Below are 56,951 nucleotides of genomic sequence, written 5' to 3' on the forward strand. Positions count from 1 at the left end.
TCTTCAGCCAGGCAGCCAACCGATCCGCAAATGGATCAAGCTTGCTCGGCCGCTCAGGGCCCTTGAACTTCGGCTCCACGCCGCCGGCACGCAGGTATTTGCGGATGGTATTCCGGGATAGGCCGGTCCTGCGGCAAATCTCCCGGATCGATAGATGCTCTCGAAAATGCCAGCGTCGGATCACGCTCAGTAATGCCATGTCGATCACTCCAGAGCCCCCGCTGAAAACATGCGAGGGACGGTTGAAACATGGGTCAATTCTCAATGGAAATATTAGGCTGCGCCGGGTCAGCTCTCAGTGGAAATCAACACTCGGGGGAAGCTCAGCCAGCGTCAACCGTGACACGAGCTGCTGTGTGCAGCCGAAGCCGGTCGCAAAGAAGAAGATCATACTGCCGAGCAAGTAAAGGTCGCATCCAAGGCGCCGCATCGCGAAATCAGGATCTATTTGAGCGTACAGTATCTCCGGCGGAGCGTAGCTATAGTCGCCGGAGAAAAGCAAGTCGTCGTGAGGGCCAGCCGTGCCGTCGCATATCGCTCGGCCGAGATCAGCAACGCGGAAATCCCGCGTATTTCCGAAAGCGAGGACATTGGAAGGCTTCAAGTCCTGATGCGCAATTCGACGCGAATGAAGCTGCTGCAGCCCGACCGCGATCTGATGCATCGCATGCAGCCACCACGACAGGCGGAGTGTGTCGTTCACCTTCTGAACGCGACGGCGAACGTCGCCGTCTGCGAGTTCGAAGATGAGATACGGGGCTTTGTCCTGAAGGTTGATGCCGGTGGACAACTGACCGCTTTCGAGAGCTACCACGACACGGTCCATCTTCTCGCCTTCGCAAATTTCAAGAAGGAGAGCTTCAAAGCTGTGAGCAGATGTTATCGCGTGCAACGCCATCAGCGCGTTGGGGGAGTGCATCGCTGACGTGAGATCAATGGCCTTCAAAAATGCGCGCTTGTTGTCTTTCTCAACGATGTAAGGCACGGAGAAGTGGCCTCCGGTTCCGTTGTAGTGGTCGCTGCCGAGGCCGGTGTTCGGATCCCAACCGATTGGCTCGATCACTTTCCAGCCGGTTGGAAGGTGCATGCCTAGGAGCTTCCATGCTCCCGCGAGGTGTTCCAAGGACATTCACTCACTCCTTTCACGCAGGTCGGTATTGCTCGGTGCTTTTTTGTTCCTCATGACATTTCCGGACAGCTTGAGCCGCCTGAAATGCACTCTCTATCGTTGTTGAATATCGCGAGCCGCTCGGCCCAAAAATTAGAAACCTTGCCGCGCTTTGGGGTAGTCTTTCAGTCGTTCACTGCATTTGAAAAATATTATCGGCGATGTTCTAGGAGGAACGCGTCACATTTAAAGTTGATATCGCTCCCTATCCGGTCGTTACGGATCCGAAATTAGCTTTGTTGCTCGGTTTTAGAGGAGGTAATCCTTCATTGTCTCGTAGTTCAACGAGAGATCAGCAGTAGTTCTGTCTTTTATTATAATCCCCGCTCGAAAGCGTGTATCGAGCGGGGGATCTACTGCGTCATTTGAGTGGCCGACGGTCAAAATGACTGTCTGCCTACACGCCAGACAGACAACCTGCTCAGCTGCACCCGCTCGTAGCCCCACAAGTATCGCACTTCTCGCAGGTGCCGTTCCGCACCATCGTGAAGTTCTGGCACTCCGAGCACATGTTGCCGGTGTAGCCTTGCATGATCGAGCGCTGGCGGCGTTCGGCTTCCCGCTTCTTGGCTTCGGATTTCGCCGTTGCCGCGTCCGCTGCCGCCTTGTCGGAGAAGAGGGCGGTGGCGTCGCTGGTGATTTCTTCCGTTACCTCTTCGGCGATCTCTTCGGCCAATTCCTTGGCGCGCTCCTCGTAATCGCGCTTGAAGGCGACGATTTCGGAGGTGGAGATGGCGACCGTCGGCTCTAGCTTGCGGGCAGCACTGCCGGCAAAGACGGTGACGGTGCCGGTGGACGTGGCGCGGGCAGGGGCTGCGCTGGCAGAACCCTTCGGTTCGCCCGCCTGGCGTTCGCCGCCGGTGCCTGAAACCAGCGTCGGCTTGTAGCCGCGGGTCCAGCCGGTGGAGAGCAGGTTGGTCTTGCCCTCCTGGATGCCCTTGCCGAGCGCCGTGTTGGAGAAATCCGACGTATCGACATGCGCTAGGTCATGGCGGCCGAGATAGGAGACGGCAAGTTCGCGGAAGACATAGTCGAGGATCGAGGTGGCGTTCTTGATCGCGTCGTTGCCGATGACCATGCCGGCCGGCTCGAACTTGGTGAAAGTGAAGGCCTCGACATATTCCTCGAGCGGCACGCCATATTGCAGGCCGAGCGAAATGGCGATGGCGAAATTGTTCATCATCGCACGGAAGGCAGCGCCTTCCTTGTGCATGTCGATGAAGATCTCGCCGATGCGGCCGTCGCCGAATTCGCCGGTGCGGAGATAGACCTTGTGTCCGCCGACGGCGGCCTTCTGGGTATAGCCCTGGCGGCGGTTCGGCAGTTTTTCGCGTTCGCGCGAAACACGCTCGACCACCCGCTCGATGATCTTCTCGGTGATGGTGACGGCCTGGGCGGCGACGGGCGCCTGCAGCAGTTCCTCCAGCGCGTCCTCATCATTCTCGTCTTCGATCAGCGAGGCATTGAGCGGCTGCGACAGCTTCGAGCCGTCGCGATAAAGCGCATTGGCCTTGAGGCCAAGCTTCCAGGACAGCAGGTAGGCGTTCTTGCAATCCTCGACGGTGGCGTCGTTCGGCATGTTGATCGTCTTGGAAATCGCGCCCGAGATGAAGGGCTGGGCCGCCGCCATCATGCGGATATGGCTTTCCACCGAGAGGTAGCGTTTGCCGATCTTGCCGCAGGGATTGGCGCAATCGAAGACCGGCAGGTGCTCGGCCTTCAGGAAGGGTGCGGCTTCCAGCGTCATCGCGCCGCAGACATGGATGTTGGCGGCTTCGATGTCCTTCCTGGAGAAACCGATATGGTCGAGCAGGCTGAAGCTCATGTCGGCCAGCTGTTCGTCGGAAACCTTCAGCGTCTCCTTCAGGAAGTCGGCGCCGAGCGTCCACTGGTTGAAGACGAACTTGATGTCGAAGGCGCTCTTCAGCGCAGCGTTGACGGCTTCCACTTTCTCGTCGGTAAAGCCCTTGGTCTTCAGCGTCGACGGATTGATTGCCGGCGCCTGGTTCAGGTTGCCGTGGCCGACGGCATAGGCTTCGATTTCGGCGATCTGGCTTTCGGAATAGCCGAGCGTCCGAAGCGCGTCGGGCACGGCACGGTTGATGATCTTGAAGTAGCCGCCGCCGGCGAGTTTCTTGAACTTGACGAGGGCGAAGTCGGGCTCGATGCCGGTGGTGTCACAATCCATGACGAGACCGATCGTGCCTGTCGGCGCAATCACCGAGACCTGGGCATTGCGGTACCCATGCTTTTCGCCGAGTTCGAGCGCTCTGTCCCAGGCCGATTTGGCGTGAGCAACGAGATCCTGATCCGGGTTTTCCGAATGGATCAGCGCGACTGGGTCGATCGATAGCGCCTCATAGCCGGAGGTTTCGCCATAAGCGGCGCGGCGATGGTTGCGGATGACCCGCAGCATGCTCTCGCGGTTCGGCGCGAAGTTCGGGAAGGGCCCGAGTTCGCCCGCCATTTCGGCCGAGGTCGCATAGCAGACACCGGTCATGATCGCGGTCAGCGAACCGGCAATGGCGCGGGCTTCGATGGAGTCGTAGGGAATGCCCGACGACATCAGCAGGCCGCCGATATTGGCGTAGCCGAGGCCGAGCGTGCGGTATTCGTAGGAGAGTTCGGCAATGCGCTTCGACGGGAACTGCGCCATCATGACCGAGACTTCGAGCACGACGGTCCACAGGCGAACGGCGTGTTCGTAGTCGGCGATATTGATGCGCTTGGTGGCCTTGTCCTTGAACTGCAAGAGGTTCAGCGAGGCAAGGTTGCAAGCCGTGTCGTCGAGGAACATGTATTCCGAGCACGGGTTCGAGCCGCGGATCGGGCCGCCGGCAGGCGACGTGTGCCAGTCGTTCATCGTCGTGTTGAAGTGGATGCCCGGATCGGCCGAGGCCCAGGCGGCGTAGGAAATCGTTTCCCAGAGATCGCGCGCCTTCAGCGTCTTCATCACCCTGCCGTCCTTGCGGGCGGTCAGGTTCCATTCGCCATCATTCTCGACGGCGCGCAGGAAGTCGTCCTTGATCGAGACCGAGTTGTTGGAGTTCTGGCCGGAGACCGTGAGATAGGCCTCCGAATCCCAATCCGTGTCGTAGGTCTTGAATTCAAGATCCTTGTAGCCCTGGCGGGCGAACTGGATGACGCGCTGGACGTAATTTTCGGGAACCTGGTCCTTCTTGGCAGCGCGGATTTCGCGCTTCAGGGCAGGGTTCTTGGTGGGGTCGTAGCAATCGCCATCGTCGCCGCCTTCACAATTGAAGCAGGCCTTCATGATCGCCTTCAGGTGCCTGGCGACGATCTTCGAGCCGGTGACGAGGGCCGCGACCTTCTGCTCTTCCTTGACCTTCCAGTTGATGTATTCCTCGATATCGGGATGGTCGATATCGACGACCACCATCTTGGCGGCACGGCGCGTCGTGCCGCCCGATTTGATGGCGCCGGCGGCGCGGTCGCCGATCTTCAGGAAGCTCATCAGGCCGGAGGAGCGGCCGCCGCCGGAAAGCTTTTCGCCTTCACCGCGCAGCATCGAGAAGTTGGAGCCGGTGCCGGAGCCGTATTTGAACAGGCGCGCCTCACGCACCCAGAGGTCCATGATGCCGCCTTCGTTGACGAGATCGTCTTCGACCGACTGGATGAAGCAGGCATGCGGCTGCGGGTGTTCGTAGGCCGACTTGGATTTGGTCAGCTTGCCGGTGAAGGGGTCGACGTAGAAATGGCCCTGGCCGGGGCCATCGATGCCGTAGGCCCAATGCAGGCCGGTGTTGAACCACTGCGGCGAGTTCGGGGCAACGCGCTGGGTGGCGAGCATATAGGCAAGCTCGTCCTTGAAGGCGGCAGCGTCTTCCTCGGAGGAGAAATAGCCGCCCTTCCAGCCCCAATAGGTCCAGGTGCCGGCAAGACGGTCGAAGACCTGGCGCGCATCGATTTCGGAGCCGGTCTGCTCATCCTTGGACAGGGTCTTCAGCGCCGCATCGTCGGGAACGGAGCGCCACAGGAAGGAAGGAACGTCGTTTTCCTCGACCTTCTTCAGCCGGGTGGGAACGCCGGCCTTGCGGAAATACTTCTGCGCCAGAACGTCGGTCGCGACCTGGGAGAACTGCGCGGGAACGTCGATATTTTCGAGGCGGAACACGATCGAACCGTCCGGGTTCTTGATCTCGCTGGTCGCCTTGCGGAATTCGATATCCGCATAGGCGCCTTGGCCGGCCTTCGTGAAACGACGTTCGATGCGCATGGTCTTGACCTCGTGTTGGCGCCCGGTCCCCGCGACCGGGGCGCAAAATTCCAATCCGGCGGCACTTTGTCGTCGCGCAGCCAGTCTCGTTTCCGTATTGTCACAGGGGTGTCATCCGGAGATGTCTTCCTGTATCTTGTGGTGATGGTGGCTGCAAACACTAAATATAGTATTAACAGCTTATTATCGCCAGTCCCGACGTCACTTTTTTTGGAGGCTGAAAATCGCGCAGAAATCCCGTCAGGCCTGTTTCCGTTCCCGGCACATCACCCTGATTCTGCGTCCCATTTTTCAAAAGGGAACCGGTCTCGTTACCTCCGGTCCTGTCGCCGCCGCAACATCAGGGACAGTAAGTTTGAAACAGGTGATTCCGTCAAGGGCTGGCTCTTAATTGATTGGTAACCACAACATCTTGTGGATGCGCCTGTGAAGATTGGGGAAAGTCGGGGAGCCCTGATATAACAATGGCTTGCAGGCGCTGCCGGCTAAGGAAAAGCCTGGAACGGCAAAAAAGCGTCCCGCGGTAAATCTTGTGATGGCATTTCCGCCGCAAATGCGCATGCCGATTCGGCGAGGAATTTGCACTCTTCAGAGCGCATCGATGGCGATGGTGACGATGGCGACGCCGATTGGTCTGTCCTCTTCGTCAATGACGACAAAGCTCGCCTGCGTTTCGAGCATCTGGGTGAATTGGTTGCGTTCCGCCCGGTCGATGAAGATCTCGCGGGAGCCGTTGGCGAAGGTTCTGAGGTATTTCTCCTCGTCGCCCTGCCAGTAGTCGGCAGTGATGGTGCTTTGCCCCACGTTCAGCCCGTGACTGTCGGTGACGAAAAATTCGACGATCGCCCCCTGCGAGGCGTCCTGCCTGGTTTTCAGGTAATGCGACACGGATTTGTCGAGCAGCAGCTTGACCATCTGCAGATGGTGCTGGTCGACCTCCGACCTGTAGGTCTCGTCGAGCACCCGCATATCCATTTCGCTGACATCGCCGAATTGCGCATTCTGCTCGGCGATGGCTTTCAGCACCAGCGGCGTTTCCACCAACGGCCGGATCCGCGTCTCGACATAGTCGCGCACCAGGGGAATATAGGCGGGCTCGGCGCGGGCAGGCGCCGGCGGAAACAGAAAGGACGCCAAGCCAAGGGTTACAGCCGCTCCTCTATGCATCCACCGCGCCATGTTACTTCCTTATACCGTATCATCGCTGCACGCTTTAAGCGCCGTGCGTCTTTTTCAGACGCGCAGAGGACGCTGTAACATTTTGAAGTGCTGCATAATTTTTTCAATTATGCAGTGTGCAACTTGACGCGATTGGCCACGCTGCCGAGTTTATAAGGAAAAGGTAAAATAGATGTGCAGATTCCGATAGCGGATTCACCAGGCCTGGCGGACAAAATTTGGAACAATTTCAAGTGGTAAATACGAGGATCGCGCGCTATGATCGGCGATCAGCGCGGGCCCTTGGCGATCGGCTCCTGATAGGTGAAGCCCATGTCCCAAGGGAAGTAGATCCAGGTATCCTGGCTCACCTCGGTGATGAAGGTATCGACGGTCGGCACGCCCTTCGGCTTGGCATAGACGCAGGCGAAATGTGCCCTCGGCATCATGGTGCGCACCTGGACGGCGGTCTTGCCGGTGTCGGTCAGATCGTCGACGACCAGCACGCCTTCGCCGCCATTTTCCTGAAGTTCGGGCGCTATTCCCTTGAGCAGCGTCATGTCGCCCTGGTTCACATAGTCATGATAGGACGCGACGCAGACGGTCTCGATCAGCCGGATGTTCAGTTCGCGTGAGATGATCGCGGCCGGGACGAGGCCGCCGCGGGTGATGCAGACGATCGCTTTGAACGTCTGATCGAGGCCGGCAAGTCGCCAGGCAAGGGCGCGCGCATCGCGGTGGAACTGATCCCAGGAAACGGGAAAGGCTTTATCGGGAAGGGACATCGGGCTGCTCCGCGGCATGAAAAAACAACACGCCGTTTGCCGGCGACCGGACGAGCTTGAGGCGGCAAACGGCCAAACCAGAAATCGCGCGAGGTGGAACTGCGCGAGATCGCGAGCTGCAACGCGCGAGCTGGTGCCGCGGCTCGAAGCCGTCATCGGTCGGCGCAATTAACGGAATTTGCCGGCAAAAGGCAAGAGCAGCCGATCAACGCGACAACAGCGTCAGCGCCGTCATCGATTGCAGCAAGCTCTTCGTCGTGCCGCCGAAAATCATCTGCCAGAGCCAGGAATGCGTATAGGCGCCCATGACGAGAAGATCGATGCTGTCGTCCGAAAGCCGGTTCTCGATGACATGCGAGGTGTTCTTGTCGACGCTCCGGGCCGTCGCAAGCGTCGTCTTCACGCCGTGGCGGGCGAGTGTCGCGGCGATCTCGGCGCCTGGCGTCAGCGGCGATTGCAGCGCCGTGTCGGCCGGATCGACCGAAAAGATCTCCACCTCGTCGGCCGCTTTCAGGATCGGCAGGGCGTCGAAAGTGGCGCGCGCCACCTCTTTCGAGCCGTTCCAGGCGATCAGCACGCGCTTGATCGGCTTTGGCTGGCGGATGATGTAGGGGATAATCAGCACCGGCCGGCCGGTTTCGAACAGGAAGCTGTCGACGTCGACATGGCTGTCGGAGGGTTTGGCCGGGTCGGCCTGCGAGGCGATCAGTAGATCGGCGCTGCGCGCGCTTTCGATCAGCGGTGCGGAGCCATAGCCGGTGGATGTAGCAAAGCTGCGCCATTCGCAGGAGCCGCCTGATGCTTCCGCCTTGGTGCGAAAAATGCGCTCGACCGCGATCGTTTCGCCATGCGCCATGTCCTGCAGCGCCTGCACGGCGACGGGATCGGGAATTTCCATCGGCGCCACCAGCGGCACGGCGGAGATAGTTTCGGCGTGCAGGCCGATGACATGACCACCGCTTTCGGCGGCAAAGGCAAAGGCGAAATCGGCAACCGCGCTGCTATTGTCCGTTGTATCGAGAATGGCGAGAATGGTTTTGTAAGACATATCAATTCTCCTTGCGCTGAAATGGCCTGCGCGACGGAAGGAATGCACCGGATCGTTCTTCCGTTCCTTGACGGGGATCAAGCTCGGTCCCCGGTTCCGGCATTGCCCTCAAGCCTCGGCGGAATGGTTTTCGGCGATGTCCTTTCGCTGGCGGATGGACTCGATCATGGCGTGCACCTCGGCACCGGCCGCATCGATTGCCGCCTGCGAGCGGCCGCGCACGACGATCTCGGTCGAGAATTTCTGGCCGATATATCGGGGGTAGGAACCGATGCTGGTTTCCGGATGAGCTTTCTGGATTGCGGTCAAGGGCGTGCCGATCTCGCCTTCGCCGTAAGGGCAGGCGATGGCGAGCGAGAGGACCGGCGTGCCGGTGCGAAGCGTCGGCAGCACATTGTCGACCATTGCCTGGAAGACCTGCGGCACGCCCGCCATGACATGGACGTTGCCGATGATGAAACCCGGCGCCGTCGACACCGGATTGGCGATATGGACAGATCCGCGCGGCATGCGCGCCATGCGCTGGCGCGCCTCGGTGAATTCCATTTCGCGGCGACGATACATATCGGCAAGTAGCGTCATCGCCTCTTCGTCATATTCGCAAGGGACCCCGAACGCCTTGGAAATGGCATCGGCGGTGATGTCGTCATGCGTCGGCCCGATGCCGCCTGAGGTGAAGACGTAATCATATTTGCTGCGAAGCGCATTCAGCGCCTCGACGATCGCCTCCTCGTCGTCGGCGACGATGCGCACCTCCTTGAGGTCGATGCCGGAAAGGGTGAGCAGATCGGCGAGGTGGCCGATATTCTTGTCCTTGGTGCGGCCGGAAAGAAGTTCGTCGCCGATGGCGAGCATGGCGGCGGTGACGACGATGGCGTGGCTCATGGGATGTTCCGTGTAGTGAGGCTGGTGAATAGGTAGCGCCCTTCGGCCGCTTTGCAAACAGCCAGGCCGTACGCACGTTTTGCTGAAATGAGAAGCGCAAGTGAATTGTCGTCTACAGGCGTTGAACACTGAGTTCTTCAAGGCAGGGCTGTATCGGCAGACGCGCGCTGATAGAAATCCTCTCGATCACGAAATCCAACCCACTGCTTGAAGGAAGATAGAAGATGGCGAAGGTTCTCGTCCTTTATTATTCGGCTTACGGCCATATCGAAACCATGGCCTATGCGGTTGCCGAAGGCGCCAAGTCGGCCGGTGCCGACGTCACCGTCAAGCGCGTTCCGGAACTGGTTTCGGAAGAGGTCGCCAAGGCTTCCTATTACAAGGTCGACCAGGCCGCTCCGATCGCCACCGTCGACGAACTGGCGGACTATGACGCGATCATCGTCGGCGCCGGCACCCGCTTCGGCACGGTCGCCTCGCAGATGCGCAATTTTTGGGATCAGACCGGCGGCCTCTGGTTTGCCGGCAAGCTGGTCGGCAAGCTTGGTTCAGTCTTCACCTCGTCGGCGACCCAGCACGGCGGCCAGGAGTCGACCATCCTCGGCTTCATCCCGACCTTCCTGCACCAGGGCATGGTCGTTGCCGGCCTGCCTTACGCCTTCCAGGGCCAGATGGGCACCGAGGAAGTCAAGGGCGGCTCGCCCTACGGCGCCTCCACGATCACCAACGGCGACGGCTCGCGCCAGCCTTCCGAGATCGAACTCGAAGGCGCGAAATACCAGGGCGCCCATGTCGCCAAGCTTGCTGCCAAGCTCACCTGATCTTTGACGAGAAACGATAAGGGCGCGGCGAGCGTAAGCTTGCGGCGCCTTTTCCGTTTGATGGCAACTATTTGCCTGATCATTCGCCGGTGCTGCCGGCAAAGCGGGGCATGACTGTTTGTTGGTGGTGCGGACGGCGGGGGTCGAACCCGCAAAGCCTAGGCCGAGGGATTTTCTTACCAGCTACGGCTTTCGCCGCCGCCTTCCGGCGTTTGTGGTCTGGACTATACCTTCACCCTAGCGTCTGCCTTAGGTGCTGCCCGTCTAGTCTCTACACCTTCCCCTTGCGGGGTTTGGCTCGGGATTGCCATCTGACAGGTTTCCCCGACTTTGAGCAGTTCTACATCAGGCGTTTCCGCCTGTGCACTCAATTTTGTCTAAGTCCCTTGTGTCTACCAATTCCACCACGTCCGCGTGGTTCTTCCTGCTAACAAAGAGAGACGGTTTTCTCAACCGATATTCAGGGGTCGGCATGCAATTCCGTTTCAAAGTCCGGAGACCTCAATCACCCTCGACGATTTGATATTGGTTCGGAGAGATGAGGGTCGGATATTGGGCGCTGGGAACATGGCGTTCCAAAACGCTGGTCGCTTCGAGTGTCCAGCTGAATTCGTGAATAAAACGACGATTCGGCCCCCTGATTACTGCTTTGAAAAGCAACGAACGGCACGAAGTTTCAGATTTATCCTGCCGGCATGCGAAGGCGCGACGGTCGATTGCGAAACATCATGCGAGTCAGCGTAGAAAAATTGGCACAACCCCTGCGACACAAGCTTGTTGAATTTCGCATAACATTGGGACAAAGTACCGGCAGGGGTAGTGTTTGCGATTTCTACTGTTGCAATACGTGCACTTCACTTTTCATTGTGAATGCCGGGACATGTGGTGAATAAACGGCAAAATGGCTTTTGTTCTGAAGACCTTCGGGACCTTGCAGCTCGTTGACGGAGATGGGAACGCTGTCGCGTTTCCCGAGAAAGGCCTGCTGCTTCTCGCCTATTTGTTCACAACCGATCAAGGTTCGGCGGATCGAACGACCTTGGCTCGCTTTCTATGGGGCGAAGCCGACAGGGACGTTGCACTTTCGACTTTACGCAAGGTGATTTCGCGCATTAAGGCCCGTCAAATCGATCTCGGAGTAAACATCCTTTCATCCCAGGGCAACATGCTCACCCTCGATCAGGAGTCTCTGTCTTCCGACATTCTGCTATCGGACCAGGAGGACGAGGTTGAGCCGTTCGCCCGACTGAGACAGCTGGTGAAACTGATGAACCAGCCTTTTCTGGGGGCGGTTCACAGCCATAGCCGTCAGTTTCAGCGGTGGCTTGCCGAACGGGAAAACGACCATATCGAGTTTCTCGCAAATACATTGAGAACGGCGTCCCGCTTGGCCGAGTCGGGAAAGGAATCCGAACTCCTGAGGAAGGCCGCGGTTATCCTGTTTCGGACGGAGCCGAAGGATCCGGAAACGCTGCAATTGCTTATCCGGATATTCAACGCGGAAGAGGACGTTGAATCCCTCCGGAACTATTTCGAGCAGCGGCGCAGTTCGACTTCGAAAGGCATCGCCGCGCGCACCGGATCCGATGACGGTGATGCAAAACCTCTCCGTCAGACATCCATGTCGTCAAAGGCGAAACTCGACGCGGCGCTTCCCCTTGAGCCCGAAGATATCCGCATTGCCATTCCCCGCTTGGTGCTGCTTCCGCCCAGGAACCAATCCGTTCGGCCGCAAGCTGGTTTTCTAGCCGCATCTTTGGTGGAGGATATCACGATCGGATTTTGCGTCTTCAACAGCCTGGAGGTCATCGCCCCGTATTCGGCGGTTCAGATCGGCCACCAGGTGGAGACGCAGAAGGCCTTCTTTGAACGGCATCGCGTCAACTATATCCTCGACACCCGGATCAGCAATTCCGGCGATGAAGTGACCCTGTTCGCCCAGTTGATCTTTTTCGATCAGAATCAAATTGTCTGGGCCGAAAGGTTCAGCCTCGATCGTATGGATCTCGCCAGAGACAGGAGAGTTGTTGCCCGGCAGATCGCGCTCTCCGTGTCCAGCGAAATCGAGCGCCATGAGGCGTTGCGCGAAGATCTGAACCCGATCGCTTATCATCGATATCTTGTCGGCAGGCGGCACCTGGCCCGGCTGACACTTCCGAACCTGCGGCGCGCCCGCAAGGAAATGAAAGCCGCGCTCAGCGAAAGCCCCGATTTCGCGCCGGCGCAGAGTTCTATGGCGCGCACCTACTCCAAGGAATGGTTGTTGACGGCCCGAGGTGATATCGATCTTTTGCAATTGGCGGAGACTTTCGCAAAGCAGGCCACCGAGATGCGTTCGGACTTTGCCGATGGCTATCGCGAGCTCGGTGTTGCCAAACTGTTGCAGGGCGCGTTTGACGACAGCGCCGAAGCAATGGAAGTGGCAGAAAGCCTTGCGCCACACTATGCCGACGTGATTGCCGACTACGCGGACACGTTGGTTCATTGTTCGCTCCCTGCCATGGCCTTGAGAAAGATCGAGCGGGCAATCGAGCTCAATCCGCTCGGTCCCGATACCTATTTCTGGACTGCTGCGGGAGCAAACTATGCCCTCGGCGAATTCGAAGCTTCGCTGGACTATATCGGGCAGATGGCCGACCCCAATTTAGCGGACAGGTTGTCCGCCGCAAATTGGGCCATGTTGGGTCATCAGGACAAGGCGCGGATCTTCGTACGAAGGTTTCGTGAAGGCAATCCGGACTTCGATGTGGACAAGTGGTTGTCTGCAGTTCCAAGTAAAGAGCAATGGCATAAAGATCTTTATCGTGAAGGCCTGAAGAAAGCTGGATTTTAAACATCAATCGTTAGAGGGCAAAAACATGGCTACAGTTGTTGTTATTAGTGTTGAAGGTCAAGACGGGCTCTGGGTCGCTGATCTGGACGCCGGCACCGTACTGCCGCTCCCGGCCCCCAAGGCGGGTGGCCTGAAAGTGGTGACCGATCTTCGCGCCACCGGCGCGACGGTCACAAAGGGCGTGAATGTGGCAGTCACCGTCAAGTCGGCAGAGGCGGCGTTCTCCGGCCATTATGACGGCTAGTGTATGATCGGGGTGCTATAGCGCGGTTACGTCTGACGCGAAATAGACCTGTAAACCCCTGAATTTCGCATGATTTTATTCGGCTTCCGACGAAGGAATTATGTGGAAACGCGCGAGACGGCGGCGAGCGGAAATTGACTTGCTCGCCGTCGAGCATTAGGCATGCACTGTCAAAGTCGTTTTCGATGCCGATCAAGTGTACCGGGTTTCAGCGACAATCTATCGGCCTCGGTCATACGGGTTCGATTCCAGTCGCCCCGGACCAACTTCATAATATCGTTTGAATATGCATGTATATTGTGGATATATGCGTGCTGTTGCTTGACAAGGGCATTTTCGGCGCAAAGATTGCGCCGCGGCGGTTGAGTAAGTGTTGTCTTCTGGGAGTAAGACGATGGTTTACGATTGGAGTGGGGCTAGGGTTCGGCGCGTCCGGATCTTCAAGACCAGTGTCGCGCTTGTTCTGGGAACTGCGATCGCTGCAATACCACTGTTTTTCTGGGCCGTGCAGCTGCGCGGTTTCTAGTCCGGAATAATCAGCTTTCTGCGAGAGGAAGCGTATCTTGCGCTTTGGTCCCGCGCCACCTGTTGATCACCCAGCCGGCGAGCAGCCCCAGGGCGGCGCCCATTGCCTTGACGCCAGCATCATGCAGGCGCGGATGGCGCGTTGGCGAAAGGTACTGCAGATATTCGATGGCGACGCTACCAGCGATCAGCAGCACGGCCACCAATTTCCACTGTTTCGGATAGGCGAGCGCAAAGGCGAGGCCGACAAGCACATAGGCGCCTGCGCGGTCGGTATCCACAGTCGTAACGGTCTCCGGCCTCAGCCCGATCGGCGAAACCGTAACGAAGAGGATGAAGGCGAGCAGCAGCCAGGCGAGTGGTTTTGCGAAGTTGAACGTGATCATGGCTTTATATTAGTGGCTGGCGTTTTCATTGACAGTTAAAATCAGTTCATGTGCCGCCAATTTTGCGGTGGGCTTAAGAAAAGCTTTCGCAAACAGGGCCGGCGGCGAACCGCAAATGGCCGAAACGGGCTTTCTTTTGCCGGTCGGCCTATGCCATAGCGGCGCTGTAATTATGAAAATGGACATTGCCCGTGACAAGACTTGATGTCGAAAGCGCCGAAGAAGCCATGCGCAGCCTCTTTCCGGCAACGCCGCTGCAGCTCAACGATCATCTATCGGCGCGCTACGGGGCCGATATCTGGCTGAAGCGCGAGGATCTGTCCCCGGTGCGCTCCTATAAGATCCGCGGCGCTTTCAATTTCTTCCGCAAGGCCATCGGGCAGGGAGCGGTCGGCAAGACCTTCGTCTGCGCATCCGCCGGCAATCACGCCCAGGGCTTCGCCTTCGTCTGCCGCCATTTCGGCGTGCCGGGCGTGGTCTTCATGCCGGTCACGACACCGCAGCAGAAGATCGACAAGACCCGCATGTTCGGCGCCGAGTTCATCACCATCCGACTGTTCGGCGATTTCTTCGACCAGTGCTATCAGGCCGCGCGCGACCATGTCGAAGCGATCGGCGGTGTCATGGTGCCGCCCTTCGACCATGCCGATATCATCGAAGGGCAGGCGACAGTCGCCGCTGAAATCATGCAGCAACTGCCTGAGGGAACGGTGCCTGATATGGTCGTCCTGCCGGTCGGCGGCGGCGGCCTTGCAGCCGGCATTACCGGTTATCTCCACGGCACCGTGCCGAAATCGGCTTTCGTCTTCACCGAGCCCGCCGGCGCGCCGAGCCTGAGGCGCAGCATCGAGGCCGGCAAGGTGACGACGCTCTCCAAGGTCGATAACTTCGTCGACGGCGCTGCCGTTGCCCGGATCGGCGACCTGAATTTCGCCGCTCTTTGCGATTTCCCGGCAAGCCAAGTGCAGCTGATGCCGGAGAACGCCATCTGCGTCACCATTCAGGAGATGCTGAATGTCGAGGGTGTCGTGCTGGAGCCGGCCGGCGCATTGTCGCTGACGGCGATTGCCGCGATGGACCGCCAAGCGATCCGCGGCAAGACCATCGTTGCCGTCGTCTCCGGCGGCAATTTCGATTTCGAGCGTCTGCCTGACGTAAAGGAAAGAGCCATGCGCTACGCAGGGCTGAAGAAATACTTCATCCTGCGGCTTGCCCAGCGTCCCGGGGCGCTACGGGATTTCCTCAATCTGCTCGGCCCCGAAGACGATATCGCCCGCTTCGAATACCTGAAGAAATCAGCGCGCAATTTCGGCTCGATCCTGATCGGCATCGAAACCAGGGCGCCGGAGAACTTCGCCAGGCTGATCGGAAATTTCGAAGCTGCCGGCATGGGTTACGAGGATATCACCGAAAACGAGATCCTCGCCAACCTGATCATTTGACTTGGCGACGACGATATCGCTGTGCTAAAGGCGGATCATGGCTTCGTTCATTTCAAATATTTTTTCGATGTTCTCCGGCGGCAGCAAACCCGCTTCCGAGGCGGCAGGCCCTTCCGGCGAGCCGCAGCTTTACAACGACTGCACGATTTATGCGGAACCGCGTAGGGAAGGCAGCCAATATCGTCTTGCCGGCCGCATCGAAAAGAAGGTCGGCGACGAGGTGCTGGTGCGCAATTTCATCCGTGCCGATCTGTTTAGCTCTTCCGACGATGCGCTCGAATGCACGGTGCGCAAGGCGCAGCAGATCATTGATCAGCATGGTTCGTCGCTCTTTGGCGACGGCGAGAAGCTTCGTCAGGTCTGAAATCGGGATCGGCCGGATCGGCCTGATGTCGGCCGCAATTATTCTTGTTTTTCAATTCTGTGAGCCGGATGCTTCTCCGGCGCGCGCAATCGTGCTCACGCATTCTTAAAGGATTGCGGTCAAAGGTATTGCCTGCAGCATGTGCAGGGCCGCCCTCGTGTTTGACTTTTTCGGACGATCGACCAAAGGATCCGCTGTCGCGATTGCTGCGCCTGCGCGCCGCCGACCGCGCCGGCCACAGGGCGGGATGTCGTGATGGAGACGTTCAACCTCGCTCTCTTCGCCGTCGAAGCCGTCGCCTATTTCTCGCTGATGGTCACGCTTCTGCACTTCCGTCATCGGCTCGGTCTGGGCGTCTTTCTGACGGCGCTCGGCGTCATGCATTTCATGGAAACCTATCTGGCGGCGGTCTTCTACGTCTCGTTGCCGTTCGGGGATGTGTCGCCGGGTTCATCGGTCTTCTTCTCCGGCAAGCTGATGATGATCCTGATGCTTTACCGGCAGGAGGATGCCGCCACGGTGCGTCAGCCGATCTACGGCCTGTTCCTCGGCAACCTGCTGACCGTCGGCATCGCCTGGGTGCTGCAGCTGCACCTGCCGCTGCAAATGTCGGCTAATCACACGCCCGACGTCGATTTCCTCAAAGAGATGGGCTGGCTGATGATCTGGGGCACGGCGCTGCTCTATGTCGATTCCCTCGGCATCATCCTGCTATACGAAAAACTCGGCGATTTCTTCCGCCGGCGCGTGGTGCTGCGCTTCCTGATTTCCGGATTTGTGCTGCTGACTTTCGACCAGATCGGCTTCTTTGCCGCGTTGAATTATTTTCTGGATGTGCCGATCGCTGCATTCTGGGCCGGATGGAAGGCCAAAATGCTGGCCGTCTGCCTCTATGCGGCGATGTTTGCGATCTACGAATATCGTATTCGCCGGGGCGGGGCGAGCGTGTCGGCACGTTCGATCAGCGACGTGTTCGGCGACCTGACATTCCGCGAGCGCTACAACGACCTTCTGGAGCGCACCGGCCGCGATATGCTCACCGGCGTCTATGATCGCACGCGCATGGAAGTTGAAGCACCGCTGATGGTGCGCGAGGCATTGAGACAGGGGCTATTCGCCACAGTCCTTATTCTCGACGCTGATCACTTCAAGGATGTCAATGACGGTTACGGTCATCTCCAGGGCGATGAGGTGCTGAAGGCGATCGCCGCCCGATTGGGCACGACCTTGCGCTCGAGCGACCGTGTCTTCCGCTTCGGCGGCGAGGAATTCGTTGCCATCTGCCCGGGCACCGACCACGAGGAAGGTCTACGGCTTGCCGAGCGCCTGCGCTGGACGATCGCCACCAGTGTCAAGACGCCGGATGACCGGCCGGTCACGGTCAGCATCGGCGTTGCGACCGCCGACGAAGACGGGGTCGATTTTACCGCCGTGCTGGCGGCGGCCGATGGCCGGCTTTATGCTGCCAAGAAGAGCGGCCGCAACTGCGTCGTCGGCCGTTCCGGGGTGGTGAAACTCGCTTAAGCGGCGCGGAAGATCTTGGCGCCGGACGGGGCGCTGGTCATGCCGCCATCGACGGTGATTTCGATGCCGGTGACATTGGCCGCATCATCCGAGGCCAGATAGAGTGCTGCCTTGGCGATTTCGTCGGCTTCGCTCATGCGGCCGAGCGGGCTCATCCCGCCGATGCGGGCTTCCAGCGCAGACATCGCGTCTTCCGTCGGTGCCATCGGCGACCAGATCGGCGTCTTCGTGCCGCCGGGTGTCACCTGGTTGACGCGGATACCGCGGGGCGCGAGTTCAGAGGCCATATTGCGCGTCAGCGCCCGGACGGCAGCCTTGGTCGCCGCATAGGCCGACCAGCCGGGAGCGCCGAGCACGGCATGCACCGAACCGTTGAGGATGACGGAAGCGCCGTCGTTGAAATGCGGCAGGGCTGCCTGCACGGTGAAGAAAACCGCTGTCAGATTGGTGCTGATGATCTGGTTGAACTGCGCCGGCGACGTCTCGCCGAGCGGCGTCGCGCCGCCGATGCCGGCATTGGCGAAGACGATGTCGAACTTGCCGACCTTCGCGGCGGCTTCTGCAAAGGCCTTCTCGGTGGCGGCGGCATCGGTGACGTCGACCTTCAGTGCCAGCACGCCGGCCCCAAGCGCCTTTTCGGCGGCCGCCAGCGTTTCCGGATTGCGGCCGGTGATCACCACCTTGGCGCCCTCATCGATGAAGACCTTGGCGGTCGCAAGACCGATACCGCTGTTTCCGCCGGTGATCAGCGCGACTTTGTTTCTTAGACGCATGATTCATGCTCCTCTTGGAATTGGCAACGATCTGGATTATGATCGTTATCTACAAGGATTACGATTGTAATCCTTTCAAGTCAAGAGGCAATGCAAGGGAGAATACCGGTGGGTCGGTCGCAGCTGGAAAAACAGAAGACGCATGAAAAGATCGTCGAGACTGCGTCGAAGCGGCTGCGCGAGGAGGGGCTCGACGGCATCGGCGTCGCCGATCTGATGAAGGAGGCCGGACTGACTGTCGGCGGCTTCTACAAGCACTTCGCCTCCCGCGACGATCTCGTCGCCGAGGCGATCCAGTCCGCTTTCGATTCATGGGGACGCAAGCTGGAGGCTGAGGGTGTGAACCCGGCAAAGATGACGGCCGCCGATGTCGCCGATCGTTACGTCAGCGTCTATCATCGCGACAATCCCGGCGAGGGGTGTCCCTTTGCAGCGCTGACCTCCGATATCTCACGCAGCGGCGAGAAGGCGCGGGCGATCGCCACCGACGGGCTCAAGCGCAATTTCGGGGCATTGGCAAGCAAGGCTGCAGGAGCGGACGAGGGAGAAAGGCGACGCAAGGCGATCATGGCCTTCGCGATGATGGCAGGCGGCGTCGGCCTAGCCAGAATTTCCTCCGACGAGGCTATGTCGGCCGAAATCCTGGAGACTGTGCGGGGTTTTGTCGCCAGTATAGACCAATGACAAACGGCCGGCGAATGCCGGCCGCTCCATGCGAACTTCAAAAAATGATCAAGCGGCCAGCGCGATTTCCTGGACGCGCGACTTGGCGGCATCGATGGCTTTTTCCGCAGCTTCCGGACCGAAAGCCAGACCTTCGACGTAGATGGTCTCGATATCGGTGATGCCGAGGAAGCCGAGAACCGACTTCAGATACGGCACGGCATGGTTCAAGGGAGCGGCCGGGCCCTGCGAGTAGACACCGCCCGAGGTCAGCACCACGTAAACTTTCTTGCCGGTGAGCAGGCCGACCGGGCCGCTTTCGGTGTACTTGAAAGTCACGCCGGCGCGGGCGACGTTGTCGATCCAGGTCTTCAGCGACGAGTAGATGTTGAAGTTGATGAGGCCGGTGCTGATGACGATCGTGTCGGCGGCAAAGAGCTCATTGACGAGTTCGTCGGAGGTCTTGACGGCGGCGACTTCCTCGGCAGTGCGGGCCTCGGCCGGCTTGCGGATCGCGCCGGTAAAGAGGTCATCGATATGCGGCAGCGGATTGGCGGCAAGGTCGCGGCGAACGAGAACGCTGCCCGGATTCTGGCCCTTCAGCTTTTCGGCGAGGTCGACGGCGATCGGCGTCGAGAGCGAGTCGGCACGCGGGCTGGACGTCAGAAGAAGGATGGACGACATGGTGCATTTCCTTTCGAATTGGGTTTGACGGCCCGTTGCTGGGAGGTGAGCCGCAGTGTCGACGAGGAAAATAGGTCTGGCCTGCTATCGAAAAAACGGTGATAATGTCGATCGAAACTATCGATGGAATGGATGGATATGCTTCCGAACCCAACCCTGGACCAATTGCAGGTGTTTTTGACTGTCGCCGAGACCGGCAGCTTTTCGGCCGCCTCGCGGGCGCTGAACCGTGCGCAGTCGGTCGTCAGCTATACGATTGCCAATCTGGAGGCGCAGCTCGAGGTGGCGCTTTTCGAGCGCTCCGGCGCCCGCCAGCCGAAGCTGACGGAGGCGGGCAAGGCGATGCTGGAGGATGCGCGGCGCATACTCGGCGACCTGCAGGTCATGCGGGCGCGCGTCAAGAGCTTGCGGGAAGGGCTTGAAGCGGAGGTCTCCGTCGCCATCAGCGTCATGGTGCCTTCCCGGGCCGTGGTCGATGTCCTGCATGAATTTCGCGAAAGGTTTCCGTCCGTTTCGCTGAACCTGAATGTCGGTGAGCTCGGCGTGGTCATGGACCTCGTCCTCAGCGGCAAGGCGACCATCGGCATTGGCGGCGCAGTCCTCAAACAGGATGATTCGGTCGTCACCGAGCGGATCGGCCACTCCTTCATGCTGCCGGTTGCCGCGCCCAATCACCCGCTTGCCGGGATCGACCGGCCGTTGACGCTCGGCGACGTGCGCGAGGAAGTGCAGCTCGTGGTCACCGATGCGTCGGGCCGGACGAAGGGGCGCGATTTCAATGTTCTGTCCTACAGGACATGGCGCGTCAGCGATATTGCCACGAAGCACCAGCTCATCAAGGCCGGCCTTGGCTGGGGCGGTCTTCCGGCTTCCGTGATGCATGACGATCTTCGCAGCGGCGCGCTCGTCCATCTCGATCTGGATGCCTACGAACAGGGCGAGTATGCCATCTATTCGATGCGCCAACTCGCCAACCCGCCGGGACCTGCCGCTGCCTGGATGATCGACGCGTTCCGCACGCGGCTTTCGGCCTGCCCGAGCCAAGCCGATTTCCATGCTGAGATTGCAGAATTGCGTGAACCCGAAACGCCGCTCGCGGCCGAATGACGAAGGCGCGAGCGCGCCTTCGCCGGCATCTCTTTCCGCTTAAAGCATCAGCCTGAACTTTGAGAAACCGTCGGCGCCGTCGCCGGCATCCTCGATCTTGACGCTCTTGACCGCCGTGAGGAACTGCTTCGCCTTTGGGCCGCTCTCGAAGGTCGCCGTTGTGCCCGGCAGCGGCTTGAAGGTCCAGTTCGCATCGGCCGTCGGATTGATCGTGCCCTGGTCGTGGATGTAGCGGACGATGACGTCGCGGTTGGTGTCCGGCGCCTGGAAGATCACCTTGTCGGCAGCGATCTCCGGGAAATTGCCACCGCCGCCGGCGCGGTAGTTGTTGGAGACGACGACGAATTTCTGCGCAGGATCGATCGGCTTGCCGTCGAAGGCGAGATTCTGGATGCGGTTGGCGTCGGGGTTGATCGGCTTGCCGGAGGAATCATATTTCGGCGGCTGCGACAGGTCGATCTGGTAGGTCACGCCGTCGATCACGTCGAAATTATAGGACGGGAAGTCGTTGTTGAGCAGCGGCGCGTCTTTCGAGCCGGCTTCGATGTGGTTGAACATGCCGGCCGACATTTCGAGCCAGTTCTTCACCTGTGCGCCGGTGATGGCAACGGCCTGCACCGTGTTCGGGTAGAGATAAAGGTCGGCAACATTCTTGATGGCGATATCGCCGGCCGGAACGTCGGTATAGTATTCGGCGCCGCCGCGTCCGCCGGCCTTGAAGGGGGCCGCCGCCGAAAGCACCGGCAGATCCTTGAACTTGGTGTCGGCCAGCATCTGCTTGATGTACCAGGTCTGGGCCTGAGAGACGACCTGCACCGAGGGATCGTCGGCGACCAGCGCGAAGTAGGAATAGAGCGGCGCCGACGTCTTGCCGACGGGGGTACGCACATAGGCAAGCGTTGCCTCGTGCTCGGCCTTGGCGGCGTCGACCACGTCCTTCTTGTCGGCGTAATCGGCAACCACCTTCTTTTTGTCGTCGCGATGATAGATCGGCCGGGCTTCCGCGGTGAAGTCGACGATCTTCCAGCTGTTGCCGTCTTTTTCCAGCAGCAGGTCGATCAAGCCGAGATGCGAACCCCAGAAGCCGGCCATTACCGCTGGCTTGCCATGCAGCGTGCCTTTGACCGGATCGGCATTGGCGATGCCGTCCCAGCTCTTCGGGCCGGGGAAGACGAGATGCTGGTGGCCGGTGAAGATTGCGTCGATGCCATCGACGGCGGCCAGATGCAGCGAGGCGTTTTCCATCTTATCGGACGGCGCGGCTCCGTCGATGCCGGAATGGGAGAGCGCGATGACGATATCGGCGCCGGCTTCCTTCATGGCGGGAACCCAGGCCTTGGCGGCCTCGACGATATCGCGCGTCTGCGCCTTGCCTTCGAGATTCTTGATATCCCAGAGCATGATCTGCGGCGGTACGAAGCCGATGAAGCCGATCTTGACCGGGCTCTCCTTGCCGGCGCCGTCCTTGATCTGTTTTTCCACGATAAGGTAGGGCTTGAAGAAGAGATCGTCCTGCTTCGGGTCAGAGGCGAGCTGGCCCTTGGTCAGGTTGGCGCAGACGAAGGGGAAGTTTGCGCCCGATAGCACCTTGAACATGAAGTCGAGCCCGTAATTGAACTCGTGATTCCCCAGCGTCCCCACCGTATAGCCGAGCGTGTTCATCGCCTTGATCACGGGATGAACGTCGCCGTCCTTCATGCCGTGCTGATAGGCCATGTAGTCGCCCATCGGATTGCCCTGCAGCACGTCGCCATTGTCGATCAGCAGCGAATTGACGGCTTCCGCGCGGATGCCGTCGATGATCGTGCCGGTGCGAGAAAGGCCCATCGTGTCGTTCGGCTTGTCGGCATAATAGTCATAGGGGAAGACGTTGACGTGAATATCCGTCGTTTCCATCAGCCGAAGATGCGCCTGGTTGGCGCTGGCGCGCGCGCTGAAGGGATGCAGCAGCACCAGGGCGGAAGTGGCGGCGAGACCGCCGAGCAGGGAACGGCGGCTCATGACGCCAACGTCGAAAATGGAAGACATCGAACTCTCCTTCAAAGATCATGCATCGTCCGGCCCGTCAGAATTAGGACGAATTGACAAGGAGTACACTGCGAAAATGACAGGACGGCAAAACAATCGCGGAGAAAGGCGACCCGATTCCAATGCGCGCTCGGCACCAGTGCCAAGCGCAGCGACTGATGCGATCTCAGCCGCCCCTGCGGCGCAGAAACGTTGGAGCCTTACGATTTTAAAGGCAATGTCGCCAAATGAAGTGGGCGATCGCCGTTGGTATTGACTCTAAGTTGGCGTACCGCCAGCACCGGCCGTATTTCCTTATGGAAAAAGCGGAAATAGGAGGAGATTTGTGCCCGCGCATTCGAATTCACGTCGAACTGGATGCCGACACGGCCATTGTGCTTCCAGCGGATGATGCCTTCGATGAGTCCGAGGTTTTCAGCCTCGATCCGCACCTTGCTGCCGGAAGCGGCATGGAGCGGCGTCTTCATCTCCAACGCGGCACCGGTCGCCGACAGGTTGAGGATGCGGGCATCCACCTCGCTGTTCAGATATTTGACGCTGCCGAAGACGCGGCAGTTTTTCCGATCGGCCTTACGGGCCGTGATTTTCAAGTTGCGGGTCATATGTTCTCCCTCGATACAGCCAGGGAGCATAGCGCCCGAAAATTGAAATGCTTTTAGGGGCTTGGCTAAAATTGCAGTGAAACGTCAATTGGCTGTGGCCGTCCTGCGCCCCACCACATGCTCGCGCCAAATGGTGAAGATCCCGGCGGAAACGACGATGATCGAGCCGATCATCGTGTTGGTACTGAGCGTTTCGTCATAGATCGTCACACCGATGATCGAGGCGTAGACCAGTGACAGATAGGTCAGCGGCTGGACCGCGGCGGCATCGAGGAGATCGTAGGCGCGGATCAGGAAATAATGGCTGGAAATGCTGGTCACGCAGACGAGCGCCATCCAGCCCCAGTCTCCCGGCGACATAGAACTCCAGTAGAACGGGCCAATGATGCTCATCGTGATGCCGCCGATGACGCCGGTATAGAAGAAGCTCGTCATCGACGAGTCGTCGCGGCTGACGAGACGCGTGGCGATGACGTAGAAGGCGAAGTTGAAGCAGGAAATAACGGCGAGTAGCAGTTTCACATCGAAAAACTCGCCTTCCGGCTTCAGAATCAGCAAAACCCCGAAAAGCCCGACGCCAATTGCCATCCATCGTCGCCAGCCGACCCGCTCGCCGAGGATCGGCATCGACAGCAGTGCGATCAGGATCGGCGTCGCTGAAAAGATCGCTTGTGAACGGGCAAGGCCGATCACGGCAAAGCAAGTGATGGCCAGAACCACCTGGACCGCAAGCAGGACGCCGCGCACCACCTGAAGAAGCGGGCGTTTGGTGCGGGCCGTTGCCTTCAGGCCGCCGCGCATCTTCGAAGCAAGGATGATCGTGAACAGCGCGAAGGCCCAGTAGCGGATCATCGTCACGAAGATTGGCGGGTAGCTGGACGCCAGATGCTTCGAGATGGCGTCTTGGAGAGAGAAGATGGTGATCGCCAGCAGAGCGAAAATATAGCCGTGGGTCTTCGATGTCATGACATGCCATTGAGCTGGAAACACCGAAAGTCTGGGCAGGCTTTTGGCAGATATGCAAGGTCTCAAAGCCCGACATTCGGCCTGTCGATGATTTCTCTGAGCGCGAAGCTCGAATTGATCTTGACCACGTGCGGAAGGGCCGACAGCCAGTCTCGGTGGATGCGCTCGTAATCTTCCAGGTCACGGGCGGCGACCCTGAGGATATAATCGTATTCGCCCGACATCAGGTAGCAGACGAGAACGTTCGGGCAGAGCTTCACCGCCGCCTCGAATTCGGTCAGCGTCTTGGCGAACTGGCCGGAGAGCGAGATATGCACGATGGCGATCATCTTGTAGTCGAGCGCCTTGTGCGAAAGCCGCGCATGGTAGCCGCCGATGACACCGCTTCGCTCCAAGATGTCGAGCCGGCGCGAACAGGCTGAAGGCGACAGGCCGATCCTTTCGGCAAGCTCGGCATTGGTAATGCGGGCACTGGCCTGCAGCACCTTGAGAATCGCAAGATCGATGGTGTCGAGATCGGCCATTCGAAGAACTTTCGAAAAAGGAGAGATTGAGTGCAATAATCACCGAAAAATCGCCTCTTCGCAAATCGTCTTTGCAAGGACATTTCACGCCCTTGGTGGTTGGATTCAGTGTCCGAGGAGATCCGCGACTGCGGATGACATGAGAGGAACGCAAATGCGTGTCGGTTGCCCGAAGGAAATCAAGAACCATGAATACCGCGTCGGCCTGACGCCGGCTTCGGTGCGTGAATATGTTGCCCATGGCCATGAGGTCTGGGTGGAAACCAAGGCGGGTGCCGGCATCGGCGCCGATGACGGCGCCTATGCTGCGGCTGGCGCGAAGATCGCCGCCTCCGCCAAGGATATTTTTGAAAAATGCGATATGATCGTCAAGGTGAAGGAACCGCAGCCCTCCGAATGGGCGCAGCTCCGCGACGGTCAGCTTCTCTATACCTATCTGCATCTGGCGCCCGATCCCGAACAGACCAAAGGTCTGATCGCCTCCGGTGTCACCGCGATCGCCTATGAAACGGTGACCGACGAGCGCGGCGGCCTGCCGCTGCTGGCGCCGATGTCTGAAGTCGCCGGCCGCCTGTCGATCCAGGCGGGCGCGACCGCGCTGCAGAAAGCCAATGGCGGCCTCGGCATCCTGCTCGGCGGCGTGCCCGGCGTGCTGCCGGCCAAGGTCGCGGTCATCGGTGGCGGTGTCGTCGGCCTGCATGCCGCCAGGATGGCTGCCGGCCTCGGCGCCGATGTCAGTATTCTCGACCGATCGCTGCCGCGCCTGCGCCAGCTCGACGATATCTTCGCAGGCCGCATCCACACCCGTTATTCCAGCATCCAGGCATTGGAGGAGGAAGTCTTCTCGGCCGATCTGATCATCGGCGCCGTGCTGATCCCCGGTGCCGCCGCGCCGAAACTCGTCACCCGCGAGATGCTGTCCGGCATGAAGAAGGGCTCTGTCATCGTCGACGTCGCGATCGACCAGGGCGGCTGCTTCGAGACCTCGCATGCGACGACCCATTCCGATCCGACCTATGAGGTCGACGGCGTCGTGCATTACTGCGTCGCCAACATGCCGGGCGCGGTGCCCGTCACCTCGGCGCATGCCCTGAACAATGCCACGCTGGTCCACGGCTTGGCGCTTGCCGATCGTGGCCTGCGCGCCATCGCCGAAGACAAGCATCTGCGGAACGGCCTCAACGTGCACAAGGGCCGCATCACCAACAAGGCGGTCGCCGAGGCGCTCGGCTACGAGGCCTTTGCGCCGGAAAGCGTGCTGAACGTAGCGTAAGCTACCTGACTCAAGGTTAGGCGCCGGTCTCTGCCAGGACCGGCGTCTTTACCTTGTCGATACGGCATTGGAAGCAGTTATTGCGTGCCGAGCGCACGTGCACGTAAGCGATATCCGGCCGGGCCAGCAGCTTTTCGCCATAGGCCGGGATATCGGCGATAGCAGTCACCGCGCCGGTGCCATAGACGATACGGTCGTTCTCGCTATAGCCGCGGACGATGAAGTCGGGGCTCATCGTCAGCATCGGCGGCTGGATTTCCTCGGCGGCGTAACGCCGGCAGGGCTGTTTGTGCAGGAAGATCGGCCCAGTTTCGGCATAGGGCTGCAGCGCCGGGAAGGGCCGGTAGGCAAAAACCAGCAGCTCCTCGCCCTCTTCGATATTCCGCAGGCAATGGCGGCACGGGTTGCCGTCACCGTCGGATATCATCGTCTCGGGTAAATTGTCATAGGCGTCGCGGCCACCGCTCCAGAGGGCTTCGGCGTCAGTGGTCGGCATGGCGGCAAAACGAATGGTGGTCATGGCAAATCTCCTTGTGATCGCCATGAAATTGCGCCTGGGCGAGCGCGCAAGCCACCCGTTTCTTGCGTGCGATCCGAATGAGATCGCCGGCGAGCGGAAAGCCTAGTAACGTGCTGTCCGAACGCTGCATGGCGAAAGGAGAACGCCTATGGCCGACGTCGATCTGGCGCTGCTGGCGCAACAGAATGCAGAAATACTGGAGGAGCTGAGGGCTCTGCGCCGCGACGTGACCGAACTAAAGGAACAGGCGGGTCGCATGCTCGATTTCGAGCGCCGGAACGATCCGCGCCGTCCGAATAGCCTGACGCAACGTTAGCGACCTCCAGAAACGCGGGGACGAAACCGGTCAACTTTTCCGCGCCATCTCCAGCAGCTCCTTGTCGCTCAGCGGCCGGACGATGCCGGTACCGGTCGAGACCGGCGAGAAGCCGTACATCTGGTAGAGCTGCAGCGCGCGCGGGTGGTCGAGGTTGTTTGTTGTCGTGGTGACGCGCTTCGGATTGAGCGACCAGATGGCGTAGAGCGCCTGCAGCAGGAACCATTTGCCGATGCCGAGGCCGAGCGCATGTTCGATCAGGCCGAAATGGCAGAGCTCGATCGTATCCTCGTCCTCGCAGAAATATTCGTAGAAGCCGGCGGGAGCGCCGTTCACATAGAGAACGCTGATATTGTTGCGCTTGTCGTTCAGCGTCTCGGCAAGCTGCTCGTCGCTCATGCGCAACCGGTCGACCCATTGCCAGCGCGCGCCGACCTGCCGGTACAGATAGCGGTAAAAGGGCAAGGGGATCTCGGGAGCGCGCATGATCGCCGTCTGGATATTGACGGGCACCGGCATGCTCGCCTTCGGTGCCGCCGTCATTTCCAGCCGGGTGATATGCGCTTTCAGCGACGCGGGTGTCTTCCCCATGGCGATCAGGCTTTGACCGGCGTCGGCGGGCCGGTGACGATGGGCGTGTCGTCCCGGCTGCCCCATTCGCTCCACGAGCCGTCGTAAAGCTTGTTGTCGTGATGGCCGAGCGATTCCAGCGCCAGCGTGATGATCGCGGCGGTGATGCCCGAGCCGCAGGAGGTGACGACGGGCTTGGAAAGATCAATGCCGGCATCCTCGATTGTCTGGCGCAGTTCGGGCAGCGACTTGAACCGGCCCTGGTTGGCAAAGGTGCCGGAGGGCAGGCTGCGGGCGCCCGGCATATGGCCGGAGCGCATGCCGGCGCGCGGCTCGGGCTCGGCAGCAGCGAAGCGGCCGGCGCTGCGGGCATCGGCGATCTGCATCGCGCCGCTCGAGACGATGTCGCGCATCCTATCGAGCGTCACCACCCGGCTCTCGTCGAAATCGGGCGTAAAACGCGCCGGCGCATAGTTGGGTGCGGTGCTTTCGAGCGGACGGCCTTCGGCCTTCCAGCCGTCGAGACCGCCGTCGAGCACGAAGACGTTCTTAGCGCCCATCACCCGGAACAGCCACCAGACGCGCGGCGAGGCGAACAGGCCGATGCCGTCATAGACGACGATGCGATCGTTCTCGCTGATGCCGAGCCGGCCGACTTCGGCGGCGAAATAATCGGGCGAGGGGATCGTGTGCGCCAGCGACGTCGAATGGTCGGCGATCTTGTCCTGGTCGAAGCGGATGGTCCCCGGAATATGGCCGGCCGCATATTCGGCATCGGCATCGCGTTTCTGCGCCGGCAGATAGAAGGAGGCGTCCAGTACGCGCAGATCCGGTTTGCCGAGCTCGGCCTGCAGCCAGTCGGCCGACACGACGAAACGGCTCTTGGTCTCACTCATGATGCTCTCCCTTGATGGTCAGGCTTCGTCGCCGGGCGTGCCGAAACGGATGCGGAAGCGCCGGTTCTCCTTGCCCTTCTTTTCGATTTTGGCGATGTGAATCTGCCCGACTTCCTGTGTCTCGGAGACATGTGTGCCGCCGCAGGGCTGGCTGTCAATCGATGAGTTCTCGCCGATGCAAACGAGGCTGACGCGGCCGAGCCCGATCGGCGGACGGACATTCTTCGATTTGACGATGTCGGGATTGGCCGCAAGGTCCTCGTCGGTGATCCATTGCAGATAGACCGGATGGTTCTCGCCGACCAGTTCCATCAGCTTGGCCGTCACTTCGTCCTTGTCGATCGTCTCGGTCATGTCGAAGTCGACACGGCTTTCCTCCTCGCCGACGGCAGCCCCGGTGATCGGAAAGGAGCAGACGACTGAGAGTAGATGGCAGGCCGTGTGCATGCGCATCAGCTTGTAGCGGCGCAGCCAGTCGACGTGCAGCACCAGCGTCTCGCCGACCACAGGCTTCGGCTCGTTTTCGAGCGGCACGTGGATGACGACATCCTTGGTCGGGCCGTGTTTCGTCTGGCCAAGGGCGATCTTGGTGCCATCGGCGCGTTCAAGCTCGCCTGTATCACCCGGCTGGCCGCCTGACATCGCATAGAAGCAGGTCTGGTCGAGTTCGATGCCCCCGTCTTCGTGGACAGCGGTGACGACCGCCTCGCATGTCGAAAGATAGAAGTCGTCACGATAGAGGGCATTGACGGGCATGGGGTCTCACGCGGGTTCGTAGGGAACGTCTATCTCGGGCGACTTGGCCATCCAGCCCGGAACGGGCAATCCCTTCGAGGTCAAGAAATCCGGGTTAAAGAGCTTCGACTGATAGCGGTTGCCGTAATCGCAGAGGATCGTCACCACGGTGTGGCCGGGTCCGAGATCCCGGGCGAGCTTCGCTGCGCCGGCAATGTTGATCGCCGTCGAGCCGCCAAGGCACAGGCCCTCGTTTTCGACGAGATCAAAAAGATAGGGAAGCGCTTCGGCATCGGACACCCGATAGGAGAAATCAGGCGTGAAGCCTTCGAGATTGGCAGTGATGCGGCCCTGACCGATGCCCTCGGTGATCGAGGAGCCCTGGGATTTCAGCGCGCCGTTCTGGTAGAATTCATAAAGAGCGGCGCCATCAGGATCGGCAATGCCGATCTTGACGTCTGCCTTAAATGCCTTGAGGCCGGCAGCGACACCTGCCAGCGTGCCGCCGGAACCGACCGAGCAGATGAAGCCGTCGATCTTGCCGTCGGTGTCCCTCCAGATTTCTGGGGCGGTCGTTTCGACATGTGCCTGGCGGTTGGCGACATTGTCGAACTGGTTTGCCCAGATCGCCCCGTTCGGTTCGGTCTTCGCCAGCTGCTCGGCGAGCCGGCCGGAAACCTTCACGTAGTTGTTCGGGTTCTTGTAGGGAACGGCGGGCACCTCGACGAGTTCGGCGCCGAGCAGTTTGAGCGCGTCCTTCTTTTCCTGGCTCTGCGTTTCCGGGATGACGATAACGGTGCGGTAGCCGAGCGCCTTGGCGACCAGCGTCAGCCCGATACCCGTGTTGCCGGCCGTGCCTTCAACGATCACGCCGCCGGGCCGGAGCAGGCCCTTCCGCTCTGCGTCGCGGATGATAAAGAGCGCGGCGCGATCCTTCACCGACTGGCCGGGGTTCAGGAACTCCGCCTTGCCGAGAATGGTGCAGCCGGTTGCCGCCGATGCGCCCTTGAGTTTGATCAGGGGCGTGTTGCCGATGGCTTCGAGGACGGAAGGGTGGAAGGTCATGGAATCTGCCTCTATTCGAACTCTTACTTTAGGAATGGTCTTTTCCCTTCACAAGGCTGAGTTGGCAAGAAATGCTATTCCACGCCTCTGTCGGGCACGATAAAATTTGGCCTTCCTCCCCTGAAATGACGCGTGGCCGACAATCCCACCGTGCGCGGAGTGATCCGAAGATTGACTTTCCCCGTACGGATGACGACAAAGCGAAAACGGAGCGCGGCAACAGGGCGTGACCGAAACCGGCATGATTCACGAGCAGATCGATACGATCGATGCATTGATGGCGCATTATGTCGCTGGCTCCTTGCCCGAGCCGGCGCGTGTGTTGGTGCGGTCCCATCTCGAAATGAAGCTGGATAATCGCAGCCTGGTGAAAAGCCTCGAGCTTCTAGCCGGGGAAGCGCTGGAAAGCGCGCCTGTTGCTGCCATTGCCGATCGCGACCGGCGGCTTTCGGCGATCTTTTCCTCGGCGCCTCCCGTCTCTGTGCCACGAGCGGCAGCGCGGCCGGAAAACGTACTGTTTCCCCAAGCGTTGCGCGATCTCGTCGGCTGCGAAGTCGAGGATGTGCCCTGGCGCAAGCGCTTGCCGGGCTTCAAGGAATATTGCTTCGATATGGACGGCTGCGAGGTCAACCTGATGTGGATCCGCCCGGGCCGCGCCTTGCCGGCGCATACCCACAAAGGCATGGAACTCATCCTCATCCTCGATGGCGCCTTCAACGATGAACGCGGCCGTTTCGGCCGCGGCGACATCTCCATCGCCGACGAGACGGTCGACCACCGACCGGTCGCCGAAAAGGACAGGCCTTGCATCGCCTTTGCCGTTTCGGACGGGCCGGTCAGGCTGACGGGATCCTTTCGTCAGATGATTGGCGACCTGATCGGCTGAAAGCAGCCACAATGGTGTGATAGAGCCATAAATCCGGGAGACGCAGAGAACTTCCGGACCTGTTTTCGTGTTGGTCAGGCAGAGCCGGAGGAACATGTGATGCTTGATTTCATCGCCCGTCCCGAACATGGAATCGTCTGGATCACCGGGGCGAGTTCCGGGATCGGCCGGGCGCTTGCGCTGAAGCTCGCGGCCGAGGGATACAAGGTCGCCGTCACCGCCAGAAGCCACGAAAAGCTGGTCGAGCTGCAGGCCGAAGCCAGCGGTCTTTCCGGCAGTATCGTGGTTCTCGACGGCGACGTCACCGATGCCGAGGACATGGAACATGTCATGGCCTCCATCGAATATGAGCATGGCACGCTCGCCATGGCGATCCTCAATGCCGGCGTCTACCTGCCGGTCCATGCCGAGGATCTGAACCGCGCCGATTTCGAAAAAAGCTTTGCCGTCAATCTTTCCGGCGTTGTCAACTGTCTGCTGCCGGCGGTCCGCCATATGAAGGCGAAAGGCCAGGGGCAGATCGCCATCGTCTCCTCCGTCACTGGCTATGGCGGCCTGCCGACGGGTGCAGCCTATGGCGCCACCAAGGCGGCGCTGATCAATATGGCCGAAAGCCTGAAATTCGATCTCGACAAGATCGGCATCCGCATCCAGCTCGTCAGCCCAGGCTTCGTCGATACGCCGGCGACGAGGAAGAACGCCTTTCCGATGCCGGCCTTGGTGTCGCCCGAAGACGCTGCCCGGCAGATTGCCGCCGGGCTGAAATTGCGGGCCTTTGAGATCACGTTCCCGAAGCGCTTCACCACCCTGCTGAAACTGGCGCGCCTGCTCCCCTATGGTGTTTATTTCACCCTGGTGAACCGCGTGACCGGCTGGCGGGAGCGGCCGCCATTGACGGGTCACCATTCGGTGACGCCGCATTTGGCGGAATGATCACCGGCGCGAGAACACGACCTGGCGCACATCGATATTGCGGGCGCGGAAGCCGGCCTCGCAATAGAACAGGTAGAATTCCCAGAGCCGCTTGAAACGCTCGTCGAAGCCCATCGGGCGGATCCGTTCCCAGACCGACCAGAAGCGCTCGCGCCATTCGGCAAGCGTGCGCGCATAGTCGAGCCCGAAGCCGAAATCCTTGTCCAGCGACAGGTCGACCTTGCCGGCGAGTTCGGCCAAGTGGTTGCGCGTCGGCAGCATGCCGCCGGGAAAGACATATTTCTGGATGAAGTCGGGATTGCTGCGATACTGGTCGAAAGATTCTGGCTGGATGGTGATGATCTGCAGGCCGGCCTTGCCGCCCGGCTTCAGGCATTGCCTGAGCTTGGAAAAATAGGATGGCCAGTATTTCTCGCCGACCGCTTCGAACATCTCGATCGAGACGATCCGGTCGTAGAGCCCTGTTTCGTCGCGGTAGTCCTGGAGGCGCAATTGCACCCGGTCATCAAGACCGGCCTTGCGGATGCGCTCCTCGGCAAAGGCGAGCTGCTCGCGGCTGATCGTTAGCCCGGTCACCTTGCAGTTCAGCTCGCTTGCGGCGAATTCGGCAAAACCGCCCCAACCGCAGCCGATCTCCAGCACGTCATCCCCCGGCGCGATGCCGGTCGCCTCGGCGAGCGCGCGGTATTTTGCATTCTGTGCCGATTGCAGATCGTTGGCCCCAGTCGAATAAAGTGCGGCGGAATAGGTCATGCTCGGATCGAGCCATTGCCTGTAGAAATCGTTGCCGAGATCGTAATGGGCGGAAATGTTGCGCTTCGAGCCTGTCCGGGTATTGGCGTTCATCCAATGGCGGACGCGCTCGAACAGGCGACCAAGACCGCCCTTGCCATGCGCATAGCTGTAGACCGCCTCGCCGTTGACGAGGAAGAGTTCGAGAAAGGCGGTGATGTCGGGGCTGTCCCAGTCCCCATCCATATAGGTTTCGGCGACGCCGATCGTGCCGCTTGTCAGCGCCCGATAGGCAAGGTTCCAATTGTTGAGCCGCAGCGCCGCCTTCGGCCCGGCCTTCTTCCCCTCGATCAGCAGCCTGCGGCCGTCGGGCAGAGTAACGGCAAGCGCGCCGTGCTGCATGCGCAGAAGCCCGCGCAACGCCAACTTCGCCTTGAAGGGCAGTCCCTTCACCAGACGGGATATGTTTTCGGTCGTCAGCGTCACCGCATCACGAGCCAGCAGATTCCAGTCCTGCACCTTGCTCATCTCTCCTCCTCCAGCATTTTTTTGCCGGTGAGGGACGACGATACATCCGTGACGATGTGCTCGGGCGGCCTCCGGCCATTACATCGAAAGCTAATGTCATTCCGCCGCGTCTGCAAGCGGGCAGGGCTGGTGGATGCTGACTTCAGGCGGCGGGGCCGGACGCCTGATATAGCGGGCGCCTTTCAGCCAGAGTTTCAGCGCTTCCCAATGGATACCGGCCACGATTTTGACGGTGAGGAAAGGTATGGACGCCGTCAACCTTAGCAGCGAGGCGCTGGTCAAGGGCTCTTGTCGCCCGGAAAACGTCGCCGAAAGCAGCGGGCCTTCATTGTCGGTTTCGAGGATGCGCCAGCGGATTTCCGCGCCGGGCGGCAAGATGCGGAAATGATAGCGCGCCGCCACACCGATGAAGGGCGAGACGTGGAAGAGCTTGTCGCAGCTCTGGCGAAGGCCGCTTTCCGACATCTCGCCGCGGCCGACGGGACAGACATAGCTGTGCCGCTCGCCGAAGGTGTTGCGCACCTCGTAGATCATCGCGACGAGTGCGCCACCGGCATCATAGGCGTGATAGATGCAGAGCGGGTTGAAGACATAGCCGAGAATTCGGGGATAGCAGACAAGCAGGATCCTGTCGGCACGATCGAGCCCCGCTTGCGTCAGCAGCCGGTCGGCATAGATGCGTAGTCGCGTGTTGCCGGCATCGGCATGGTCCCTTTCGTAAAACGACACAAGATTGCCTCTGTTGACGGAAAACAGCATCGACGCCCGGTCGGCCTCATCGAGCCGATCAAGATCGACAAGCAGCGAGAAGACGCGGTAGCGGAAGCGATGGCCGAACGGTTTCATCCGTTGATGCATGATGTCGCCGACATAGAGTGCTGCCGCGGCATCTGGTGTAGGGCCGTTGGCCGCCGTGTCCATGCCACGCTTTTCGCCGCGTCCTCTCATGCTGTTGCATCCGGTTGAGGTTCCCAGGTTCGGACTGTCCGCCAGGGGATGATGCCGCCCATCGCCTCCGCTGCCGCCAGACCGGAAACGAGGCCATCCTCGTGAAATCCAAATCCCGTCCAGGCACCGGCGAAATGGCAATTGTTCTCTCCCTGAATGGCGGCAAGCGCCTGCTGCGCCTTCACCGCCTCGGTCGAAAATTGCGGATGCTCGTAGGCGAATTCCGCAAAAACCCTGCGGGGGTCCGGCTCACGATCCGGGTTGAGCGTCACGAACAGCGGAAAATTGTCGTCGATGCCCTGCAGCCTGTTCATCCAGTAGGTGACGGCCACGCCTGCCTTTCCATCTTCCCGGCTGGAACGCAGATAGTTCCACGAAGCCCAGACCTTGCGCCGCTGCGGCATAAGGGCTTCGTCGCGGTGCAGGACGACGCGGTTTGGCTGATAGGGGATGGCGGCAAGCAGTCTCCTTTCCCCGTCGGTAGCATCGACGAGCAGGCGGGCTGCCTGGTCGCTATGGCAAGCCAAGATCACCTTGTCGAAGGCGTGTTCGCTGCCCGTATCGTCAATGATCGTGATGCCGCTCGCGGAGCGGCGCACGCTGCGCACGCCGCAGGAAAGCTTCATCCGTTCGCCGAGCGGCTGAAGCAGCCGGTCGAGATAGGTGCGGCTCCCGCCGGTCACCGTCCGCCACTGGTGCTGCCGGCGATGGATCAGCCGGTGGTTGTCGAAGAAATTGACGAAATGCTCGGCGGGAAACTGCAGCATGCGGGCGGACGGCGTCGACCAGATGGCCGCCGCCATCGGCAGGAGATAGTTGTTGGTGAAACCCGGCGAAAAGCCGCGCCAGTCGAGATAGTCGCCGATTGACCGGGAGGCGAGATGGCCGGCCGCCCGGTCTTCGAGGCAGGTGCGGTTGAAGCGCAGGATCTCACGAATCATCCACAGGAACGACGGCCGCAGCAGGTTGCGCTTCTGTGCGAAGATCGACGACAGCCCGCCGCCGCACCATTCCAGTCTGCCGCGGTCGAGTGAGAGCGAAAAGCTCATGTCGCTTGCATGCGTGGCGATGCCGAGCTCGGCAAAGAGCGCCGTCAGATTTGGGTAATTCTGTTCGTTATAGACGATGAAGCCGGTATCGACGGCAATCCGCACCCCATCGTAATCGACGTCGACCGTCGCCGTGTGGCCGCCCGCCCGCGCCTGGCTCTCGTAGAGCGTAACGTCGTGTACCTGACACAGCGCCCAGGCAGCGGAGGCGCCCGAGATGCCGGAGCCGATGATGGCGATCTTCAGCCGGCGGGGAGCAGGACGCAAGTGCGCGTTCATGCGGCGTCCTTTGTGGCGTTGTAGGCGGCGAGCGCCCGGTTGCGCGCGCTCGCGTGGTCGACGATCGGTTTCGGATAGGTTTGGCCAAGCGTGATGCCTGCCTCGTCGAGCATGCTCTTTGGCGCTTCGAACGGCCGATGGATGTATTTTGCCCCGAGCTCTCGAAGCTCCGGCACATGCGCTCTGATATAGTCACCGTCCGGATCGAAGGTTTGGCCCTGCAGCACCGGATTGAAGATCCGGAAAAACGGTGAGGCATCGGCTCCTGAGCCAGCCACCCACTGCCAGCTTGCGGCGTTGTTGGCTGGATCGGCATCGACCAGCGTGTCGCGAAACCAGGCCTCGCCCCGGCGCCAGTCGACCATCAGATCCTTGATCAGGAATGAGGCGACGATCATCCGTACGCGATTGTGCATCCAGCCATGGCGCCAGAGCTGGCGCATGCCGGCATCGACGATCGGGTAGCCGGTCAGCCCCCGGCGCCACGCGTTGAAATCGTCATCGTCGTTGCGCCATTCGAAGCCGTCGAAACGATTGTTCCAGTTTTCAGAGGCAAGCTGCGGGAAATGGAAAAGCAGGTGATAGGAAAATTCGCGCCAGGCGATCTCCTTGCGGAAATGCACGATATCGGCCGCCGGCACTTGGCTCGTAAGACCGCGTGTCGCATCCCAGATACGCGCAGGCGAGATCTCGCCGAGTGCCAGATGCGGTGACAGCATCGATGTCGCTTGCTTCGCAGGATAGTCGCGGTTTTCTTTGTAGCCATCGAGCGCTTCCTCGACGAAGTCACGAAGCTTCTCCTGCGCACCTTCTTCGCCCGGCGTCCATAGATCGCCAAAATCCTTCGCCCAGTTCGGCGTCGTCGGCAGCAGTCTCCAGCTCTCCAGCCCTTCGGATTTTGCAAGCTGCGATGGCAGCCTTAGTTTCGCAGGCGCGGCGAGCGGTCGCTCCGGTTCGCCGGCGGCCTCCAGCGCCCGCCAGAACGGCGTGTAGACGCGATAGGGTGTGCCGGCACCGGTCATCAGCCGGGAAGGCTCGTGCAGCAACTGGCCGCCGAAGCTTCTCGCCTCGATCGCCTGCTTTTCCAGTTCGTGCTTGATTTGGATGTCGATGGCGATTCCGGATGGATCGTAGCGGCGGTTCCAGAAGACGGCTTCGGCACCACTTTCCTTGATCAAAGCGGAGAGCACCTCTAGGGCCTCGCCGCTGGCAAGCACCAGCCGTCCCTGCCGCTGGCGCAACGACCTGTCGAGCGCTTCCAGCGAATGGTGCAGCCACCAGCTTTGCGCAGCGCCCAGGGGACTGGTGCCCGCCGCGGGCTCGTTGATATAGAGGGGGATGACTGGCCGCCCGGAGAGATAGGCTGCATTGAGAGCCTGGTTGTCGTCAAGGCGCAAGTCCTTGCGAAACCAGAGAATGGCCGGTTTTGCCGCGTCCTGTGCCAATAAGCCGTTTCCTGCTTGTGTTCTTTTCAACCTGCTACGGATGTACGGAGCGGCCGGATCAAAAGTTTCATCCGCGAGAAAAAGCTTTGCATCGCCGTCGCGAGATGAAAAAGGCCGGCGTGAACCGGCCTTTTTCAGTCATCGGAGGTTGCCTGTTAGTTGTCGTACTCGCGGCAAGCGTCGCTGATCGATGCGCCGCTTTGACCGCCGCGGGTGTCGACGCCGGACATCTGTTGCGGCATGCCGGGGCATTCCATCGATTGCGGACGGCCGATGCTTTGTGTCGTCATCGGGTCGACCGGCGCGCTGCGCACCGGATACATGCCGTTGTCACTGTTGGTGTAATCGGATGAATAGCTACCCGAACTCGGATCGGTCGAGCCGCCATTCGTCGGCCCGATCGGGTCGGGGTTCGACTGGGCAAAGGCAGACGAGGCCATGCCGATCGCAAGCAGCGAAGCGGCAATGAGGGACTTGGTCATGAGGATATCCTCCTTTGATTTTCATCTTGGGTGGCCCTGGGGTAACCGCGCTCTGGAATCGTTGTTCCGAAATTTGCCAAAAACTTTTACGCGAACCTTCCATGGTTACGCATAAACCTTAACGGGCGAAGCCGCTGGATCGGCACCCCCGCCTGCCTTAATTGCTGGATAAACGCTGAAAACCGGCAGCATGAGGCCGCTATGTTCATTTCCCCTCGCGAGGCCGCAGATTTGGGCCTCCAGATTGCCCTTGCACTCGCCTTGACGGCAAGCGGCATGGCGATCGCGTCCTCTGCCGTGGGCCGCGAGAAGGGCAGGATTTCTTCAATCGACGTCAGCCGCCCCTCGCTATGGACCGCCACTCCGATGCGCGTCGATCCGGCCGCACAAGCCCACCTGCGCGCCGATACTCCGGTCGCACGGGAGCTCGCCGCCAGCACCGACACCCTCTGCCACGACGCGATTGGTCTCCGACTCTCCTGCGGCTTATTGGCCACCCGCACCGCTTTCTAAGGCGGTTTTTGCCTTCTCAACAGCGGCCGTCGTCTTTCCGCAAGCTTGCAAAATGCAATAATTTGCCCTTATCAATCGACAGCAATGACCGTCCGATATTCCTCCTGAAAAGGATCTACGTTTTGTCCCTGCCGATGCCCCGTGGCTTCGAGAAGCCTTATGCCGCCTTCCTGTTCGATATGGACGGCACCATCCTCAATTCGATCCAGGCGGCGGAGCGTGCATGGAGCGACTGGGCAAGGCGTCACGGGCTCGATGTCGCCGCCTTTTTGCCGAAGATGCACGGATCGCGTGGCATCGACACGATCACCCGGCTGAACCTGCCCGGAGTAGACCCCGAACATGAATCCAGGCTGGTGACCGAAGCCGAAATCGCCGATGTCCGCGACGTCGTTGCCATTTCAGGTGCTGCGACATTCCTGAGTTCACTGCCGCCGGATCGCTGGGCGATCGTCACATCCTCGCCGTTGCGTCTTGCCCACCGGCGGCTGGAGGCGGCAGGCTTGCCGGTGCCGAAATTCATGGTGACGGCGGAGGATGTGAAGGTCGGTAAACCCGATCCGCAATGTTATATTCTGGGCGCCGAGCGGCTCGGCGTCAGCCCCCATGATTGCCTGGTGTTCGAGGATGTCGCAGCCGGCATCATTGCCGGCGAGGCCGCCGGCGCCGATGTCATGGTCGTTACCGCTACCCATCACCAGAAGATGGAGACACCGCATCCGACCCTCGCATCCTATGACGAGATTTTGGTGCGTATCTCAGCCGACCATCAGATGTTCATCGTCCCGAACGCGGCCTGATCGCAGCCGCGCCGCGTTTCCGGCCTTTCACTCCGCGGCCGCGGCAAGACAGCGATCGATGATCCTGCCGATTTCGCTGCGGCAGGAGCCGCAATTGGTTCCAGCACTCGTTTCCTTGCCGACCGCCTCGACGCTGTGGCATCCGCCGCGCACGGCGGCAGCGATCTGGTTGACCCCGACGCTGAAGCAGGAGCAGACGGTGGCGCCCGGATCCGGCCTGCCGGCGCCGGGACGGCCTGCAACGAGTGCAAAGCGCTTCCTGAGGTCGCCATGCGAGGCGGAAAGCTGCGAGATCGCCCAGTTGCGGGCGACGGCGACCGGCTCGCGGGCGAGGAACAGCGCGGCGAGCAGGGTCTCGCCATCGAAGAAGGCGAGCCTGAGGTCGCCGGATTGCCGGTCGGCATAACCCAGCGGCTCGATTTCATCAGGAATGGCGAAAACCGCGCGGCACCAGGCCGTCCAGTCGTCGACCGCGTCTCTGAAGGCAAGTTCCAGCCGCCAACCGCCGTCGGCTTTCGCCAGCGCCCAATAGGCTGCCTCAGGTGTCGCCGGTTTTGTCGCCGAGACGGCGAAGCCATAATGGGTGGCGGGGAAGGGCCGGACGGCGACGGCAACGTTCTTCGACGCCGGCTGGCCGGAAAACGGATCGGTTATCGGCGCGACCACCGCGTCGATCCGCGCTTTTGCGGCGAATTGGTCGTTCCAGTGCATCGGCGCAAAAATGCCGCCGCGTGCCTGGCGATCGGTCACCAGCGCCCGGACGATCGCCTTTCCGTGGGGGCTGTCGATCTCGACGAGGCCGGCGCTTGATATACCGGTCTCGATCGCATCGCGCGGATGGATCTCGGCAAAGGGTTCGGCGATGTGGGCGGACAGCCGCGCGCTCTTTCCGGTGCGCGTCATTGTGTGCCAGTGGTCGCGGATGCGCCCGGTGTTCAGCGTGAAGGGGTAATCGGCATTGGTGCGATCTGTTGCCGGCGGTTGCACCGCGACGAAGCGCGCCTTGCCATCGGCATGGAAAAACCCGCCCTCGGCGAAGAAGCGGGTGATGCCGGGTTCGGTCCCGACCGCCTGCGGCCATTGAAAGGGCGACAGGTCTTCGTAGGCGCCGTCGCTTATGCTCGCGCGAGCGCCGATGTCGAAATCGCGGCTGCCGTTATTTTCGAAGGCGGAGAGCGCGGCATGTTCGGCAAAGATTGCGGCCGGCGCATTGAAGTCGAAGGCGGCGGCAAATCCCATGCGGCGTCCGACCTCTGCAAGCTGCCACCAGTCGGCCTTGGCATCGCCTGATATGCCGAGAAACGGCCGCTGTCTGGAAATGCGCCGTTCGGAATTGGTAACGGTGCCGTCCTTTTCGCCCCAGCCGAGCGAGGGTAGAAGCACATTGGCGTGCCGGGTCGTATCCGTCTCTTTCAGGATATCGGAGACCACCACGAAGGGACAGGCGGCGATGGCGCTTTCGACGCTGTCGGCGTCCGGCATCGAGACGACGGGATTGGTGGCCATGATCCAGAGCGCTTTGATGCGCCCGTCGGCCACCGCACGGAACATGTCGACCGCCTTCAAGCCGGGTTGTGCGGCGATGACCGGTGAATTCCAGAAGCGCTGCACGCGGTCCCGGTCTTGCGGATTTTCGATCGCCATATGGGCGGCAAGCATATTGGCGAGACCGCCGACCTCGCGCCCGCCCATGGCGTTCGGCTGGCCGGTCAGCGAGAATGGTCCCATGCCGGGAAGGCCGATGCGGCCGGTCGCCAGATGGCAGTTGAGGATGGCATTGACCTTGTCGGTGCCGGAGGAGGACTGGTTGACGCCCTGGCTGTAGCAGGTCACGACCTTCGGCGTGGTCTCGAACAGCCGGAAGAACTCCCGGATCTGCATGGCCGGCAGGCCGGTCCGCTCCAGGAGGTCGTTGATATCAAGCGCTGCGGCCGCCGCAAAGGCGTCGGCGAAACCTTCCGTGTGGGAAGCGATATAATTCTGATCGATTGCCGGGCTTGTCGCGAGATGGGCAAGCAGTCCCATGAACAGCGCGACGTCGCCATCCGGGCTGATTGCCAGATGCAGGTCGGCGATATCGCATGTCATCGTCCGGCGCGGATCGATGACGACGATGCGCATGTTTGGCCGCGCCACCTTTGCGGCGGCAAGCCGCTGATAGATGACGGGATGGCACCAGGCAAGGTTGGAGCCGGTGAGCACCACCAGATCGGCAAGTTCGATATCCTCATAGGTTCCGGGCACCGTATCGGCGCCGAAGGCGCGGCGATGCCCCGCCACCGAGGAGGACATGCAGAGCCTTGAATTGGTATCGATATTGGCCGAGCCGATGAAGCCTTTCATCAGCTTGTTGGCGACGTAGTAATCCTCGGTCAGCAACTGGCCCGAGACGTAGAAGGCAACGGAGTCAGGCCCGTGTTCGGCGATGGTTTCGGAAAAGCGCCGGGCGACCAGATCCAGCGCCTCGTCCCAGCCGCTGCGTGCGCCGGCGATTTCGGGATAAAGAAGCCGGCCATCGAGATCGATGGTTTCGGCAAGCGCCGAGCCCTTCGAGCAGAGCCGGCCGAAATTCGACGGATGCTCGGGATCGCCCTTGATGCTGACTGAGCCTGCATCGTCGACGGTGGCGAGAACGCCGCAGCCGACACCGCAATAGGGACAGGTGGTCTTGACCTCAGCCACCATCTATTCCGCCGCCATCATCAGGCTTTCCAGGGCAATGAACAGCCTGCCGTCTTCGTTCAGCACCTGTATCGTCCGGACCTCGCCCTGGTCGGCGCCGAGAGCCTTGCCGGTTTCCAGCGAGATCACCCAGTTGTGCAGCGGGCAGGTGACGGCTTTGCCGTGAACGATGCCCTGAGACAGCGGACCGCCCTTGTGCGGGCAATGATCCTCGATGGCGAAGACCTCGTTTTCGGCGGTGCGGAAGACGGCGATCTTGCCCTGCGGTGTCTTTACGCAACGCGCCCCGCGCAGCGGAATGTCGGAGATGTCGCCGATTGCGATCCAGTTCATGCCCATCTCCTTATTCTGCAGCCTGCGGATAGCCGATCGTCGCCATCGGCTTGAACTCATGCTTGTCCTTGCCGGAAACACGCTCCGACCAGGGATCGACCTGGGCAAACTTTTGGCTGAACACGAAGCGCTCGTAATAGGCTTCGCGCTTTTCCGCATCGCCCATGATCTGCCGGCGGATTTCTTCGAGGCCGACGCGCTTGGCCCACTTGTAGATGCGCTCGAGGTAGCGGGCCTGCTCGCGATACATCTGCGTCAGCGCCACGATATGCTCCAGCGCCTCGTCCTCGGTCTTCACCAGGCCGAGCACCTCCGTACCCTTGATGTCGAGACCGGCGGCACCGGCGAAATGGATCTCGAAACCGGAATCGACGCAGATCACGCCGATATCCTTGCAGGTTGCTTCGGCGCAGTTGCGCGGGCAGCCGGACACTGCCAATTTCAGCTTGGCCGGTGTCCACGAACCCCACATGAATTTCTCGATGCGGATGCCGAGACCGGTGGAATCTTGGGTGCCGAAGCGACACCAGTCGGAGCCGACGCAGGTCTTCACGGTGCGCAGACCCTTGGCATAGGCCTGGCCGGAAACGAAACCGGCCTTGCCGAGATCGGCCCAGACGGCCGGCAGGTCTTCCTTCTCGATACCGAGCAGGTCGATGCGCTGGCCGCCCGTCACCTTCACCATCGGGATCTCGAATTTGTCGACGACATCGGCGATGGCGCGCAGTTCGTTCGAATTGGTGACGCCGCCCCACATGCGCGGAACGACGGAGTAAGTGCCGTCCTTCTGGATATTGGCATGCACACGCTCATTGATGAAACGCGACTGGTAGTCATCGGCATATTCGTCCGGCCAATCGCTGATCAGGTAATAGTTGAGTGCCGGCCGACACTTGGCGCAGCCGCAGGAGGTCTTCCATTCCAATTCCTGCATGACGGCCGGGATGCTCTTCAGCCCCTTTGCCTTGATCAGCCGGCGGACATCGTCATGGCCGAGTTCGGTGCAGGTGCACATCGGCTGCACCGCAGCCGGATTGTAGCCGTCGCCGAGCGTCAGCGCCATGAGTTGCTCGACGAGGCCGGTGCAGGAGCCGCACGAGGCCGACGCCTTGGTATGGGCCCGCACGTCGTCGAGCGACGTCAGCCCCTTGGCCGTAATCGTCGAGGTGATCTTTCCCTTGCATACGCCGTTGCAGCCACAAATCTCCGCGTCATCCGGCAAGGCTGCAACGGCCGCCATAGGGTCCAGCGGCGACCCTCCCTGATAGGCCTGTCCGAAGATCAGCGTCTCGCGCATCTCCGAAATATCGGTCGCTTTTTTCTTCAGATCGTTGAACCAGGCGCCGTCGGCGGTCTCGCCGTAAAGCACGGTGCCGATGATCTTGTTGTCCTTCAGCACGAGGCGCTTGTAGACGCCGGCGCTGGCATCGCGGAGCACGATCTCCTCGCGGTCGTCGCCGTCGGCGAAGTCTCCAAGGGAATAGAGCTCGATGCCGGTGACCTTGAGCTTGGTCGGTGTATCCGCGTGAACGAAGGCCGGCGAGCGATCGCCGCAGAGATGCGCTGCGGCAATCCGGGCCATTTCATAGAGCGGCGCAACAAGGCCGTAGACCATGCCGCCCACCTCGGCACATTCGCCAAGCGCCAGAATATTGCCATCCGAGGTCTGCATGCCGGCATCGACGACGATGCCGCGATTGACCGCAAGGCCGGCGTCCTTCGCTAGGCCGACACTCGGACGAATGCCGACGGCCATCACCACCAGCGTTGCCGGGATGATGCGGCCGTCGTCAAGCTCGATGCCCTCGACCTTGCCGTTGCCGACGATCGCCTTGGTATTGGCCTTGCAGATGACCTTGATGCCGCGCTCCTCGACCGCCTTCTGCAGCAGATAGCCGGCGGCGGGGTCGAGCTGGCGCTCCATCAGCGTCGGCATGACGTGCAGCACGGTGACGTCCATGCCGCGCTGGGCAAGACCGGCCGCCGCTTCCAGGCCGAGCAGACCGCCGCCGATGACAACAGCCTTTTCGCGCGACTGAGCGGCAAGCAGCATCGCTTGCACGTCGTCCAGGTCGCGATAGGTGATGACGCCGGGCAGATCCTTGCCGGGGACGGGGATGATGAAGGGTACGGAACCGGTGGCGATCACCAGCTTGTCATAGCTTTCGGTGACGCCGTGGTCGGAGGTGACCGTCTTGGCGACGCGATCGATGTTGATGATCTTGTGGCCCTTGTAGAGCATGATGCCGTGCTTGATGTACCAGCCGTCACCGTGAATGATGATCTGCTCATAGTCCTTCTCGCCGGAGAGAACCGGCGACAGCATGATGCGGTCGTAATTGACCCGCGGCTCGGCATTGAAGATCGTCACTTCATAGCGTCCGGGCGCCTGTTCGAAGAGATGCTCCAGCATGCGCCCGGGCGCCATGCCATTGCCGATGATGACAAGTTTTTCGGTCATATTTCCAAGTCCTTAGATCAGGTTGCAGCCACGGGCGCCGAGTGCCCCTGGCGCGACAGTTGCTTTACGGACAGGTGCATCCAGATGAGAGAAGCGACGACGACTGCAAAGAGCAGCAGGAAACAGCTGGACCATAGGCCGGTCATGTCCTTGAGCAGGCCGAAGGCGATCGGCAGGATGAAGCCGCCAAGGCCGCCCATCATCCCGACGATGCCGCCGACGGCGCCGACGCTTTCGGGATAGTAGGCCGGAATGTGCTTGAAGACGGCGGCCTTGCCGAGGCTCATGAAGAAGCCGAGCACGAAGATGACGACGATGAAAATGGCAGGCGTAATCGTAGCGGCCGGCAGGGCCAGAATGAGAGTGGCCACGGCCGACACGGCCAGCATCGCATACATCACGCTGCGTGCGCCCTTCTTGTCCGACAACACGCCGCCAAAGGCGCGGAAGATGCTGCCCGGGATCGAGTAGCAGGCAGCAACCATGCCGGCCGTTTCCAGGTTGAAGCCGTAGACGCCGACCAGGTAGCGCGGCAGCCACAGTGAAAGGGCAACGAAGCCTCCGAAGGCGAAGAAATAGTAGAGCGAGAAACGCCAGACCTGAACGTTCTGCAGCGGCGCGAATTCCTGAGCCAGGCTCTTGGAGGCGACGCCGCGCTCGCGGCGAAGACGGAAGGCCGGGTCATCGGTGGTGGTGAACCAGAAGACGATTGCCATCAGCGCGAGACAGACGGCCCAGATCTCCGCAACCGCCTGCCAGCCCCATGCCAGCAGGACGAAGGGGGCGGCGAATTTGGTCACGGCTGCGCCGACATTGCCGGCGCCGAAGATGCCGAGCGCCGTTCCCTGCTTTTTCGCCGGGAAGAAGGGCGAGACATAGGCGACACCGACCGCGAAGGAGCCGCCGGCAAGCCCGACGCCGAGACCGGCAATCAGCATCTGCGTATAAGTCTGGGCGTAGGAAAGCAGGAATGTCGCCAATGCGGCGGCCAGCATGGTGATCGTATAAACAAGGCGGCCGCCGTAACGCTCTGTCCAGATGCCGAGGACGATGCGCACCAGCGAGCCGGTGAGGACCGGGGTTCCGACCAGCAATCCGAACTCCGCCTCGTTCAGGCCGAGGTCCTGCTTGATGCGGATGCCGATGATCGCAAAGATCGTCCAGACGGCGAAACAGAGGGTGAAGGCGGCTGTGGAGATCCACAATGCTTTGGCTGGTTCGCCGGCGGACATAGGCTCTGCTTTCTCGATGACAGACATGGCTTCTCCGTGGCCCGACGAGGTCGTGCCGATCCATTGCTGAGGGTTAAAACAAAAAAGCCGCTGGCCAGGCCGCGCATACACGAGGTGCGCGAATTATCCTGATCAGCGGCTTTGCTGGTGGCGCCCGTCGTTGGACGCCGAATTCATGTCAGTAAGACCTACGTCTTCAATCTGAAGCGCAATGTCTTTGTCGTCCCCGAGCGCCTGATGCGCGCTCATCCTGCTGATCGTCGTTGATCGGTGCATTAATAGCGTTGCAAGCTGCGTGCCAGTTTGCTGTTTTTATAATAAGTCACTGAATAAAGTAAGGATTTTTAAAATTCAGTCGTATGCCCGTTTTTGGAGCTGCTGAAAATCGTGCAAATTTTTTGTGCGTTGCGGTGTGGGAGACGGAGAACCTTGCTGGCGTTTTGTGCAGGCCGGCCTGTCGATCAGGTCTCATCGCTGTGGGAAGCGAAGGGCAGGGCGCTCCGGACGGCGAAGCCCGCGACATAGTCCGGCAATCGCGCCGGATCGAAGACGTGGTCGTCCATGAAGCGGTCGCCGTCGTCATTGCCTTCGATGCGGATATCGGCGTCATCGGGTGCGTTGTCGTCGCCGAGAGCTCTGCGATAAAGATCGGGGCGATAGGCGGATGCGGCGGCCCTTGCGCTGTTGAGGCTGGCCTCGGCCTGTCCCCAACGGATCATCTGGCTGTAGATCCAGAGAGCATGGCTCGGCCGGGGATAGTTGGCGAAGCCGGAATGGAACATGAAATAATCGGCAATGACGCGGCGGTTGCCCTTTGCATCGAGGCTGAATTCGCCGGCGAGAACACGGCGAATGATCTCGACGGGGGCGGCGATATAGCGGGAATCGGCAAGAGCTGCCGCCAGCGCGTCGTGATTGTCCGGCCGGTCGCACCAGCGGGCTGCGGCGTCGAGCGCCACGATCAGCCGGGAAACGGTTTCCGGATGGCTTTCCGCCCAGTCCGGCCGCATGCCGATCACCTTTTCCGGAGCCGACGGCCAGATATCCTGTTTGGCGGCGACGATGCGGCCGAGACCGCGCTCCGAGGCGACCATATTCCACGGCGCGCCGACGCAGAAACCGTCGATCGCGCCGGCTGCAAGCGCGTCCGAAGTCAGTGGCGGCGGCACGACGACGAGCTTGACGTCCGTGTCGGGATCGATGCCGCCGGCCGCCAGCCAGTAGCGGAATTCGTAATTGTGGGAGGAAAAGGGATACGTGACCCCGAAGGTCGGCAGCGGCTCGCCGCGCATCTTCATCGCCGCCAGTGTCTTCGCCAAAGCTTGCGCATTGTCGAGCGCATTTGCCGTTTCCGGCAATCCCGCGTCATCCCGCATCCTGTCGAAAAGCCGCGTCGATAGCGTGATCGCGTTGCCGCCGCGTCCCAGAGAAAACGGCGTGATCGTCGGCGAGGGATTGGAGCCTAGACCCAGCATGGAGGCGACCGGCATCGGCGACAGCATATGGGCGATATCGAACTGGCGGAATGCCAGGCGGTCGCGGACATTTGCCCATGAGACGTCCTTGACGAGATCAAGCGTCAGGCCTTCCTTCTGCGCAAAGCCGAATTCTGCCGCCGCAATCAGCACCGATGCGTCGACGAGCGGAATGAAGCCGGCCCGAAGCACTTTCGGTCCTTCGTTATTGACGCGCACGGGCGAAGGCAGCCCGCCGCTAGAATTCGTCGCCTTCGTCATCATATCCACTCCGGTTCCTCCGGAAATTCGCGATCGTCGGCCATTACATCAACAGCCCTGCGGCGGTGACGACGCTCTGGGCGATTTCCGACATCTTCTTCTTTTCGTTCATCGCTGTCTGGCGCAACAGGGCGAAGGCCTCTTCCTCGGACAGCCCGCGCATCTTCATCAATATGCCCTTGGCGCGCTCGATGAGCTTGCGTTCTTCCAGCGCTGAGCGGGCGTCGGCAAGCTCGCGCCGCAGCCGGCTGAAGGCATTGAAGCGGCTGACCGCCATGTCGAGGATCGGCTTGACGCGTTCCTTCTTCAATCCGTCGACGATATAAGCCGAGACGCCGGCATCGACCGCAGCCTCGATCGAGGCTGTGTCGGAGCGATCGACGAACATGGCGATCGGCCGGCTGACCGTGCGCGTCAGCTGGAACAGATGCTCCATCATGTCGCGGTTGGGATTTTCGATATCGATGATGATCACGTCTGGCGTCAGCGTTTCGATGATTCGCGCGATGCCGTTGACCTCATGCACCACGGTGACGCGCGTGTGCCCCGCCTCGCGCAGCCCTTCTTCGATGATGGAGGCGCGTATGGCATTTTCGTCGATCACCAGAATTGTCAGATCGAGATGCGTCATTGTTTATTGATGACGCACTGCAGCAATTTTGGCAAGGTGTCGCCTGAAAAACGTGCATGAACATTAATGCCCAAAAAACAATCAAATGCCGCACTTTGGGGCTGCTCCATTCAACAGGCCCGATAGCGCAATTTTTCTGGCCCGCTGCCGCTTGAGGAAGCGCTCCGTTTCGGCGAAAAGGCGTGACGCTCTCGACCGCGATCTCTTTGAGGATCAGGAGTGCCAGATCCTCTGGGCAGAAGGTAGGTTTGTTGGCCACCAGTGAAGTTCATCCGATCGAACGGGTTGGGGACGATGGGCTTGCGGCGCGGGCGCTGCGGGCTGTAGAAGCGATCCTCGGCACTGCCGCGGCATCCGTTCTCGCCGTATTGCTGTTCATGGTGCTCGTTACGGTCTGCCTGCGTTATTTCTTCGGCACCGGCTTCATCGGTGCCGAGGATCTCGGCATCTGGCTGCATGTGGCACTGATCGCGCTCGGCGCGCCGCTCAGCCTCAACAGCGCGCTTGCCATGCGCCTCGATGTTTTAGTCAGGATGCTGCCGGAAAAGCTGCAGAAGTTGACACGGATCGGCGCCGACATCTTCACCGTGCTTTCGGCGTTGATCCTGAGTTTCGGCGGCAGCGAGATCATGACGATGCTCGGCGGTACCTCGCCGACGCTCGGCCTGCCGGAATGGATCCGCTTCGGCTTCCTCGGCGCCGGCGGGGCGCTGATCCTCGTCGTGTTGCTGCTGCAGCGTATCGCCGACGGCAAGGTCTTGCCGGTAACGCTTTCGCTTGCGCTGGGCGTTGCGCTCTATGCGGGCATCCCGCATATCTCAATTGATCTCGACTGGCCGCCGAGTATCTTCCTCGGGTTGATCGCGGCGATCGGTCTCGTGCTTGCTGCACCGCTGCCGCACGCCTTTCTCGCTGCGGCCTATGTCGCCATCGCCTTCGGCAGCAGCCTGCCGGAAGCGGCGATCGTTTCCTCCACCGTCACCGGCATATCGAAATTCCTGCTGCTCGCCATTCCGTTCTTCCTGCTCGTCGGCGGCCTGCTGACGGCGTCGGGCGTCGCCAATCAGCTCGTGCGCTTCGCCGCTGCTATGGTCGGTCATCGCCGGGCCGGACTGGCGCAGACAACGCTTCTGACCAGCGTTCTGTTTTCCGGCGCTTCCGGCTCCTCGGTCGCAAATGCCGCTTTCGGCGCATCGACCTTCCAGCCGGAGCTGGTCAAGCACGGTTATCCCCCCGCGCAGGCGGCGGCGATCATCGCCTCGACATCGGTTCTCGACAACATCATCCCGCCGTCGATCGCATTTCTGATCCTTGCCTCGGCGACCAATCTTTCCGTCGGCGCACTGCTCGTCGGCGGCTTCTTCGCCGGCGGGCTGATGGCAATATGCCTGGCTGTCGCCATCCACCTGACCGTACGCGAGCAAGTCACCTTGTCGCGGGCCAGCGCGAGGCAGCGCTGGCAATCGGCGGTCCAGGCGATCCCGGCCTTCGGCCTCGGCGTCATCGTCGTCGTCGGCATCCGTATCGGCATCGTCACGACAACCGAGGCGGCTGCACTCGCGGCTTTCTACACGCTGCTGCTCGGCATCGGCGCGCAGCTCGGTTTCCTCTCGCTCTATGCTGCCTTCCGTCAGGCGGCGGTCGAGGCAGCGGCGATCGGTCTTCTGATCGGCACGGCCGGCCCTTTCGCCTTCCTGTTGGCGGTCGATGACGTGTCCTCGCTGATCTCGCACCTGACGACGGCGCTCGGCGGCAGCGCGCTGGCCGTCATCCTTTTGTCGAACGTCATTCTGCTGGTCGTCGGTCTCGTTCTCGATATTGGCGCTGCGATCCTGCTCTTCGGCCCGATCCTGCTGCCGGCAGCGGTTGCCGCCGGCATCGATCCCATCCAGTTCGGCGTGATCATCGTCGTCAACCTGATGATCCACGGACTGACGCCGCCTCTCGGCATGCTGATCTTCGTCGTCAGCGGCGTCACCCGCATTCCCGCCTCAGAGCTCTTTCGGGCGGTGGTTCCCTATCTGCTCGCCCTTCTGGTCTCGCTCGCAATCCTCTGCGCCTGGGCCATCATCGTTTAACGAACAGGACAACCCCATGGACAATCTCAACCGACGCCATTTCCTGAAAACCGCAGCGCTCGCCGGAACGGCACTGGCAGCACCCGCTTTCGTCCGCACGGCCACCGCCCGGACCACGACGATCACGATTGCCTCGCTGCTTGGCGACGACAAGCCGGAAACGAAGATCTGGGTGAAGATCGGCGAACTGGTCGAGGCCAAGCTTCCCGGCCAGTTCAAGTTCAATATCGTCAGGAACGGTGCGCTCGGCGGCGAGAAGGAAGTGGCCGAGGGCGTGCGCCTCGGCTCGATCCAGGCGAGCCTCACGACGGTCTCGTCGCTTTCCGGCTGGGCGCCGGAATTGCAGATCCTCGATCTGCCCTTCCTCTTCCGCGATGCCGACCATGTGCGCAGGACCGTCAGCGGCGATGTCGGTGCCGATCTCAAGCAGAGGCTGCAGGCGCAGAATTTCGTCGTCGGCGATTTCATCAATTACGGCGCCCGCCATCTCCTGACCAAGGAACCGGTGACGCGGCCCGAGCAGCTGAAGGGCAAGCGCATCCGCGTCATTCAGAGCCCGCTGCACACCAAGCTCTGGAGCGCATTCGGCACGACGCCGATCGGCATTCCGATCACCGAGACCTACAATGCGCTATCAACCGGCGTCGCCGACGCGATGGACCTGACCAAATCGGCCTATTCCGGCTTTAAACTCTATGAGGTCGTGCCTGATATGACCGAGACCGGCCACATCTGGGCGTCCGGAGTCATCTATTATTCCTCGACCTTCTGGGCCGGCTTGAATGACGAGCAGAAGGCGGTATTCCAGCAGGCGTCCAGCGAAGGCGCCGCTTATTTCAACCAACTGATCGTCGACGACGAGGTGAAGTCCGTCGAGACGGCGCTTGGCCATGGCGGCAAGCTCTTGAAGCCGGAAGTCTTCGATGAATGGCAGAGGGGCGCGCAGGGCGTCTGGGCCGATTTCGCGTCTGTTGTCGGCGGCATCGGCAGGATTAAAACCGTGCAGGCGGCTTGAATGAGGGCAGGGCGGACCGGGAATGTTTCTGAGAGGGCCGATTGAAATATCGGCCCTGTCATCGCTCGGTTGCATCGGAAAAATAATGCCGCCGCAGGCCTGAAATCGAAAGAGCATGCCTTCGGTGATCGTGGTATATGACGTACTTAAAATCCTGGAATGGGAAGTTTTTACCTTCGGCCGGTGCGATCCTGTTGACCGCAATCTCGTGACCGCTTCCGGCGGACGGATCCCATGGCCTCGATTTGAAACAAACAACATTGAACACAAGGCTTTGGAGGGCCGACCATGAGCTTACGCATCAACGATATTGCCCCCGATTTTACCGCCGACACCACACAGGGACCGGTCAGCTTTCATGATTGGATCGGCAATGGCTGGGCCGTCCTGTTCTCGCATCCGAAGAATTTCACCCCTGTCTGCACGACCGAGCTCGGCGCCATGGCCGGCCTCGCCGGAGACTTTTCCAAGCGTGGTGTCAAGATCATCGGCATCTCGGTCGATCCTGTGGAAAGCCATGCCAAGTGGAAGAACGACATCAGGACCGCCACCGGCTTCGACGTCGATTATCCGCTGATCGGCGATAAGGACCTCAAGGTCGCCAAGCTCTACGACATGCTGCCGGCCGGCGCCGGCGAGAGCTCGGAAGGCCGCACGCCCGCCGACAACGCCACCGTGCGTTCGGTTTTCATCATCGGTCCCGATAAGAAGATCAAGCTGATCCTCACCTATCCGATGACGACGGGCCGGAATTTTAACGAGATCCTGCGCGCCATCGATTCCATCCAGCTGACGGCCAAGCACCAGGTGGCGACACCGGCGAACTGGAACCAGGGCGACGACGTCATCATCACCGCTGCGGTTTCCAACGAAGACGCGATCACGCGTTTCGGCTCCTTCGATACGGTTCTGCCCTATCTCCGGAAGACCAAGCAGCCGACGGCCTGATTGCTGTTTTCAAGATCTTTACTGAAGCCGCCGCGGCCGTTGGCCCGGCGGCTTTTTCATGCGCCATTGCCGAAATGAGGAAGCATCGCGCCGTGATCGATGCTATCTAGGATCAGCGTCGCGATGAAAGTTCGAACCTGCCGAGATCCGATGATAGGGCGAAAGCATCAGTCCGACATGGGGAGGAGAGCTGCGAAGGCCCTGCTTTCGCTCTGTTTTCTATTTTCCGTCATCGACATGCCGAAAGCTCAGCCGGAAGGAAGCGATGCCGAACCGGCCTGCCTCTATTCCGGACCTTCGGCGTCGGGATCGGGTGAGACGCTCTGCATCCGTAAGGACAATTTCAACCGCGATCTCTGCGCTGCGATCGAGCATTTCGCCGAGGCCAATCAACTGCCGCCGGAGTATTTCGCCCGTCTCATCTGGCGCGAGAGCACCTTTCGCCCCGATGCCGTCAGCTTCAAAGGCGCGCAGGGAATTGCGCAGTTCATGCCGGGAACGGCGAAACTTCGTGGCCTCGAAGACAGCTACCAGGTGCTGGAGGCGCTGCGGAAATCGGCGCAGTATCTCGACGAATTGCGCAATCGTTTCGGCAATCTCGGCCTTGCCGCCGCTGCCTACAATGCCGGCGAAAACGGCCTCGCTTCTTACCTGGCGTCAGGCAGATTACCTTACGAGACGCGCGGCTACGTCATGGCGATCACCGCCCATACGGTGGAAGAGTGGAAGGATAATCCGCCGGAAGATGCGGCGGCCCCGCTCGACAAGGACAAGCCCTTTGTCGATGGCTGCGTGGCGCTTGCCGAGCGCCGGATATTGAAGGACACGCCTTGGCGTCCGGAAGGCGATTGGGCGCCCTGGGGCGTCCAGCTTGCCGCGAACGCCAATGTCTCGGTCGCCCGGCGCATGTTTCTCGATGCCGTGCAGGATCTGCCAGCACCGCTCAACGCGGAACAGCCGCTGATCCTGCGCCAGCGCGATCGCAGCTTCGGCTTTCGCCCGCGTTATGCCGCCCGTATCGGCCGGCAGACGCGCCTGGAGGCCAACAACCTCTGCAACCAGATCCGCAGTCACGGCGGCACCTGTATTGTTTTCAAAAATCAATAGCGGGGGCCGCCATCCTTGGCGAAAACTCTGCTTGCAGGATCGCGACACGGCGCAGCATAGTCGACGGGGAAATATCGAGGGAGGAACGACAATGCGGGTTTTGGTCATCGGTGCAACGGGCCATGTCGGAACCTATCTGGTTCCACGTCTGGTTGAGGCAGGGCACGACGTCGTCACCATCAGCCGCGGCGCGGCAAAGCCCTACACGGAAAACCGCGCCTGGGCCTCCGTCGATCAGCGTCAGATGGATCGGACAGCGATGGAGCGGACGGGTGATTTCGGCCCGGCCGTGCGTGACTTGAAAGCCGACATCGTCATCGACATGATCAGCTTCACGCTGGAGAGCGCGGAGCATCTGGTGACGGCGCTATCCGGGCATGTCGGTCATTTTCTGCATACCGGCACGATCTGGACACACGGCCACGCCAGTGCCGTGCCGACGCTCGAAGAGGCGCCGAAGTCTCCATTCGGTGACTACGGCATCCAGAAGGCGGCGATCGAAACCTATCTGCTGCAGCAGGCAAGGCTTCGCGGCTTTCCGACGACCATCATCCATCCCGGCCACATTGTCGGTCCCGGATGGGCGCCGCTCAATCCGGCCGGTAATTTCAACCTGCAGGCCTTTTCAACCCTTGCTCGGGGAGAGAGCCTGGCGCTGCCCAATTTCGGTCTTGAGACCGTTCATCACGTCCATGCCGATGACGTAGCGGCGATGTTCATGGGGGCGATTGCCAATTGGAATGCGTCGATCGGCGAAAGTTTCCACGCGGTTTCGGAGCAGGCGCTGACGCTCCGCGGTTATGCCGAATCCATGTCGCACTGGTTCGGGCAGGAGCCGAAGCTCAGCTTCGCCCCATTCGATGCCTGGGCCAAAAGCCAGACAGCCGAAGATGCGGAGGCGACCTGGGAGCATATTGCCCGCAGCCCGAATTGTTCGATCGCCAAAGCCCGGCACCAGCTCGGTTACACCCCCCGATACTCCTCCCTGCAGGCGGTACAGGAGGCTGTGGGATGGCTGGTCGGGCAGGGGCGGATCAAAACCTGATCCGCCGGCGCCACTTGGCCCGATTTTATACGATCAAGATAGCCCTGAAATCATTGACGTTGGTACCGGTCGGGCCGGTTTCGAAGAGGTCACTGGTGGCCGCAAAGCCCGAATAGCTGTCATTGCCGTCGAGCAGCCGGCGCGGATCGAGCCCGGCGGCACGAAGGCGCTTGACTGTGCCGCCATCGGCAAAGGCGCCGGCATTATCCTCCGAGCCGTCGATCCCGTCCGTGTCGGCGGCAAGGACATGGATACCCTGCTGTCCGTCGATATCAAGCGCCATGGCGAGGGCGAATTCGCCGTTGCGTCCGCCTTTGCCGCCCTTGGCTCGGAGCGTCACCGTCGTCTCGCCGCCGGAAAGGATGACGACCGGCTTCGAAAACGGCCTGTTCCGACCCGCCACCTCGCGGGCGATGGCCGCATGCACCCGCGCCACGTCGCGCGATTCTCCTTCGATCGCATCCGAAAGGATGGCGGCCTCGATCCCCTGCGACTTCGCCAAGGCGGCCGCCGCCTCCAGCGACACGCCGGCAGAAGCGATGATATGATGCGTGTGCCGTAAGAAGACCGGATCGTCCGGCCTCGGCGCATCGGCCTTCGGCGAATTCAGATGGTCGAGCGCTGCCTGCGGCAGCTGCAATCCATATTGCTTGATGATCTCCAACGCATCGTGCCGCGTCGAACCATCAGGCACGGTCGGCCCGGAGGCGACATGGGCCGGGTTGTCGCCAGGAATGTCGGAGACGATCAGGCTGACGACCCTTGCTCTGGTTGCTGCCGCAAGTCTCCCGCCTTTGATGGTCGAGAGATGCTTGCGCACGACGTTCATCGCCGAGATCGGCGCGCCCGAGGCAAGCAGCCTTTCGTTGAGGGCAATCTCGTCTTCGAGAGCCAGCCCCTGCGGCGGAGCGGGCAGCAGGGCCGAGCCGCCGCCGCAGATCAGCGCGATCACCAGATCGTCTTCCGTCAGTCCGTTCACCGTCTCCACCAGCCGCCTTGCCGCGGCAAGGCCTGCCGCATCGGGAACAGGGTGGGAAGCCTCGATGATCTCGATATCGCGTGTCTCGCAGCCATAGCCGTAGCGCGTGACCACCACACCCGTAAGCGGCCCCTCCCAGACGCTTTCAAGCGCCCGCGCCATCTGCGCAGCACCCTTGCCGGCACCGATCACAACGGTCTTTCCCTTCGGCCGATCCGGCAGGTTTGCCTTGATGCCGGTCAGCGGATCGGCGGCGCAAACCGCCGCGTCGAACAGGCTTTTCAGGAAATCGCGGGGATTGCTTGTCGTCATCGGTGGTCTCTGTTGCCTGGAGTATCGAGCGTGACACGGACTGTCGGCGCATCGGCCTGCCGGCGTCAAGGTCGAAGGCGAGCCTGACTGACGGCCGCGGGCTGCAAATTCTGCTTCGTCAAAAGGAACCGAGACGAACGATAGAAAGCATTAACCATAGTCCCGTAGACAACGAACAGGATCAAAGGAACCTGTGTTCGATGGCTACTGAAATGACCTGCCGCCCCGCCGCCGTTAGTGAAGGCAGGGTTATTGCTTTTCCCTCTGCAACCGGAACCGCCAATATCGAGCGCTGCGCCCGTGAACTCGGCCGGCGACACGGCGCAGAGGCGATAGAATTCTGGAGGGCCGAATGCCGCAGGCTCGCCGATCAGCTTCTGGCAGCCGGGATGCCGGAGAGCGACGTCGGTCAGCGGGTGATGCAGTTTCAGCAGGATGTCCAGATCGAACTCGTCCTCAGCCATCAAAACGGGCCACTGCCCAAGTCCCAGAACCGATAGCGCAATCTCGCCGGCTCCCGCCGGTCATTCTAGCGTGACGGTATAGCAGCCAGGACCGCTCCTGGTGTCGTTTTACCGTAGCAGGCCGGCAGACCGAAGGGCGTCTTCAATGACCTTCTGAATGCTGCCACGGTCGCTCCCCGCGGCAAATGGACCTGCGACGTTTTCCGGTTGCGCAGCAGAGGGTTCTGAACTGCGCCGCTTTTCGAACGAGGGAACAAGGCCCCAGGACCTGGCAATTTCGACCGTCGAGGAAATTCCGACGTCAAGCATGAAGGGGGCGCTTGCCCCGTAGCCGGTGCCGACATCGAGCGGCGTGCCGTGATCCATCCCGGCAATCGTATAGAGTTCGATCACCTCGACCCCCTGAGCATCGGTCCAGACCCGTCGCTGATGTCGTCCGATATCCTCGACGCGCGATGGCGATGCGTCGACGCCGTGGATATTTCTCCATTGCTCGACGATTGCATTCGCATTGGACGGCACGACGGTTCTGTCTGCGGTTCCCTGCCAGAGCGACACTGTCGGCCACGGGCCTTTGTGGCCTGAAGCGTTTCTCAACCGCAGTTCCAGTTCTTCTGCCGTCGGACCGCCATGGCCGCGCATTCGGTCGAACGCCTCGGGAATGGTCGCGGCGCTGGCATAGGGCAGGCCCGCGATGATCGCACCGCCGGCAAAAACTTCCGGATAGGTGGCAAGCATGGCGGCGGCCATGGCACCGCCGGCCGAAAGCCCCGTCACGAATACGCGCCGGCTGTCGATGCCGTGTTCCGCAACGAATTTTGCGATCATCTGGCGAATGGAAGAGACCTCGCCGTGATCCCGGCTTATGTCCTCCGAGTTAAACCAGTTGAAGCAGAGGTTTGGATTGTTTGCCCGCCGCTGCTCGGGAAACAGCAGTGCGAAGCCATAATCCTCGGCCAATCGCGACCACCCCGACCCGCTATCATAGCCTGATGCAGTTTGGGTGCAGCCGTGCAGGACGACGACTAGGGCCATGTTTTTCCCGCGCTTGCCCGGCAGATAGGTATAACCGCCCAAGGCACCCGGGTTTGCGCCAAACGCCTCCAAGGCGACAAGATCGGAATTGTCCCGCGTGGGTTGGGGGCGAAGCGTTCCACGCAGCGCAGCAAGGCGTGCGAGGGTGTCTGACAT

Annotated in this window: 51 protein-coding genes and 1 pseudogene (1 of these 52 running past the window's edge); 20 read left to right on the forward strand and 32 right to left on the reverse strand. The window is 60.8% G+C overall.

Annotated elements, in window-relative coordinates:
- The 7 genes and pseudogenes from GR197_RS10570 to GR197_RS10600 all read right to left on the reverse strand — a co-directional run.
- A pseudogene (locus tag GR197_RS10570) lies at positions 1-199 on the reverse strand (winged helix-turn-helix transcriptional regulator); the annotation flags it as partial.
- Between the two features lie 96 nt (positions 200-295).
- Positions 296-1,129, reverse strand: a complete 834-nt coding sequence (locus tag GR197_RS10575; protein ID WP_164009130.1) for a protein kinase domain-containing protein — start codon at positions 1,127-1,129, stop codon at positions 296-298.
- A 460-nt stretch (positions 1,130-1,589) separates the two neighbouring features.
- The gene (locus GR197_RS10580; RefSeq protein WP_164009132.1) at positions 1,590-5,405 is read right to left on the reverse strand and encodes a vitamin B12-dependent ribonucleotide reductase; all 3,816 of its coding nucleotides are present in this window, start codon (positions 5,403-5,405) and stop codon (positions 1,590-1,592) included.
- Between the two features lie 588 nt (positions 5,406-5,993).
- Positions 5,994-6,584 (reverse strand): hypothetical protein, encoded by a 591-nt coding sequence (locus GR197_RS10585; protein WP_164009134.1) that lies wholly within the window; start codon positions 6,582-6,584, stop codon positions 5,994-5,996.
- Between the two features lie 269 nt (positions 6,585-6,853).
- Positions 6,854-7,348 (reverse strand): xanthine phosphoribosyltransferase, encoded by a 495-nt coding sequence (gene gpt / locus GR197_RS10590; protein WP_164009136.1) that lies wholly within the window; start codon positions 7,346-7,348, stop codon positions 6,854-6,856.
- A 205-nt stretch (positions 7,349-7,553) separates the two neighbouring features.
- Positions 7,554-8,396: a universal stress protein gene (locus GR197_RS10595; protein ID WP_164009138.1), complete on the reverse strand. Its 843-nt coding sequence runs from the start codon at positions 8,394-8,396 to the stop codon at positions 7,554-7,556.
- A 108-nt stretch (positions 8,397-8,504) separates the two neighbouring features.
- Positions 8,505-9,281, reverse strand: a complete 777-nt coding sequence (locus tag GR197_RS10600) for a competence/damage-inducible protein A (protein WP_164009140.1) — start codon at positions 9,279-9,281, stop codon at positions 8,505-8,507.
- Positions 9,282-9,505: 224 nt separating this feature from the next.
- Here GR197_RS10600 and wrbA point away from each other — a divergent pair, with 224 nt between their 5' ends.
- The 3 genes from wrbA to GR197_RS10615 all read left to right on the forward strand — a co-directional run bounded on the left by wrbA (position 9,506) and on the right by GR197_RS10615 (position 13,179).
- The gene (gene wrbA, locus GR197_RS10605) at positions 9,506-10,102 is read left to right on the forward strand and encodes an NAD(P)H:quinone oxidoreductase type IV (RefSeq protein WP_164009142.1); all 597 of its coding nucleotides are present in this window, start codon (positions 9,506-9,508) and stop codon (positions 10,100-10,102) included.
- A 901-nt stretch (positions 10,103-11,003) separates the two neighbouring features.
- A complete protein-coding gene (locus GR197_RS10610) occupies positions 11,004-12,935 on the forward strand; it encodes a hypothetical protein (protein ID WP_164009144.1) in 1,932 nt (643 codons plus the stop codon).
- Between the two features lie 25 nt (positions 12,936-12,960).
- Complete coding sequence (locus tag GR197_RS10615; protein ID WP_164009146.1) at positions 12,961-13,179, forward strand: hypothetical protein; 219 nt, start codon at positions 12,961-12,963, stop codon at positions 13,177-13,179.
- A gap of 536 nt (positions 13,180-13,715) precedes the next feature.
- On the opposite strand, the gene GR197_RS10620 is transcribed toward GR197_RS10615, so the two are convergent.
- Complete coding sequence (locus tag GR197_RS10620) at positions 13,716-14,090, reverse strand: VanZ family protein (RefSeq protein ID WP_164009148.1); 375 nt, start codon at positions 14,088-14,090, stop codon at positions 13,716-13,718.
- A 191-nt stretch (positions 14,091-14,281) separates the two neighbouring features.
- Between GR197_RS10620 and ilvA the strand changes: the two genes are divergently transcribed.
- The 3 genes from ilvA (at position 14,282) to GR197_RS10635 (ending at position 17,420) form a co-directional block, all read left to right on the forward strand.
- Positions 14,282-15,532: a threonine ammonia-lyase gene (gene ilvA / locus GR197_RS10625; protein ID WP_164009150.1), complete on the forward strand. Its 1,251-nt coding sequence runs from the start codon at positions 14,282-14,284 to the stop codon at positions 15,530-15,532.
- A 37-nt stretch (positions 15,533-15,569) separates the two neighbouring features.
- The gene (locus tag GR197_RS10630) at positions 15,570-15,896 is read left to right on the forward strand and encodes an HlyU family transcriptional regulator (protein ID WP_164009152.1); all 327 of its coding nucleotides are present in this window, start codon (positions 15,570-15,572) and stop codon (positions 15,894-15,896) included.
- A gap of 252 nt (positions 15,897-16,148) precedes the next feature.
- On the forward strand, positions 16,149-17,420 hold the full coding sequence (locus GR197_RS10635) for a diguanylate cyclase (RefSeq protein ID WP_164009154.1): 1,272 nt from the start codon (positions 16,149-16,151) through the stop codon (positions 17,418-17,420).
- Here GR197_RS10635 and GR197_RS10640 read toward each other — a convergent pair.
- On the reverse strand, positions 17,417-18,193 hold the full coding sequence (locus GR197_RS10640; protein WP_164009156.1) for an SDR family oxidoreductase: 777 nt from the start codon (positions 18,191-18,193) through the stop codon (positions 17,417-17,419). The genes GR197_RS10635 and GR197_RS10640 overlap by 4 nt on opposite strands.
- A 108-nt stretch (positions 18,194-18,301) precedes the next feature.
- On the opposite strand from GR197_RS10640, the gene GR197_RS10645 reads away from it, so the two are divergent.
- The gene (locus tag GR197_RS10645; protein WP_164009157.1) at positions 18,302-18,877 is read left to right on the forward strand and encodes a TetR family transcriptional regulator; all 576 of its coding nucleotides are present in this window, start codon (positions 18,302-18,304) and stop codon (positions 18,875-18,877) included.
- A 48-nt stretch (positions 18,878-18,925) separates the two neighbouring features.
- Here GR197_RS10645 and GR197_RS10650 read toward each other — a convergent pair whose 3' ends face one another.
- Positions 18,926-19,540, reverse strand: coding sequence for an FMN-dependent NADH-azoreductase (locus GR197_RS10650; RefSeq protein ID WP_164009159.1), 615 nt, complete (start codon positions 19,538-19,540; stop codon positions 18,926-18,928).
- Between the two features lie 138 nt (positions 19,541-19,678).
- On the opposite strand from GR197_RS10650, the gene GR197_RS10655 reads away from it, so the two are divergent.
- The gene (locus GR197_RS10655) at positions 19,679-20,647 is read left to right on the forward strand and encodes a LysR family transcriptional regulator (protein WP_164009660.1); all 969 of its coding nucleotides are present in this window, start codon (positions 19,679-19,681) and stop codon (positions 20,645-20,647) included.
- A gap of 39 nt (positions 20,648-20,686) precedes the next feature.
- Here the strand turns inward: GR197_RS10655 and GR197_RS10660 are convergent, their stop codons facing one another.
- From GR197_RS10660 to GR197_RS10675, 4 genes are all read right to left on the reverse strand, one after another.
- Complete coding sequence (locus GR197_RS10660) at positions 20,687-22,675, reverse strand: bifunctional 2',3'-cyclic-nucleotide 2'-phosphodiesterase/3'-nucleotidase (RefSeq protein WP_164009161.1); 1,989 nt, start codon at positions 22,673-22,675, stop codon at positions 20,687-20,689.
- A 200-nt stretch (positions 22,676-22,875) separates the two neighbouring features.
- A complete protein-coding gene (locus GR197_RS10665) occupies positions 22,876-23,277 on the reverse strand; it encodes a PilZ domain-containing protein (RefSeq protein WP_164009163.1) in 402 nt (133 codons plus the stop codon).
- A gap of 84 nt (positions 23,278-23,361) precedes the next feature.
- Positions 23,362-24,243 carry a DMT family transporter gene (locus GR197_RS10670; protein ID WP_164009165.1) on the reverse strand — a complete coding sequence of 294 codons (882 nt, stop codon included), beginning with the start codon at positions 24,241-24,243 and terminating at the stop codon, positions 23,362-23,364.
- Positions 24,244-24,305: 62 nt separating this feature from the next.
- Positions 24,306-24,767 carry an Lrp/AsnC family transcriptional regulator gene (locus GR197_RS10675; protein ID WP_164009167.1) on the reverse strand — a complete coding sequence of 154 codons (462 nt, stop codon included), beginning with the start codon at positions 24,765-24,767 and terminating at the stop codon, positions 24,306-24,308.
- A gap of 154 nt (positions 24,768-24,921) precedes the next feature.
- Here GR197_RS10675 and ald point away from each other — a divergent pair, with 154 nt between their 5' ends.
- A complete protein-coding gene (ald, locus tag GR197_RS10680; RefSeq protein WP_164009169.1) occupies positions 24,922-26,040 on the forward strand; it encodes an alanine dehydrogenase in 1,119 nt (372 codons plus the stop codon).
- Between the two features lie 16 nt (positions 26,041-26,056).
- Here the strand turns inward: ald and GR197_RS10685 are convergent, their stop codons facing one another.
- Complete coding sequence (locus tag GR197_RS10685; RefSeq protein ID WP_164009171.1) at positions 26,057-26,560, reverse strand: DUF1203 domain-containing protein; 504 nt, start codon at positions 26,558-26,560, stop codon at positions 26,057-26,059.
- Between the two features lie 148 nt (positions 26,561-26,708).
- Here GR197_RS10685 and GR197_RS31945 point away from each other — a divergent pair, with 148 nt between their 5' ends.
- On the forward strand, positions 26,709-26,876 hold the full coding sequence (locus tag GR197_RS31945) for a hypothetical protein (protein WP_204330161.1): 168 nt from the start codon (positions 26,709-26,711) through the stop codon (positions 26,874-26,876).
- 30 nt (positions 26,877-26,906) lie between these two features.
- Here the strand turns inward: GR197_RS31945 and GR197_RS10690 are convergent, their stop codons facing one another.
- Genes GR197_RS10690 through GR197_RS10705 form a run of 4 tightly spaced genes read right to left on the reverse strand, consistent with a single transcriptional unit; the run spans position 26,907 to position 30,142 of the window.
- Entirely contained in the window at positions 26,907-27,467 is a 561-nt protein-coding gene (locus GR197_RS10690; RefSeq protein ID WP_164009173.1) for a GNAT family N-acetyltransferase, read from the reverse strand.
- Positions 27,468-27,472: 5 nt separating this feature from the next.
- A complete protein-coding gene (sseA, locus tag GR197_RS10695) occupies positions 27,473-28,342 on the reverse strand; it encodes a 3-mercaptopyruvate sulfurtransferase (protein WP_164009175.1) in 870 nt (289 codons plus the stop codon).
- 18 nt (positions 28,343-28,360) lie between these two features.
- Entirely contained in the window at positions 28,361-29,098 is a 738-nt protein-coding gene (locus GR197_RS10700) for an alanyl-tRNA editing protein (protein ID WP_164009177.1), read from the reverse strand.
- A 6-nt stretch (positions 29,099-29,104) separates the two neighbouring features.
- A complete protein-coding gene (locus GR197_RS10705) occupies positions 29,105-30,142 on the reverse strand; it encodes a cysteine synthase A (RefSeq protein ID WP_164009179.1) in 1,038 nt (345 codons plus the stop codon).
- A 226-nt stretch (positions 30,143-30,368) separates the two neighbouring features.
- Between GR197_RS10705 and GR197_RS10710 the strand changes: the two genes are divergently transcribed.
- Complete coding sequence (locus GR197_RS10710; RefSeq protein WP_348643266.1) at positions 30,369-31,028, forward strand: ChrR family anti-sigma-E factor; 660 nt, start codon at positions 30,369-30,371, stop codon at positions 31,026-31,028.
- A gap of 99 nt (positions 31,029-31,127) precedes the next feature.
- Positions 31,128-31,961, forward strand: coding sequence for an SDR family NAD(P)-dependent oxidoreductase (locus GR197_RS10715; protein ID WP_164009181.1), 834 nt, complete (start codon positions 31,128-31,130; stop codon positions 31,959-31,961).
- Here GR197_RS10715 and GR197_RS10720 read toward each other — a convergent pair whose 3' ends face one another.
- The 5 genes from GR197_RS10720 to GR197_RS10740 all read right to left on the reverse strand — a co-directional run bounded on the left by GR197_RS10720 (position 31,962) and on the right by GR197_RS10740 (position 37,424).
- The gene (locus tag GR197_RS10720) at positions 31,962-33,221 is read right to left on the reverse strand and encodes an SAM-dependent methyltransferase (protein WP_164009183.1); all 1,260 of its coding nucleotides are present in this window, start codon (positions 33,219-33,221) and stop codon (positions 31,962-31,964) included. It abuts the gene before it with no gap.
- 96 nt (positions 33,222-33,317) lie between these two features.
- Positions 33,318-34,169 (reverse strand): DUF1365 domain-containing protein, encoded by an 852-nt coding sequence (locus GR197_RS10725; protein WP_164009185.1) that lies wholly within the window; start codon positions 34,167-34,169, stop codon positions 33,318-33,320.
- Positions 34,166-35,497, reverse strand: coding sequence for an NAD(P)/FAD-dependent oxidoreductase (locus tag GR197_RS10730; protein ID WP_164009187.1), 1,332 nt, complete (start codon positions 35,495-35,497; stop codon positions 34,166-34,168). Before GR197_RS10730 ends, GR197_RS10725 begins: the two co-directional genes overlap by 4 nt.
- Positions 35,494-36,942, reverse strand: coding sequence for a cryptochrome/photolyase family protein (locus GR197_RS10735; protein WP_164009189.1), 1,449 nt, complete (start codon positions 36,940-36,942; stop codon positions 35,494-35,496). Before GR197_RS10735 ends, GR197_RS10730 begins: the two co-directional genes overlap by 4 nt.
- Before the next feature lie 155 nt (positions 36,943-37,097).
- Positions 37,098-37,424: a hypothetical protein gene (locus tag GR197_RS10740; protein WP_164009191.1), complete on the reverse strand. Its 327-nt coding sequence runs from the start codon at positions 37,422-37,424 to the stop codon at positions 37,098-37,100.
- Between the two features lie 201 nt (positions 37,425-37,625).
- Here GR197_RS10740 and GR197_RS10745 point away from each other — a divergent pair, with 201 nt between their 5' ends.
- A complete protein-coding gene (locus GR197_RS10745) occupies positions 37,626-37,937 on the forward strand; it encodes a hypothetical protein (RefSeq protein WP_164009193.1) in 312 nt (103 codons plus the stop codon).
- Between the two features lie 122 nt (positions 37,938-38,059).
- The gene (locus GR197_RS10750) at positions 38,060-38,737 is read left to right on the forward strand and encodes an HAD-IA family hydrolase (RefSeq protein ID WP_164009195.1); all 678 of its coding nucleotides are present in this window, start codon (positions 38,060-38,062) and stop codon (positions 38,735-38,737) included.
- A gap of 27 nt (positions 38,738-38,764) precedes the next feature.
- Here GR197_RS10750 and GR197_RS10755 read toward each other — a convergent pair whose 3' ends face one another.
- The 6 genes from GR197_RS10755 to GR197_RS10780 form a co-directional block, all read right to left on the reverse strand.
- Positions 38,765-41,422: a nitrate reductase gene (locus GR197_RS10755; protein WP_164009197.1), complete on the reverse strand. Its 2,658-nt coding sequence runs from the start codon at positions 41,420-41,422 to the stop codon at positions 38,765-38,767.
- Positions 41,423-41,758, reverse strand: coding sequence for a nitrite reductase small subunit NirD (gene nirD, locus GR197_RS10760; protein WP_204330162.1), 336 nt, complete (start codon positions 41,756-41,758; stop codon positions 41,423-41,425).
- Positions 41,759-41,762: 4 nt separating this feature from the next.
- Positions 41,763-44,213: a nitrite reductase large subunit NirB gene (gene nirB, locus GR197_RS10765; protein WP_164009201.1), complete on the reverse strand. Its 2,451-nt coding sequence runs from the start codon at positions 44,211-44,213 to the stop codon at positions 41,763-41,765.
- A 17-nt stretch (positions 44,214-44,230) separates the two neighbouring features.
- Positions 44,231-45,472, reverse strand: coding sequence for an MFS transporter (locus GR197_RS10770; RefSeq protein ID WP_164009202.1), 1,242 nt, complete (start codon positions 45,470-45,472; stop codon positions 44,231-44,233).
- A 434-nt stretch (positions 45,473-45,906) separates the two neighbouring features.
- A complete protein-coding gene (locus GR197_RS10775) occupies positions 45,907-47,190 on the reverse strand; it encodes a CmpA/NrtA family ABC transporter substrate-binding protein (protein ID WP_348643267.1) in 1,284 nt (427 codons plus the stop codon).
- Positions 47,191-47,224: 34 nt separating this feature from the next.
- Complete coding sequence (locus GR197_RS10780; protein WP_164009203.1) at positions 47,225-47,812, reverse strand: ANTAR domain-containing response regulator; 588 nt, start codon at positions 47,810-47,812, stop codon at positions 47,225-47,227.
- A gap of 251 nt (positions 47,813-48,063) precedes the next feature.
- Between GR197_RS10780 and GR197_RS10785 the strand changes: the two genes are divergently transcribed.
- The 5 genes from GR197_RS10785 (at position 48,064) to GR197_RS10805 (ending at position 54,005) form a co-directional block, all read left to right on the forward strand.
- Complete coding sequence (locus GR197_RS10785) at positions 48,064-49,890, forward strand: TRAP transporter large permease subunit (protein ID WP_164009204.1); 1,827 nt, start codon at positions 48,064-48,066, stop codon at positions 49,888-49,890.
- A 16-nt stretch (positions 49,891-49,906) separates the two neighbouring features.
- Entirely contained in the window at positions 49,907-50,905 is a 999-nt protein-coding gene (locus GR197_RS10790) for a TRAP transporter substrate-binding protein (protein ID WP_164009205.1), read from the forward strand.
- 288 nt (positions 50,906-51,193) lie between these two features.
- A complete protein-coding gene (locus GR197_RS10795) occupies positions 51,194-51,853 on the forward strand; it encodes a peroxiredoxin (RefSeq protein ID WP_164009207.1) in 660 nt (219 codons plus the stop codon).
- Positions 51,854-52,003: 150 nt separating this feature from the next.
- Complete coding sequence (locus tag GR197_RS10800; RefSeq protein WP_164009208.1) at positions 52,004-52,960, forward strand: lytic transglycosylase domain-containing protein; 957 nt, start codon at positions 52,004-52,006, stop codon at positions 52,958-52,960.
- Positions 52,961-53,051: 91 nt separating this feature from the next.
- Entirely contained in the window at positions 53,052-54,005 is a 954-nt protein-coding gene (locus GR197_RS10805; RefSeq protein ID WP_164009210.1) for an NAD-dependent epimerase/dehydratase family protein, read from the forward strand.
- 25 nt (positions 54,006-54,030) lie between these two features.
- Here GR197_RS10805 and GR197_RS10810 read toward each other — a convergent pair whose 3' ends face one another.
- A complete protein-coding gene (locus GR197_RS10810; RefSeq protein WP_164009213.1) occupies positions 54,031-55,296 on the reverse strand; it encodes a glycerate kinase type-2 family protein in 1,266 nt (421 codons plus the stop codon).
- Positions 55,297-55,496: 200 nt separating this feature from the next.
- Between GR197_RS10810 and GR197_RS10815 the strand changes: the two genes are divergently transcribed.
- Positions 55,497-55,796: a DUF6074 family protein gene (locus GR197_RS10815; RefSeq protein WP_164009215.1), complete on the forward strand. Its 300-nt coding sequence runs from the start codon at positions 55,497-55,499 to the stop codon at positions 55,794-55,796.
- Positions 55,797-55,868: 72 nt separating this feature from the next.
- Here GR197_RS10815 and GR197_RS10820 read toward each other — a convergent pair whose 3' ends face one another.
- Positions 55,869-56,951, reverse strand: the 3' portion of a protein-coding gene (locus GR197_RS10820; protein WP_164009217.1) for an extracellular catalytic domain type 1 short-chain-length polyhydroxyalkanoate depolymerase. Its footprint extends 9 nt past the window's final position; 1,083 of the gene's 1,092 nt are visible here — the last part of the coding sequence; the start codon falls outside the window, past its right edge; the stop codon is at positions 55,869-55,871.

It is taken from the genome of Rhizobium phaseoli, from assembly GCF_010668805.1.
GTDB classification, from domain to species: domain Bacteria; phylum Pseudomonadota; class Alphaproteobacteria; order Rhizobiales; family Rhizobiaceae; genus Rhizobium; species Rhizobium phaseoli_A.

Excerpts from the sequence above, each read along its gene's own strand:
- GR197_RS10690 (WP_164009173.1), bottom strand. The coding sequence starts at position 27,467 with ATGGGGAAGACACCCGCGTCGCTGAAAGCGCATATCACCCGGCTGGAA.
- GR197_RS10755 (WP_164009197.1), bottom strand. The coding sequence starts at position 41,422 with ATGGTGGCTGAGGTCAAGACCACCTGTCCCTATTGCGGTGTCGGCTGC.
- GR197_RS10620 (WP_164009148.1), bottom strand. The coding sequence starts at position 14,090 with ATGATCACGTTCAACTTCGCAAAACCACTCGCCTGGCTGCTGCTCGCC.
- GR197_RS10790 (WP_164009205.1), top strand. The coding sequence starts at position 49,907 with ATGGACAATCTCAACCGACGCCATTTCCTGAAAACCGCAGCGCTCGCC.
- GR197_RS10770 (WP_164009202.1), bottom strand. The coding sequence starts at position 45,472 with ATGTCTGTCATCGAGAAAGCAGAGCCTATGTCCGCCGGCGAACCAGCC.
- GR197_RS10670 (WP_164009165.1), bottom strand. The coding sequence starts at position 24,243 with ATGACATCGAAGACCCACGGCTATATTTTCGCTCTGCTGGCGATCACC.
- GR197_RS10715 (WP_164009181.1), top strand. The coding sequence starts at position 31,128 with ATGCTTGATTTCATCGCCCGTCCCGAACATGGAATCGTCTGGATCACC.
- GR197_RS10640 (WP_164009156.1), bottom strand. The coding sequence starts at position 18,193 with ATGCGTCTAAGAAACAAAGTCGCGCTGATCACCGGCGGAAACAGCGGT.
- gpt (WP_164009136.1), bottom strand. The coding sequence starts at position 7,348 with ATGTCCCTTCCCGATAAAGCCTTTCCCGTTTCCTGGGATCAGTTCCAC.
- nirB (WP_164009201.1), bottom strand. The coding sequence starts at position 44,213 with ATGACCGAAAAACTTGTCATCATCGGCAATGGCATGGCGCCCGGGCGC.
- GR197_RS10805 (WP_164009210.1), top strand. The coding sequence starts at position 53,052 with ATGCGGGTTTTGGTCATCGGTGCAACGGGCCATGTCGGAACCTATCTG.
- GR197_RS31945 (WP_204330161.1), top strand. The coding sequence starts at position 26,709 with ATGGCCGACGTCGATCTGGCGCTGCTGGCGCAACAGAATGCAGAAATA.
- GR197_RS10660 (WP_164009161.1), bottom strand. The coding sequence starts at position 22,675 with ATGTCTTCCATTTTCGACGTTGGCGTCATGAGCCGCCGTTCCCTGCTC.
- GR197_RS10745 (WP_164009193.1), top strand. The coding sequence starts at position 37,626 with ATGTTCATTTCCCCTCGCGAGGCCGCAGATTTGGGCCTCCAGATTGCC.
- GR197_RS10615 (WP_164009146.1), top strand. The coding sequence starts at position 12,961 with ATGGCTACAGTTGTTGTTATTAGTGTTGAAGGTCAAGACGGGCTCTGG.
- GR197_RS10600 (WP_164009140.1), bottom strand. The coding sequence starts at position 9,281 with ATGAGCCACGCCATCGTCGTCACCGCCGCCATGCTCGCCATCGGCGAC.
- GR197_RS10580 (WP_164009132.1), bottom strand. The coding sequence starts at position 5,405 with ATGCGCATCGAACGTCGTTTCACGAAGGCCGGCCAAGGCGCCTATGCG.
- GR197_RS10655 (WP_164009660.1), top strand. The coding sequence starts at position 19,679 with ATGCTTCCGAACCCAACCCTGGACCAATTGCAGGTGTTTTTGACTGTC.
- GR197_RS10720 (WP_164009183.1), bottom strand. The coding sequence starts at position 33,221 with ATGAGCAAGGTGCAGGACTGGAATCTGCTGGCTCGTGATGCGGTGACG.
- GR197_RS10780 (WP_164009203.1), bottom strand. The coding sequence starts at position 47,812 with ATGACGCATCTCGATCTGACAATTCTGGTGATCGACGAAAATGCCATA.
- GR197_RS10800 (WP_164009208.1), top strand. The coding sequence starts at position 52,004 with ATGATAGGGCGAAAGCATCAGTCCGACATGGGGAGGAGAGCTGCGAAG.
- GR197_RS10725 (WP_164009185.1), bottom strand. The coding sequence starts at position 34,169 with ATGAGAGGACGCGGCGAAAAGCGTGGCATGGACACGGCGGCCAACGGC.
- GR197_RS10740 (WP_164009191.1), bottom strand. The coding sequence starts at position 37,424 with ATGACCAAGTCCCTCATTGCCGCTTCGCTGCTTGCGATCGGCATGGCC.
- GR197_RS10705 (WP_164009179.1), bottom strand. The coding sequence starts at position 30,142 with ATGACCTTCCACCCTTCCGTCCTCGAAGCCATCGGCAACACGCCCCTG.
- GR197_RS10630 (WP_164009152.1), top strand. The coding sequence starts at position 15,570 with ATGGCTTCGTTCATTTCAAATATTTTTTCGATGTTCTCCGGCGGCAGC.
- GR197_RS10585 (WP_164009134.1), bottom strand. The coding sequence starts at position 6,584 with ATGGCGCGGTGGATGCATAGAGGAGCGGCTGTAACCCTTGGCTTGGCG.
- GR197_RS10795 (WP_164009207.1), top strand. The coding sequence starts at position 51,194 with ATGAGCTTACGCATCAACGATATTGCCCCCGATTTTACCGCCGACACC.
- GR197_RS10650 (WP_164009159.1), bottom strand. The coding sequence starts at position 19,540 with ATGTCGTCCATCCTTCTTCTGACGTCCAGCCCGCGTGCCGACTCGCTC.
- GR197_RS10815 (WP_164009215.1), top strand. The coding sequence starts at position 55,497 with ATGGCTACTGAAATGACCTGCCGCCCCGCCGCCGTTAGTGAAGGCAGG.
- sseA (WP_164009175.1), bottom strand. The coding sequence starts at position 28,342 with ATGAGTGAGACCAAGAGCCGTTTCGTCGTGTCGGCCGACTGGCTGCAG.
- nirD (WP_204330162.1), bottom strand. The coding sequence starts at position 41,758 with ATGGGCATGAACTGGATCGCAATCGGCGACATCTCCGACATTCCGCTG.
- GR197_RS10610 (WP_164009144.1), top strand. The coding sequence starts at position 11,004 with ATGGCTTTTGTTCTGAAGACCTTCGGGACCTTGCAGCTCGTTGACGGA.
- GR197_RS10810 (WP_164009213.1), bottom strand. The coding sequence starts at position 55,296 with ATGACGACAAGCAATCCCCGCGATTTCCTGAAAAGCCTGTTCGACGCG.
- GR197_RS10665 (WP_164009163.1), bottom strand. The coding sequence starts at position 23,277 with ATGACCCGCAACTTGAAAATCACGGCCCGTAAGGCCGATCGGAAAAAC.
- GR197_RS10675 (WP_164009167.1), bottom strand. The coding sequence starts at position 24,767 with ATGGCCGATCTCGACACCATCGATCTTGCGATTCTCAAGGTGCTGCAG.
- GR197_RS10700 (WP_164009177.1), bottom strand. The coding sequence starts at position 29,098 with ATGCCCGTCAATGCCCTCTATCGTGACGACTTCTATCTTTCGACATGC.
- GR197_RS10730 (WP_164009187.1), bottom strand. The coding sequence starts at position 35,497 with ATGAACGCGCACTTGCGTCCTGCTCCCCGCCGGCTGAAGATCGCCATC.
- GR197_RS10575 (WP_164009130.1), bottom strand. The coding sequence starts at position 1,129 with ATGTCCTTGGAACACCTCGCGGGAGCATGGAAGCTCCTAGGCATGCAC.
- GR197_RS10595 (WP_164009138.1), bottom strand. The coding sequence starts at position 8,396 with ATGTCTTACAAAACCATTCTCGCCATTCTCGATACAACGGACAATAGC.
- wrbA (WP_164009142.1), top strand. The coding sequence starts at position 9,506 with ATGGCGAAGGTTCTCGTCCTTTATTATTCGGCTTACGGCCATATCGAA.
- GR197_RS10685 (WP_164009171.1), bottom strand. The coding sequence starts at position 26,560 with ATGACCACCATTCGTTTTGCCGCCATGCCGACCACTGACGCCGAAGCC.
- ald (WP_164009169.1), top strand. The coding sequence starts at position 24,922 with ATGCGTGTCGGTTGCCCGAAGGAAATCAAGAACCATGAATACCGCGTC.